This window comes from Enterobacter sp. JBIWA003, assembly GCF_019968825.1.
In the GTDB taxonomy this organism is placed as follows: Bacteria; Pseudomonadota; Gammaproteobacteria; order Enterobacterales; family Enterobacteriaceae; genus Enterobacter; species Enterobacter quasiroggenkampii.
This window is the reverse complement of record NZ_CP074170.1, coordinates 2569028-2626059: the sequence shown is the minus strand read 5'-3', so window position 1 is coordinate 2626059 and position 57032 is coordinate 2569028. Positions and strand designations below refer to the sequence as shown.

At 56.6% G+C, this 57032-nt stretch carries 52 protein-coding genes and 2 pseudogenes (2 of these 54 running past the window's edge); 29 read left to right on the top strand and 25 right to left on the bottom strand.

What is annotated here, in order from left to right; all coding sequences use genetic code 11:
- Window positions 1-32, top strand: partial view of a YdcY family protein gene (locus KGP25_RS12620; RefSeq protein WP_008501298.1) — the 3' portion only. 202 nt of this gene lie to the left of the window's left edge; 32 of the gene's 234 nt are visible here — the last part of the coding sequence; its start codon lies off the left edge, out of view; its stop codon occupies window positions 30-32.
- 3 nt (window positions 33-35) lie between these two features.
- Here the strand turns inward: KGP25_RS12620 and KGP25_RS12615 are convergent, their stop codons facing one another.
- Both KGP25_RS12615 and KGP25_RS12610 read right to left on the bottom strand, forming a co-directional pair.
- Window positions 36-485: a DMT family transporter gene (locus KGP25_RS12615; protein WP_069719147.1), complete on the bottom strand. Its 450-nt coding sequence runs from the start codon at window positions 483-485 to the stop codon at window positions 36-38.
- The gene (locus KGP25_RS12610; RefSeq protein ID WP_023292298.1) at window positions 482-1000 is read right to left on the bottom strand and encodes a GNAT family N-acetyltransferase; all 519 of its coding nucleotides are present in this window, start codon (window positions 998-1000) and stop codon (window positions 482-484) included. Before KGP25_RS12610 ends, KGP25_RS12615 begins: the two co-directional genes overlap by 4 nt.
- Before the next feature lie 148 nt (window positions 1001-1148).
- On the opposite strand from KGP25_RS12610, the gene KGP25_RS12605 reads away from it, so the two are divergent.
- The 3 genes from KGP25_RS12605 (at window position 1149) to KGP25_RS12595 (ending at window position 3756) form a co-directional block, all read left to right on the top strand.
- Window positions 1149-1724 (top strand): helix-turn-helix domain-containing protein, encoded by a 576-nt coding sequence (locus KGP25_RS12605; protein WP_008501301.1) that lies wholly within the window; start codon window positions 1149-1151, stop codon window positions 1722-1724.
- Between the two features lie 65 nt (window positions 1725-1789).
- Entirely contained in the window at window positions 1790-2830 is a 1041-nt protein-coding gene (locus KGP25_RS12600) for an NADP-dependent oxidoreductase (RefSeq protein WP_104948438.1), read from the top strand.
- A gap of 257 nt (window positions 2831-3087) precedes the next feature.
- Window positions 3088-3756 carry a GntR family transcriptional regulator gene (locus KGP25_RS12595; RefSeq protein WP_044596524.1) on the top strand — a complete coding sequence of 223 codons (669 nt, stop codon included), beginning with the start codon at window positions 3088-3090 and terminating at the stop codon, window positions 3754-3756.
- A 120-nt stretch (window positions 3757-3876) separates the two neighbouring features.
- On the opposite strand, the pseudogene pqqU reads toward KGP25_RS12595, so the two are convergent.
- Window positions 3877-5989 (bottom strand): annotated as a pseudogene (gene pqqU / locus KGP25_RS12590) (TonB-dependent receptor PqqU).
- Between the two features lie 242 nt (window positions 5990-6231).
- Here pqqU and KGP25_RS12585 point away from each other — a divergent pair.
- Entirely contained in the window at window positions 6232-7293 is a 1062-nt protein-coding gene (locus KGP25_RS12585) for a YncE family protein (RefSeq protein ID WP_223539042.1), read from the top strand.
- Window positions 7294-7385: 92 nt separating this feature from the next.
- Here the strand turns inward: KGP25_RS12585 and ansP are convergent, their stop codons facing one another.
- Together ansP and KGP25_RS12575 are read right to left on the bottom strand one after the other, a co-directional pair.
- Window positions 7386-8882, bottom strand: a complete 1497-nt coding sequence (gene ansP, locus KGP25_RS12580; RefSeq protein ID WP_008501774.1) for an L-asparagine permease — start codon at window positions 8880-8882, stop codon at window positions 7386-7388.
- Between the two features lie 304 nt (window positions 8883-9186).
- Entirely contained in the window at window positions 9187-10101 is a 915-nt protein-coding gene (locus tag KGP25_RS12575) for a LysR family transcriptional regulator (protein WP_063621792.1), read from the bottom strand.
- Between the two features lie 108 nt (window positions 10102-10209).
- Here KGP25_RS12575 and KGP25_RS12570 point away from each other — a divergent pair, with 108 nt between their 5' ends.
- The gene (locus tag KGP25_RS12570) at window positions 10210-10608 is read left to right on the top strand and encodes a cupin domain-containing protein (protein ID WP_008501772.1); all 399 of its coding nucleotides are present in this window, start codon (window positions 10210-10212) and stop codon (window positions 10606-10608) included.
- On the opposite strand, the gene KGP25_RS12565 is transcribed toward KGP25_RS12570, so the two are convergent.
- On the bottom strand, window positions 10605-12140 hold the full coding sequence (locus tag KGP25_RS12565) for a methyl-accepting chemotaxis protein (protein ID WP_223539041.1): 1536 nt from the start codon (window positions 12138-12140) through the stop codon (window positions 10605-10607). The two genes, KGP25_RS12570 and KGP25_RS12565, sit on opposite strands and share 4 nt — an antisense overlap.
- A gap of 340 nt (window positions 12141-12480) precedes the next feature.
- Between KGP25_RS12565 and KGP25_RS12560 the strand changes: the two genes are divergently transcribed.
- The 11 genes and pseudogenes from KGP25_RS12560 to KGP25_RS12510 all read left to right on the top strand — a co-directional run bounded on the left by KGP25_RS12560 (window position 12481) and on the right by KGP25_RS12510 (window position 22750).
- Window positions 12481-13020: an AAA family ATPase gene (locus KGP25_RS12560; protein WP_223539040.1), complete on the top strand. Its 540-nt coding sequence runs from the start codon at window positions 12481-12483 to the stop codon at window positions 13018-13020.
- 110 nt (window positions 13021-13130) lie between these two features.
- Entirely contained in the window at window positions 13131-14132 is a 1002-nt protein-coding gene (locus KGP25_RS12555) for an LLM class flavin-dependent oxidoreductase (protein ID WP_048223398.1), read from the top strand.
- Complete coding sequence (locus KGP25_RS12550; protein WP_045908821.1) at window positions 14129-15250, top strand: amidohydrolase; 1122 nt, start codon at window positions 14129-14131, stop codon at window positions 15248-15250. Before KGP25_RS12555 ends, KGP25_RS12550 begins: the two co-directional genes overlap by 4 nt.
- A gap of 16 nt (window positions 15251-15266) precedes the next feature.
- Window positions 15267-17530, top strand: a pseudogene (locus KGP25_RS12545) (NtaA/DmoA family FMN-dependent monooxygenase).
- A gap of 9 nt (window positions 17531-17539) precedes the next feature.
- Window positions 17540-18049 (top strand): GNAT family N-acetyltransferase, encoded by a 510-nt coding sequence (locus KGP25_RS12540; protein WP_008501765.1) that lies wholly within the window; start codon window positions 17540-17542, stop codon window positions 18047-18049.
- A gap of 9 nt (window positions 18050-18058) precedes the next feature.
- Complete coding sequence (locus tag KGP25_RS12535; protein WP_045415753.1) at window positions 18059-18985, top strand: amino acid ABC transporter permease; 927 nt, start codon at window positions 18059-18061, stop codon at window positions 18983-18985.
- Entirely contained in the window at window positions 18969-19742 is a 774-nt protein-coding gene (locus KGP25_RS12530; protein WP_223539039.1) for an amino acid ABC transporter ATP-binding protein, read from the top strand. The genes KGP25_RS12535 and KGP25_RS12530 overlap by 17 nt, the downstream gene beginning before the upstream one ends.
- 9 nt (window positions 19743-19751) lie before the next feature.
- On the top strand, window positions 19752-20639 hold the full coding sequence (locus tag KGP25_RS12525) for an ABC transporter substrate-binding protein (protein ID WP_048223392.1): 888 nt from the start codon (window positions 19752-19754) through the stop codon (window positions 20637-20639).
- Between the two features lie 40 nt (window positions 20640-20679).
- Window positions 20680-21297 carry a glutathione S-transferase family protein gene (locus KGP25_RS12520; protein ID WP_045908816.1) on the top strand — a complete coding sequence of 206 codons (618 nt, stop codon included), beginning with the start codon at window positions 20680-20682 and terminating at the stop codon, window positions 21295-21297.
- Between the two features lie 37 nt (window positions 21298-21334).
- Window positions 21335-21565 carry a tautomerase PptA gene (gene pptA / locus KGP25_RS12515; RefSeq protein WP_008501760.1) on the top strand — a complete coding sequence of 77 codons (231 nt, stop codon included), beginning with the start codon at window positions 21335-21337 and terminating at the stop codon, window positions 21563-21565.
- Window positions 21566-21748: 183 nt separating this feature from the next.
- Window positions 21749-22750, top strand: a complete 1002-nt coding sequence (locus KGP25_RS12510; protein WP_048963121.1) for a Kdo(2)-lipid IV(A) acyltransferase — start codon at window positions 21749-21751, stop codon at window positions 22748-22750.
- Window positions 22751-22794: 44 nt separating this feature from the next.
- Here the strand turns inward: KGP25_RS12510 and KGP25_RS12505 are convergent, their stop codons facing one another.
- Window positions 22795-24480, bottom strand: a complete 1686-nt coding sequence (locus tag KGP25_RS12505; protein WP_223539038.1) for an NAD-dependent malic enzyme — start codon at window positions 24478-24480, stop codon at window positions 22795-22797.
- A gap of 414 nt (window positions 24481-24894) precedes the next feature.
- On the opposite strand from KGP25_RS12505, the gene KGP25_RS12500 reads away from it, so the two are divergent.
- Window positions 24895-26226, top strand: a complete 1332-nt coding sequence (locus KGP25_RS12500) for a 2-hydroxycarboxylate transporter family protein (RefSeq protein WP_223539037.1) — start codon at window positions 24895-24897, stop codon at window positions 26224-26226.
- A gap of 121 nt (window positions 26227-26347) precedes the next feature.
- On the top strand, window positions 26348-26989 hold the full coding sequence (locus KGP25_RS12495; RefSeq protein WP_045908811.1) for a helix-turn-helix domain-containing protein: 642 nt from the start codon (window positions 26348-26350) through the stop codon (window positions 26987-26989).
- On the opposite strand, the gene KGP25_RS12490 is transcribed toward KGP25_RS12495, so the two are convergent.
- A complete protein-coding gene (locus KGP25_RS12490; protein ID WP_008501755.1) occupies window positions 26982-27281 on the bottom strand; it encodes a helix-turn-helix domain-containing protein in 300 nt (99 codons plus the stop codon). The two genes, KGP25_RS12495 and KGP25_RS12490, sit on opposite strands and share 8 nt — an antisense overlap.
- 160 nt (window positions 27282-27441) lie before the next feature.
- On the opposite strand from KGP25_RS12490, the gene fusA reads away from it, so the two are divergent.
- The gene (gene fusA / locus KGP25_RS12485; protein WP_223539036.1) at window positions 27442-29541 is read left to right on the top strand and encodes an elongation factor G; all 2100 of its coding nucleotides are present in this window, start codon (window positions 27442-27444) and stop codon (window positions 29539-29541) included.
- Between the two features lie 77 nt (window positions 29542-29618).
- Here fusA and KGP25_RS12480 read toward each other — a convergent pair whose 3' ends face one another.
- The 3 genes from KGP25_RS12480 to KGP25_RS12470 all read right to left on the bottom strand — a co-directional run bounded on the left by KGP25_RS12480 (window position 29619) and on the right by KGP25_RS12470 (window position 31105).
- Complete coding sequence (locus KGP25_RS12480) at window positions 29619-30044, bottom strand: DUF3828 domain-containing protein (RefSeq protein ID WP_223539035.1); 426 nt, start codon at window positions 30042-30044, stop codon at window positions 29619-29621.
- Complete coding sequence (locus KGP25_RS12475) at window positions 30044-30406, bottom strand: CHAP domain-containing protein (RefSeq protein WP_089600066.1); 363 nt, start codon at window positions 30404-30406, stop codon at window positions 30044-30046. The genes KGP25_RS12480 and KGP25_RS12475 overlap by 1 nt, the downstream gene beginning before the upstream one ends.
- Window positions 30407-30532: 126 nt before the next feature.
- Entirely contained in the window at window positions 30533-31105 is a 573-nt protein-coding gene (locus KGP25_RS12470; protein ID WP_090392470.1) for a flavin reductase family protein, read from the bottom strand.
- Between the two features lie 108 nt (window positions 31106-31213).
- On the opposite strand from KGP25_RS12470, the gene nhoA reads away from it, so the two are divergent.
- Window positions 31214-32059: an N-hydroxyarylamine O-acetyltransferase gene (gene nhoA, locus KGP25_RS12465; RefSeq protein ID WP_090392472.1), complete on the top strand. Its 846-nt coding sequence runs from the start codon at window positions 31214-31216 to the stop codon at window positions 32057-32059.
- Between the two features lie 54 nt (window positions 32060-32113).
- On the opposite strand, the gene KGP25_RS12460 is transcribed toward nhoA, so the two are convergent.
- The gene (locus tag KGP25_RS12460) at window positions 32114-32707 is read right to left on the bottom strand and encodes a TetR family transcriptional regulator (RefSeq protein ID WP_045908807.1); all 594 of its coding nucleotides are present in this window, start codon (window positions 32705-32707) and stop codon (window positions 32114-32116) included.
- A gap of 116 nt (window positions 32708-32823) precedes the next feature.
- Between KGP25_RS12460 and KGP25_RS12455 the strand changes: the two genes are divergently transcribed.
- Together KGP25_RS12455 and KGP25_RS12450 are read left to right on the top strand one after the other, a co-directional pair.
- The gene (locus KGP25_RS12455) at window positions 32824-34311 is read left to right on the top strand and encodes an MFS transporter (protein ID WP_223539034.1); all 1488 of its coding nucleotides are present in this window, start codon (window positions 32824-32826) and stop codon (window positions 34309-34311) included.
- An 89-nt stretch (window positions 34312-34400) separates the two neighbouring features.
- Window positions 34401-36284, top strand: coding sequence for a KUP/HAK/KT family potassium transporter (locus tag KGP25_RS12450; RefSeq protein ID WP_048029934.1), 1884 nt, complete (start codon window positions 34401-34403; stop codon window positions 36282-36284).
- 35 nt (window positions 36285-36319) lie between these two features.
- Here KGP25_RS12450 and KGP25_RS12445 read toward each other — a convergent pair whose 3' ends face one another.
- Genes KGP25_RS12445 through KGP25_RS12415 form a run of 7 tightly spaced genes read right to left on the bottom strand, consistent with a single transcriptional unit; the run spans window position 36320 to window position 42770 of the window.
- Window positions 36320-37546, bottom strand: coding sequence for a Zn-dependent hydrolase (locus KGP25_RS12445; protein ID WP_063621775.1), 1227 nt, complete (start codon window positions 37544-37546; stop codon window positions 36320-36322).
- Window positions 37543-38025: an L-2-amino-thiazoline-4-carboxylic acid hydrolase gene (locus tag KGP25_RS12440; RefSeq protein WP_047071799.1), complete on the bottom strand. Its 483-nt coding sequence runs from the start codon at window positions 38023-38025 to the stop codon at window positions 37543-37545. Before KGP25_RS12440 ends, KGP25_RS12445 begins: the two co-directional genes overlap by 4 nt.
- A 17-nt stretch (window positions 38026-38042) precedes the next feature.
- Complete coding sequence (locus KGP25_RS12435; RefSeq protein ID WP_063621773.1) at window positions 38043-39200, bottom strand: branched-chain amino acid ABC transporter substrate-binding protein; 1158 nt, start codon at window positions 39198-39200, stop codon at window positions 38043-38045.
- A 28-nt stretch (window positions 39201-39228) separates the two neighbouring features.
- A complete protein-coding gene (locus KGP25_RS12430) occupies window positions 39229-39948 on the bottom strand; it encodes an ABC transporter ATP-binding protein (RefSeq protein WP_063621771.1) in 720 nt (239 codons plus the stop codon).
- Complete coding sequence (locus tag KGP25_RS12425) at window positions 39941-40708, bottom strand: ABC transporter ATP-binding protein (protein ID WP_223539033.1); 768 nt, start codon at window positions 40706-40708, stop codon at window positions 39941-39943. The genes KGP25_RS12430 and KGP25_RS12425 overlap by 8 nt, the downstream gene beginning before the upstream one ends.
- Window positions 40705-41811 carry an ABC transporter ATP-binding protein gene (locus KGP25_RS12420; protein WP_223539032.1) on the bottom strand — a complete coding sequence of 369 codons (1107 nt, stop codon included), beginning with the start codon at window positions 41809-41811 and terminating at the stop codon, window positions 40705-40707. Before KGP25_RS12420 ends, KGP25_RS12425 begins: the two co-directional genes overlap by 4 nt.
- 8 nt (window positions 41812-41819) lie before the next feature.
- On the bottom strand, window positions 41820-42770 hold the full coding sequence (locus tag KGP25_RS12415; RefSeq protein ID WP_045908800.1) for a branched-chain amino acid ABC transporter permease: 951 nt from the start codon (window positions 42768-42770) through the stop codon (window positions 41820-41822).
- A 170-nt stretch (window positions 42771-42940) separates the two neighbouring features.
- Between KGP25_RS12415 and KGP25_RS12410 the strand changes: the two genes are divergently transcribed.
- Window positions 42941-43873, top strand: coding sequence for a LysR substrate-binding domain-containing protein (locus KGP25_RS12410; RefSeq protein WP_045908799.1), 933 nt, complete (start codon window positions 42941-42943; stop codon window positions 43871-43873).
- 57 nt (window positions 43874-43930) lie between these two features.
- Here KGP25_RS12410 and ompC read toward each other — a convergent pair whose 3' ends face one another.
- Entirely contained in the window at window positions 43931-45004 is a 1074-nt protein-coding gene (gene ompC / locus KGP25_RS12405) for a porin OmpC (RefSeq protein WP_021240201.1), read from the bottom strand.
- 630 nt (window positions 45005-45634) lie between these two features.
- Window positions 45635-46513: an aromatic amino acid DMT transporter YddG gene (yddG, locus tag KGP25_RS12400; protein ID WP_008501732.1), complete on the bottom strand. Its 879-nt coding sequence runs from the start codon at window positions 46511-46513 to the stop codon at window positions 45635-45637.
- A 221-nt stretch (window positions 46514-46734) separates the two neighbouring features.
- Between yddG and fdnG the strand changes: the two genes are divergently transcribed.
- From fdnG to fdnI, 3 genes are read left to right on the top strand one after another with little or no spacing between them, the layout of a single operon-like run.
- Window positions 46735-49782, top strand: coding sequence for a formate dehydrogenase-N subunit alpha (gene fdnG / locus KGP25_RS12395; RefSeq protein WP_223539031.1), 3048 nt, complete (start codon window positions 46735-46737; stop codon window positions 49780-49782).
- 11 nt (window positions 49783-49793) lie between these two features.
- On the top strand, window positions 49794-50678 hold the full coding sequence (fdxH, locus tag KGP25_RS12390; RefSeq protein ID WP_069719171.1) for a formate dehydrogenase subunit beta: 885 nt from the start codon (window positions 49794-49796) through the stop codon (window positions 50676-50678).
- Window positions 50671-51327 (top strand): formate dehydrogenase-N subunit gamma, encoded by a 657-nt coding sequence (fdnI, locus tag KGP25_RS12385; protein ID WP_048223347.1) that lies wholly within the window; start codon window positions 50671-50673, stop codon window positions 51325-51327. Before fdxH ends, fdnI begins: the two co-directional genes overlap by 8 nt.
- A 58-nt stretch (window positions 51328-51385) precedes the next feature.
- Here fdnI and ppk2 read toward each other — a convergent pair whose 3' ends face one another.
- On the bottom strand, window positions 51386-52204 hold the full coding sequence (ppk2, locus tag KGP25_RS12380; protein ID WP_223539030.1) for a polyphosphate kinase 2: 819 nt from the start codon (window positions 52202-52204) through the stop codon (window positions 51386-51388).
- Between the two features lie 252 nt (window positions 52205-52456).
- Here ppk2 and KGP25_RS12375 point away from each other — a divergent pair, with 252 nt between their 5' ends.
- Complete coding sequence (locus KGP25_RS12375) at window positions 52457-53050, top strand: YbjP/YqhG family protein (RefSeq protein WP_223539029.1); 594 nt, start codon at window positions 52457-52459, stop codon at window positions 53048-53050.
- A 188-nt stretch (window positions 53051-53238) separates the two neighbouring features.
- Complete coding sequence (gene araJ / locus KGP25_RS12370; protein ID WP_223539028.1) at window positions 53239-54414, top strand: MFS transporter AraJ; 1176 nt, start codon at window positions 53239-53241, stop codon at window positions 54412-54414.
- A gap of 6 nt (window positions 54415-54420) precedes the next feature.
- On the opposite strand, the gene KGP25_RS12365 is transcribed toward araJ, so the two are convergent.
- The 3 genes in view from KGP25_RS12365 to KGP25_RS12355 are tightly spaced (at most 10 nt apart) and all read right to left on the bottom strand, a layout consistent with a single transcriptional unit that may run on beyond the window.
- Window positions 54421-55512: an alkylhydroperoxidase domain protein gene (locus KGP25_RS12365; RefSeq protein ID WP_223539027.1), complete on the bottom strand. Its 1092-nt coding sequence runs from the start codon at window positions 55510-55512 to the stop codon at window positions 54421-54423.
- 10 nt (window positions 55513-55522) lie between these two features.
- The gene (locus KGP25_RS12360; RefSeq protein ID WP_223539026.1) at window positions 55523-56512 is read right to left on the bottom strand and encodes a putative FMN-dependent luciferase-like monooxygenase; all 990 of its coding nucleotides are present in this window, start codon (window positions 56510-56512) and stop codon (window positions 55523-55525) included.
- On the bottom strand, window positions 56509-57032 hold the 3' end of the coding sequence (locus KGP25_RS12355) for an ABC transporter ATP-binding protein (RefSeq protein WP_223539025.1). 1084 nt of this gene lie beyond the right edge of the window; the window shows 524 of its 1608 coding nt (coding positions 1085-1608); its start codon lies beyond the right edge, outside the window; its stop codon occupies window positions 56509-56511. Before KGP25_RS12355 ends, KGP25_RS12360 begins: the two co-directional genes overlap by 4 nt.

Here is a 57032-nt window from a genome sequence, read left to right as displayed (position 1 = left end):
AACAGCTGACGAAAGGCGGCACCATACTGTAACCATCAAAACTGGCGTCGCGCCACCAGCCAGGCCCCGACCACCAGCATCACCGCGCCGCACACCGGGCCGATCAGGGCGCGCAGCGGGATGCCATGGCTCCTCAGCACGTCCAGCACCAGCCCGCCAATCAGCTGGCTTGCGACCAGCACGGCGATGGTCGTCGCCGCGCCAACATTCTGATAGCCGCTGATGCTGGCAAACACGAAAAACGACCCCAGCAGCCCCGGGATAAGCGTCCACCAGCGCACCGTCGCGGCCAGCTCGCTGAACCCGGCCACGCCCTGTTTCAGCAGCAGAATACCGACAAATAGCACGATGCCGACCAGCGAATTCAGCAGCATCGCGATGAGAATGGTGGAGGAGGACTGGGTGATACGCACCATCAAAGTGTTTTGCACCACCAGACCGATGCCCGCCGCGACCAGAAACGCCAGCGTCAGTGACTGATTCATGGGATCGCGTCCGGATCGCTGCGCTCGTCCAGCTGCAGCTGCATAAAGGTTAAGTCCAGCCAGCGGCCAAACTTGGTTCCCACCTGCGGCATTTGTCCCGTCGTCACAAAGCCGAGCGTTTCATGGAGATGAATCGAGGCATGGTTTTGCGCTTCAATGCCGGCCACCATCACGTGTTTCCCAATGGCGCGGGCCTCGTTAATCAGCGCCTTCATCAGCGTGCGGCCAATCCCTTTGCCCTGATGGGCCGGGTGGACATAGACCGAGTGCTCAACCGTATGACGGAAGCCGTCAAAGGCGCGCCAGTCGCCGAAAGAGGCGTAGCCGGTGATTACGCCGTCCTCTTCACTTACCAGAACCGGGTAGCCCGCAAGCGAGCGCGCCTCAAACCATGCGATTCGGTTATCGGTATCGACGGTTTTATCGTTCCAGATCGCGGCAGTGTGCAGCACCGCGTGGTTGTAAATCTCGCCTATCGCAGCGCAGTCTTCTTTGCAGGCATGACGAACGATCATGATGAAGCCTCTGTGTGTTGTTCACTATAGTATTACGTTATCACTACGATATTACACAACTGTATCGCCCGATCGCTATGGCATAAGCCATATTTTTTTGTTATCAAAAGCCCATTGAATTGCCGTTCATACACTATAGTATGACGTCATGAACACCATAACAGACACGATGAATCAACGGATTAGCGCAAGAATTCGCCTTGAACGCGAGTCTCGCGGATGGTCCCTGAGCGAGCTGGCGGACCGGGCAGGGGTCTCCCGCGCCATGATCCATAAGATAGAGCGCGGGGACAGTAGCCCGACAGCCACCTTGCTTGCCCGCTTGTCGGGCGCGTTTGGCATCAGCATGTCAACGCTAATTGCCCGGGCCGAAATGCAGGAGGGTAAGCTGCTGCGCCTGGCAAACCAGCCCGTCTGGCGCGATCCGCAGACGCACTACCTCCGCCGCCATGTTTCTCCCCGTACCGATCTGCCCATCGACCTTGTTCAGGTGGAACTGCCTGCGGGAAGCGACGTTCCGATGCCGGCCTCTTCTTACGCGCTGGCGCGTCAGCTTATCTGGCTGCAGTCCGGTGAGCTGGTGTTTCAGGAGGGCGACACCCGCCACGAGATGCACGCCGGAGACTGTCTTGAGCTGGGGCCGCCTAATGACTGCCGGTTCATCAACGAGACGAATGAAACCTGCATCTATCTGGTTGTACGCCTCAACCAGTCTGGCTCGTAATGCTAATGCGATAACGCTGAACGTGAGCCAGGCTGTAATGACATTTGTACCAGAAGGAGATCCTGATGAATCACTCTGTTTCGCATAACCGCCGCTGGGTGCTGGCCTCTCGTCCACAGGGCGCACCGGTCGCGGAAAATTTTCGTCTGGAAACGCAGCCTGTTCCGGAACCGGGTGCGGGGCAGCTTTTGCTTCGTACCGTCTGGCTGTCGCTGGATCCTTACATGCGGGGTCGCATGAGCGACGCGCCATCCTATTCACCGCCGGTTGAGATCGGTGCGGTGATGGTTGGGGGAACGGTCAGCCGCGTTGAGCAGTCAAACCATCCCGACTTCAAAGCCGGTGAATGGGTGCTGGGCTACAGCGGCTGGCAGGAGTATGAACTTTCGGACGGCAGCGGCCTGGTGAAGCTGGGCGAAAATCCGTCTCATCCTTCCTGGTCGCTGGGCGTACTGGGCATGCCGGGCTTTACCGCCTATATGGGGCTGCTGGATATCGGGCAACCGAAAGCGGGTGAAACGCTGGTGGTGGCTGCGGCGACCGGCCCGGTTGGCGCGACAGTAGGGCAGATCGGCAAAATCAAAGGTTGCCGGGTGGTCGGCGTAGCTGGTGGCCCAGAGAAATGCCGCCATGCCGTTGAGGTTCTCGGCTTTGACCTGTGTCTGGATCACCATGCGGCGGATTTTGCCGACCAGCTGAAACACGCCTGTCCGAACGGTATTGATGTCTATTATGAAAACGTCGGCGGGAAAGTGTTTGATGCCGTGCTGCCCCTGCTGAACACCTCCGCGCGCGTGCCGGTGTGTGGCCTGGTGAGCGGCTATAACGCGACGGGCCTGCCTGACGGGCCGGACCGCCTGCCGCTCCTGATGGCGACCCTTCTCAAGAAACGCATTCGTATGCAGGGCTTTATTATCGGCCAGGATTATGGACACCGCATTCATGAGTTCCAGGAAGAGATGGGGCGCTGGGTGCAGGAGGGAAAAATCCACTATCGCGAACAGGTGACGGACGGGCTGGAAAACGCTCCCGAGGCGCTGATTGGCCTGCTGGAAGGACGAAACTTCGGCAAAGTCGTGATTCGCGTCGCGAGTGACAATAAATAAAGCGCACAATGGCGGGGTTTCCCGCCATATTTATTTGTGAAGATACGATATATTGTCTTTAATTACTGGACACGGTTTTTCGCGCCATCATCCCGGATGAGCCCGAAAACGATAAAAAAAATGATGTTTGCTTTTTTTTTGCTGTTTTACGTACTTCCCACCACCAGGCATGACGATACAGGATATATCGTACCGGCGCCGTTTTATTAAAACTGGCGTTTAAAAATAGCATTAAGTTTTAGCTACAGGAATTCCACATGCTTGATTTGGATCACTTAGAAAAAGCCCAAAGGGTTAGCCTTACTATGCAGGTTGAACACAGTTTGAAAGGGGCGTTAATTACAGGCTCCCTCAAACCAGGAGCACGACTGATTACGAAAGAGATTGCTGATAAATTAGGCACCAGTATTACGCCGGTCCGCGAAGCGCTACTGCGCCTGGTCTCCTCAGGCGCGCTTCACGCCACGCCAGCGCAGGCTTTTCTGGTCCCTGAGGTGACGCTGGAGCGTTATAACGAGATTAACGCTATCCGAAAACAACTTGAGCCAATGGCGGTTGCCGCAGCATGCCAGAATATGTCAGACGGCAAGCTGGAGGCGTTGCGCAAAATGTCAGAGGCCTTCCATGAGGCCATGCGCAATGGAAACGTTCAGCAGGCCTTGCATGCGAATCGTGTCTTCAGGTTTACGCTTTATCAGTATGCTGAAATGCCGACGCTTAATGCCTTAATTGAACAGCTATGGGTCCGCATCGGCCCCTGTATGAACTATCTGCACCAGGAGCTTAGCGACATCAAAACGGCAACATATCACTATGACGAGCTTCTTTCAGCCCTTGAGCGGAGAGATGTGGAGGCCAGCCAAAAGGCGATTGATAAGTTGATTGATGAAGCGGATTCTCTTTTACAGCGACAATATTTTAACTGAGAGATTATTTATCAGAGCGACTATATACCGCCGCTAATTATTTATCTGGTGAATAACTCCTGATGGCTTATTGCCATCAGGAGGGTTATTTCATTTATAAAATAAACTTTTCTTTTTTGCTTACTCGAAGCGATAAGAGACCGACAGCCCGACGCCATAGTTACGGCCTGGTGCAGGCTCGTAATAACGACCGTTGGACTCGTTGACAATAACCGATCCCGCGTACTCTTTATCGAACAGGTTATCGACGCGGCCAAAGACGTCCATTCCCCAGTTGCCGTAGTTAAACTTATACCCGGTATTCAGCCCGACTACCGTATAAGACGGCGCTTTCGCGGTGTTTTCGTCGTCGGCCATGATATCGCTCATGTAACGCACGTCCGTGCCCGCACCAGCCTTCCTCCGGCTGCCAGCCAAACGAAGCGAAGCCCATGTTGCGCGCAATCCCCGGCATACGGTTACCGTTACAGTCTGCGTCGCTGCAGACGTTAGTCCGGTAGGTGGCATCCAGATACGTCCACGCCATCTTAAGCTTCCAGTTCTCCGCGAACTGCTGATCCAGGGAAACTTCCACACCCTGACGGCGGGTTTTACCGGCATTTTTATAGGTTGTGCGGCCGCCGGAACTGGAGTCCACCACGATCTCATCATCCGTATCGGTGCGGAACAACGCCGCCGTCAGCAGACCGTTGCCGATTCGGGTTTTGCTGCCCACTTCATACGTGTTGTTCGTGGATGGCTTCAGGCCAATATTCAGACCGCCCTGATTATCGGCACGATAGGAGAGTTCGTTGATGGTTGGCGTTTCAAACCCACGCCCTGCGGCAGCGTAGAGGTTCCACCCGTCAGTCACCGCATACTTCACGGCGCCCGCCGGGAGCCATTTGTGATAGCTCGCGTCACCGCTGTCATCGCCGTTGCCCGGCGTAACGTAATGGTCATTGGAATCAAACCAGACCGAACTGTAGCGAACACCCGCATCGACAGAGAGTTTCTGCGTCAGCTGCCAGCTGCTCTGCAGATAAGGATCGACGTTCCACATCAGGTTGCGTTCGTCGCGACGTTTATCGCCTTTGACGCCGTAATCCGGCACCCCATTGCTCATCACGAAGTTCTCGTAGCCGCGACGATCTTCACTCAGGTTTTCGTAGTTCAGACCGGTGGTAAAGGTCACCGGCACCAGCAGCTCGCCGCGGTGCGTCCAGCGGGTATCCACGCCCTGATAGTGGCGTTGCATATCAATCACCCCGCCGGAGTGAGTGGCTTTTAGCTGCGGCTGATACGGAATCGACTGGTACTGCGTCATTTCACGCTCGCCAGCGTACATCATCACGCTCAGGTCGTCCTGGGTGCTGAGCTGGCGATCGTAGCGCAGACCGGCCTGGGTCTGCTTGATGGTCTTGCGGGTGTTGTACTGATCGCCGCGCGGCGACTGGCGCGGGTTGTCCCGCCACTCCTGATAATTCAGTCCACCCGGATCGTTGGCCTTCATGTCCACGCTGTTGAAGATCAGCGTCAGCTTGCTGACGTCATCAATACGCACGCCCAGCTTCGCGTTGGCAAGATTCTTCCGCGCGCCGCTGTGGTCGCGGTAGCCCTGGGTGGTGAAACGGGTGGTGGAAACGGTGTAATCCACATCGCCCGCGTGGGTGCCATCACCCATCGCGCCGGTGGCTTTCATACCGTAGCGCCAGGTACCGTAGCTGCCGTAATAGCTGCTCGCTTCAATAGTCGGCGGCTGCTGACCGGTCTGGGTGTTGATGTTAATCACGCCGCCGGAGGCGTTGCCGTACAGAGCTGAGAAGGGACCGCGCAGCACTTCAACGCTCTCCACGCTGGAAAGATCGATGTTGGAGGTCTGGCCCTGTCCGTCCGGCATGGTGGCTGGAATACCGTCGACGTACATACGGATACCGCGCACCCCGAAGGTTGAGCGAGCGCCAAATCCGCGCATCGACAGCTGGAGATCCTGGGCGTAGTTCTGACGGTTCTGAATTTGCAGCCCGGGTACGCTGCCAAGGGATTCAGACAGGTTGATGCGGGGGGCAGCCTGGCGCATATCATCGCCATTGACGACGCTGACCGCTGCCGGGGTATCGAGTTCCGATACGGTTTGCGGCGTGGCGCTGACGATCATGGTCTGTTCCTCTGCGCTCATGGCGGTGAGCGGCGCAAAAATAACAGGAACCAGCAGCAGCGGGAGAGAAGCCTTACGGGCAGAAATGATTTTCATGAATAAAACCGGTTGTGGTATGTAAACGAACCAAATGGAACATGTCCATACATGTTAAAGGTTTTGTAAATGTTTTGAAAACTATAACCGCACATTGCGTTAATGAAAGGCGAGAGGGGAAAGAAAAACTCCACATTCATCTGATTAATGATTACTATTCTCATTATCAAAAGGCAATGCCATGACGTTGTCTGCCGGAAGTGATGTCAGCCCAAACCCCACTTTTCAGAAAAGGAATTGTTATGTTTTTACGTCATCTGTGCTCGCCGCGTCTGAGCCTGTCACTGCTGTCTGCCACTTTACTGCTTGCCGGGACGTTCCAGGTGCATGCCGCCGAAGAGGTGCTGCGTAAAGCGGTGGGCAAAGGGGCGTATGAAATGGCCGTGAGCCAGCAGGAGAATGCGCTGTGGGTGGCGACCTCGCAAAGCCGTAAAACCGACAAGGGCGGGATTGTTTACCGTCTTGATCCGGTCACGCTGGACGTGACGCAGGCGATCCATAGCGATCTCAAACCCTTTGGTGCCACCTTTGACAACGCGACCCAAACGCTGTGGTTCGGTAATACGATCAACGGCGCGGTAACCGCGATTGATGCAAAAACGGGTGACGTAAAAGGGCGACTGGTACTGGACGGGCGTCAACGCAGCGAAACCGTCAAACCGCTGCAGCCGCGCCAGCTGGTGGCGGATGACGCAAGCAACACGATTTACATCACCGGTGTCGGTAAAGAGAGCGTGATTTGGGTGGTGGATGGCGCCACGCTGAAGCTGAAAGAGACCATTGCCAATACCGGCACTTACAGCACCGGCCTGGCGCTGGATGCGCAGGCGAAACGTCTGTACACCACGAATGCAGACGGCGAGCTGTTAACCATTGATACGGCAACGAACAAAATCCTGAGCCGTAAAAAAGTGCAGGATGACGGGAAAGAGCACTTCTACCTGAACCTGAGCCTCGATACAGCCGGTCAGCGCGCGTTCCTGACCGATTCAAAACAGCCGGAAGTGCTGGTGGTGAGCCTGAAAGACGGCAGCGTGATCGCGAAAATCGCCGCGCCGGAATCCCTGGCGGTCCTGTTTAACCCGGCCCGTAATGAAGCCTACGTGACGCACCGTGAAGCCGGCAAGGTGAGCGTGATTGATGGGAAAACGTATAAGGTGACTAAAACGTTCGACACGCCGGTCTACCCGAACAGCCTGGCGCTCTCTGCGGATGGCAAAACCCTGTACGTGACGGTGAAACAAAAATCCACCCGCCAGCAGGAAGCCACCCAGCCTGACGATGTCATTCGTATCGCGCTGTAAGATGGGAATTGCCCGGTGGCGCTGCGCTTACCGGGCCTACAAAATAATGAAATGTAGGCCGGGTAAGGCGAAGCCGCCACCCGGCTTTTTTATTAACGCGAGGTTTCTTCCACCAGCGGCGCGTCGTGTTTTTCATCATCGGGATGAACCGGCGCGGTGCTGTGAATTTCGTGAACGCGTTTACGCACGCCGAACCAGCCCGCAATCAGCAGCACGGCCAGCAGCGGAATGGTCGCGATGGTGTAGGTGCCGTTCGGGTAGTCGAACGCCATCAGCACCAGCACGCTGAACAGGAAGAGCAGGGTGAGCCAGGACGTTACCGGCGCGCCAGGCAGCTTGAAGCTGACGTCAGCGGCTTTGCCTTCTTTAATCGCCTTGCGCAGACGCATCTGGCAGACCACGATAAAGCCCCAGGATGCGATAATCCCGAGTGCAGCCACGTTCAGAACGATTTCGAACACCTGAGACGGAACGAGGTAGTTCAGGAACACGCCGAAGACATAGACCACCAGCGTCGCCAGAATACCGGCGTACGGCACGTGCTGCTTGCTCATCTTCGACATGAACTTCGGTGCAGAACCGCCCATCGACATGGAGCGCAGGATACGACCGGTCGAGTAGAGGCCGGAGTTCAGGCTGGAGAGCGCCGCCGTCAGCACCACGATGTTCATGATGCTACCCACGTAAGGCACGCCCAGCTTAGAGAAGAAGGTCACGAACGGACTCTGGCCCGCCTGGTAGGCGTTCCACGGCAGCAGCAGCACCAGCAGCACCACGGAACCGACGTAGAAGAGACCGATACGCCAGATCACGCTGTTGATGGCTTTTGGCACCATCGTCTGCGGATCTTTACATTCACCTGCTGCGGTACCCACCAGCTCGATGGAGGCGAAGGCGAACACGACGCCCTGAACCAGAACCAGCGCAGGCAGCAGACCGTGCGGGAAGAATCCGCCGTTATCGGTTATCAGGTGGAAGCCGGTGGCATTGCCATCCAGCGGCTTACCGCTGCCGAGGAAGACGGTACCCACGACCAGGAACACCACGATGGCCAGCACTTTAACCAGCGCAAACCAGAACTCCATCTCCGCGAACCACTTCACGCCGATCATGTTCATGGTGCCGACAATCGCCAGCGCGCCAAGCGCAAAGACCCACTGCGGCACATCGCCAAACGCGCCCCAGTAGTGCATATACAGCGCAACGGCGGTGATATCGACGATACCGGTCATCGCCCAGTTGACGAAGTACATCCAGCCCGCGACGTAAGCGGCTTTTTCACCGAGGAATTCACGGGCGTAAGAGACGAAGCTGCCGCTGGAAGGGCGATGCAGTACCAGTTCGCCCAGTGCACGAAGAATGAAGAAAGAGAAGATCCCGCACACCAGATAGACCAGGGCGAGAGCCGGGCCAGCCATCTGCAGGCGTGCACCAGCACCTAAAAACAGACCCGTTCCGATAGCGCCGCCGATGGCGATCATTTGAACCTGACGGTTGCCCATCGCTTTGTGGTAGCCCTCTTCGTGGGAGTTCAACCAGCGACGTTTAGCAGCATGATGATCGGCTGCGCTTTTATTGCTTGTTTTCATTGAGTTACCTGTTTGCCTGTCTGAACCATTATCGTGATAGTCCTGCCTGGCAGAGCGCAATACAAACGATTGCTTCTGCGCAAACACATGTCGCCTCCCCAGTCATTCTGCGTATGGATAAGGCGAAACATGGCGAGGCATCCTACCTGCAATTCATAAGCGACGCAAAATATAACCGTGCCGAAAGTGATGCACGTCGAAGGAAATCGTGTGGTCAGAGCAGACGGGGATCACAACACGCTGAAACGTGATGAGTTTTTAGTCAAAACAATGGCGGGGTTGATTATTTAATCATCAGATTATCTTAATTATTACCAGATGGTATAAATTTTTGCTGCTGCAGGGCATCGAGAAGTAACCTGAACGCGGTTGTGTGCTGCCGACGGCTCGGATAATAGAGGTGATATCCTTCAAACGTGGGGCACCACGATTCAAGGACCCTGACCAGCCTTCCCTGATTCAGAGCGTCCAGAACCGAGGACTCGGGCACGTAGGCTAATCCGAGACCATTCTCCGCGGCGTCGATGCGCTGCGATAGGTTATTCAGCGTAAGCTGTCCGTCAACCCGCACGCGAAGCTCGCGCCCGTCACGCTCAAATTCCCAGTCATACAATCCCCCTCGGGTGGGCAGGCGGAGATTGATACAGCGGTGTTCACCCAGTTGCTCCGGCACGAGCGGCACGCCAAAACGAGCCAGGTAATCCGGGGAGCCGACGACCGCCATGCGCATGTCCGGCGCAATCCGCACCGCAATCATGTCTTTTGCCACCTGTTCACCCAGGCGAACCCCCGCGTCGAAGCGGCCATCTACGATATCTGTCAGGCCATTGTCGATCGTCACTTCAACGTTAATGTCAGGATACTGCAGCATAAAAGGCTTCAGTACCGGCCAGAGCACGGCGTCCATCGCGTGCTCGCCGGCGACGATGCGGATAGCGCCTGCGGGTTTGTCGCGGGTGCTGCGAAGCGCCGTGAGTTCCTGTTCGATCTCCAGCAGATGCGGGCTGAGGCGCGAAAAAAGCTGCTCACCCGCGGGTGTCGGAACCACGCTGCGGGTTGTGCGGGTTAACAGACGAACGTCTAATCGCGCCTCAAGCTTGCGCATCGCATGGCTCAGTGCCGATTGCGAGACGCCCAGCTGCGCCGCTGCGCGCGTAAAGCTGCGCTCGCGGGCCACCACCATAAAGGAGAGCAGATCGTTGAAATTATCTTTTAGCATCGAGGTTCTATTTATGAGTTTCAGTCATGTGTCCTATCTGATTATGCACCCTAATGCTCCCGAGCGCTTTGCGCTACTGTTAACGCAACAGTCAACGAGGAGCAAAAGATGAAAATTATCCGCAGCGGTTCATTACCGTCAGTACGAGGACCGGAAGCCTGGTTTACCGGGGCTGTTCGGATTGACGCGCCCTTTCAGGCGACCGAACCTGCCAGCGTCGGTGGGGCAACCGTAACCTTTGAGCCGGGCGCGCGCACGGCCTGGCATACGCATCCCCTGGGACAAACGCTGATTGTGACGCAGGGGCGCGGCTGGTTACAGGAGTGGGGCAAAGAGGCGGAAATCCTGAATCAGGGCGATATCGCCTGGATCCCACCCGGCGTGAAGCACTGGCACGGCGCAAGTGCGCAAACGGCGATGACGCATCTTGCCATCGCCGAAGCGGTAAACGGCAGCCCGGTAACATGGCTGGAAAAAGTGACCGACGAGCAGTACCCGAACGGCTAACCGCCAAAAACGGCGATCGCCTGCTGCAGGCGCGTCGTCCGCTGCGTCAGGTGATTCGCGGCGTGAGTGACGTTATCCACCATCCCCGTATTGCTCTGGGTCATTGTGCCGATACGGGAGAGGGAGGCGTTAATCAGCGTCAGCGCCTGAGTTTGCTCCTGCGTGGCGAGGCCAATCTCTTTAATCAAGGTGGAAACCTGCAGAACATGGTCGATCATGACCGTCAGCTGTGATTCGGTTTGTACCACCTTCTCCACGCCAGCGTTGACGCTGGCGACGTTTTTCTCGATCAGCGCTTTGATCTCTTTCGCCGCCGTCGCGGAGTGCTGTGCAAGATTGCGCACCTCAGCCGCGACCACAGCAAAGCCGCGGCCGGCTTCACCCGCGCGCGCCGCTTCCACGGCGGCATTCAGCGCAAGAATATTGGTCTGGAAGGCAATACGATCGATAACGCTGATAATATCGACGATCTGGCCGTTATCCTGCGACACGGACTGCATCATACCGATGGTCTCTTTCATCATCGCTTCGCCGCAGTGGGCGCTCTCGCGGGTGCGATCCGCCATCTGAATCGCCTCGTTCGCGGTTTCGGCCGTCTGCTTCACGGCGCTGGCGATCTCTTCCACCGCAGAAGCGGTTTGCTGCAAGAAATCTGCGGTTTCTTCAGAGCGCGTCTGCAGCGCCGCACCTTCTTTCGCGACCTGCTGGCTGATGGTGCCAATACCGCTGATTTGCGCCCCGACATCGTCAACCAGCGAATTCAGGTTTAAACCAGACTGATTCACCAGGCGCATCATCAGCCCGATATCATCGATCCTGTCAAAATGGTAATAGTCCGTTTTACGTCCTGAAACCACGCGCTGCATCTGTTGAACAATGGATTTTACCGGCCGGGCGATCTGCGCATGAAGATAACAGGACAGCGCAGAAAAAAGCAGCACCAGAGTGGTGGCCTGAACGAGACGATCGCGGAATAAATATACCGCCAGGAAGGAAAGTAACGCTGTCGCAGTAATACCAAGCTGAATTCGTTTTCCGGTACTGAGACATTTAAAGAGCGATAAAAAGGAAAATAAACCGCGCCGAACGAACAGTCCTTTATAAAAACGGTACTGTTTTAATTCATTATTACGTACTTTTGCATACAGATTTTCACTGGCCGCGATCTCCTCCCGTGAGGGGATATTGCGCACCGAAATATAGCCGGTCAGGGATTCCCCCTGCCAGACCGGCGTCACGTTGGCACGCACCCAGTAGTGATCGCCATTATGACGACGATTCTTCACCAGCCCTGTCCAGGTCTCACCCTGCTGGAGGGTAAACCACATGTCGCCAAACGCTTCGGCAGGCATGTCGGGATGGCGGATGAGGTTATGCGGCTCACCCAGAAGATGCTCTTCTTTATATCCGCTGGCTTCTATAAAAGCGGAGTTGGCATAAGTTATATGACTTTTTGTATCGGTGGTGGACATTAACGTCGAACCAGCGTTAAGTAAATACTCGTTTTGTGTAACGGGGGTGTTACGCCTCATGAGTAACTCCATGATGTTGTGCAAGAATAAAAATCCGGAAAGCGCTCCGGCAAGATAAAAGTGATTATTTTAATAACGGTCTGTGCATATTCTCGCTGAAATTGAGAACCTCCGAAATACCCGGCATCCATTATTTTTAATATGTTAATGTTGTCGAATGTAATAAAATTGAAAATATTTTAGTGGGTGTTATTTTGAATCGATTTAAATAAATGACATAAGCCAAACTGCAAGAGGGAGATCGCCTCCCTGGAAAAATTGTCATGCTGAAATAGCGTTTCGTTAACAGAATGAAAACGCTATGATTTGGTCTCATTTTCGTGAATACAGGGAGGCTGAGGTGAAAATTAACGTCATAGGAACCAGCGGAAGTGGAAAAAGCACGCTGGCGAAGCAGATTGCGACCGAACTGGCTATTCCCTGTATCGAGATGGACAGACTCTACTGGCGCTCTGACTGGCAGGGCACGCCGGACGACGAATTTCAGGCAAAGCTGGCGCAGGCGCTACAGGCTTCGCCAGACTGGGTACTTGACGGTAACTACAACCGCACGCGGCCTGTGAAATGGCGCGATGTCGATGTGGTGGTGTGGGTGGATTACGGGTTTACCCGCACCCTCTGGCAGGCCGTCACGCGAGCATTGAAGCGGGCCTGGCATAAGTACGAGCTCTGGCCGGGAACGGGGAATAAAGAGAGTTTCCGGCGCGCGTTCTTCAGCAGAGAATCCATTATCATCTGGACGATGAAAACCTGGCGTAACAACCGTACGCGCTATGAAGCCGATCTGCAAAACCCGCAATATAGCCATATTCGCTTCGTCCGCATTACCCGTCGGGAGCAGGTGGAATCGCTGATTGCCTCCTTAAAGTCTTATTCTTAGCAGGGTTTTATATATCTGTTTTCCGGCAAACTAAATGTAAATTAATTGTTTCTCAGTGGTGAAATGCGCCTTTAATAATGTCGACATGTTAAGTCAAACGAGAACGCAACATGTCATGGCGAATCAGCATTCTGGATAAAAGCCCCATCGCTGAAAACGAAACGGCTGCCGATGCACTGGCGCGTACCCTTGCGCTGGCGCAGCAGGCAGAAAATCTGGGCTATCACCGCTTCTGGATTGCCGAACACCACAACACCCCACAGCTTGCCAGTCCTTCGCCGGAGCTGCTGATTGCCTGGATCCTCGGGCAAACCACGCGCATTCGCGTCGGGTCAGGCGGCGTAATGCTTCAGCACTACAGCCCCTATAAAGTCGCCGAGAACTTCAACGTGCTGGCCGCGCTGGCGCCTGGCCGCGTCGATCTCGGCGTCGGGAAAGCCCCCGGCGGATTACCGCTCTCAACCCGCGCGCTGCAGCAGGGCCTGAATCAACAGGAAAAGGGCAGCTTTGCCGAACAACTGGCCCAGCTCGACCGCTGGATCCGTCCTGAGCATCACGCTAATGAAGAGGCCGTCCGCGCCACGCCGCTGCCGCCGTTGCCTGCTGAGGGTTTTCTGCTGGGCGCGAGTACCGAAAGCGCGCTGCTGGCCGCCAGGCTCGACTGGCACTTTGTGTTTGCCGCACACCTGAACGGTGACCCGGAACTGCTGCGCGAGGTGGTATCGACCTGGCGCGAGAACAGCGCGCGTGACGTGATAGTGGCGGTGCAGGCGATTGTCGCGCCGACGCAGGCTGAGGCAGACGCGCTGGCGCAGAAGGTCGAAGTGTGGGGCGTTGAGCTGGCAAACGGGCAGCGTGTCACCGTGGCCAGCGAAGAACAGGCCTACGCGTTTGCACGCCAGGCGGGCAGTGAGCCGGTGCGCATTGCACGTCGCGCGCAGTCGCTGCTGGCGGGTACCGCTGAGTCGGTAGTGGAACAGCTCAACGCGCTGCACCAGCAGTGGGGCATTGACGAATTTATCATCGACACGCCGGTGGCGGAGGGGGCTACGCGCGTCGCGTCGCTGCGCCTGCTGGCCGGGGCGCGTCTTAACAAGGAGGTCACCGTATGAGCTTTGGCGAACAACTGATTGCCTGGCGCCGCGAACTGCACCAGAACCCGGAGCTGTCCGGCCAGGAAGTCGAAACTACCGCGCGCCTGCGCCAGTGGCTGACCAACGCCGGGATCACCCCACAGCCTTACGACCTGTCGACCGGGCTGGTGGCGGAAATCGGAACGGGCAGCAGGCTGGTTGCGCTGCGTGCCGATATTGACGCGCTGCCGATCGAGGAGCGCAGCGGCGTGCCGTTTAGCTCACAGCATGCAGGGGTGATGCACGCCTGCGGACACGATATTCACACCAGCGTCATCCTCGGCGCCGCGTTAAAGCTGAAAGAGCGGGAGGCCTCGCTTAACGGCCGGGTGCGTATCCTGTTTCAGCCTGCTGAAGAGAACTTTGGCGGTGCGAAGAGCATGGTGCGCGCCGGTGCCCTGCGCGATGTCAGCGCGATTTTCGGTATGCACAACGAGCCCGGCCTGCCGGTCGGTGAGTTCGCCACCCGCGGCGGGCCGTTCTACGCCAACGTTGACCGCTTTGTGATTCGCATTACCGGCAAAGGCGCGCACGCCGCACGTCCTCATGAAGGCAACGACGCGATTGTGCTGGCGAGCCAGTTGGTAACGGCGCTGCAAAGCGTCGCCAGTCGCAACGTCAACACGCTGGATTCGGTGGTGCTGAGCGTGACCCGCATTGCGGGCGGCAACACCTGGAACGTGCTGCCGGAAAGCGTCGAGCTGGAAGGCACGCTGCGAACCCATCGCACGGAAGTGCAGCAGAATGTGAAAGCCCGCGTGGGCGAAATCGCCGCCGGTTTTGCCAGCGCCTTCAGCGCGCAGATTGATATCACCTGGTATGCCGGGCCTACCGCGCTGGTGAATGACGAGCGCTGGGCTGATTTTGCCACCTCGGTCGCGCGTGAGGCCGGATATGAAACCCGGCACGCGGAACTGCATATGGGCGGGGAAGATTTTGCGGTCTATTTGCAGTCTGTTCCCGGCGCGTTTGTCAGCATTGGCAGCAACAGTCCGTTTGGTTTACATCACCCGGCCTTTAACCCGGATGAAGCACTGATTGAGCCCGCCGCCCGCTATTTTGCACAGCTTGCGGAAAAAGCCCTGCAACACGTTTAATTCAGGAGAGGTAAATATGTCTGCAACCCGACAACTGCGGCTGGGCACCATTCTGCATGGTGCATCCGGGAATATGTCCGCCTGGCGCCATCCTGCAGCGATCGCCGACGCCAGTATTAATTTCGACTTTGTGAAAGCGACGGCGTTAAAGGCCGAGGAAGGGAAGCTCGATTTTCTCTTCGTGGCCGATGGCCTCTATATTAACGAGAAATCGATCCCCCATTTTCTGAATCGTTTTGAACCGTTAACCGTGCTTTCCGCACTGGCCAGCATCACCTCGCGTCTTGGGCTGGTGGGAACCTTATCCACCTCCTACAGCGAGCCCTTCACCACGGCGCGCCAGTTTGCCAGCCTCGATCACCTGAGCAACGGCCGGGCGGGCTGGAACGTGGTGACCTCGCCGCTGGAAGGGTCGGCCAAGAACTTTTCCCGCGAAAAACACCCCGAGCATGCGCTGCGCTACCGGATTGCGGATGAGTATCTCGACGTGGTGAAAGGGCTGTGGGATTCCTGGGAAGGGGACGCGTTTATTCGTAACAAAGAGAGCGGCCAGTTTTTTGACCCGGCGAAACTGCATACGCTCGATCACCACGGTGACTTCTTCCAGGTCGCCGGTCCGCTGAATATTGGCCGCACGCCGCAAGGTCGCCCGATTGTCTTTCAGGCCGGGGCGTCGGACGACGGGAAAAAGCTGGCGGCGAAACATGCCGACGCCATTTTCACCCACCACGAGACGCTCGATGAGGCAAAAGCCTTTTACCGCGACGTAAAACAGCAGCTGGAAACAAACGGCCGCCGCGCGTCGGATCTCCATATTTTCCAGGGCGTCAGCGTGATTGTGGGGAAAGATGCCGATGATGTGGAAAATCAGTACCAGACCACGGCGGCGCTGGTGTCGATTAATGACGCCCTCAATTACCTCGGGCGTTATTTTGAACATCACGATTTCAGCCAGTATCCGCTCGACGAGCCGTTCCCGGATATCGGCGACTTAGGCAAAAACAGCTTCCGCAGCACCACCGATGAAATCAAGCGTAACGCCCGTGAACGCAACTTAACCCTGCGTCAGGTGGCGCTGGAGGCCGCTTCGCCGCGCCCGCGCTTTTCCGGCACGCCGGAGGAGGTGGCAGACGGTCTTCAGGCCTGGTTTGAAGGCTATGCCGCAGACGGCTTCATTATTCAGGGCGGCACGCCGGACACCTTCCCGCGCTTTGTTGACCAGGTGGTGCCCATTCTTCAGGCCCGCGGCCTGTTCCGTACCGACTACCCGGGCACCACGCTGCGTGAAAGCCTTGGCTTAGACCAACCGAAAAACCAGTACACACAACAATAAAAGAGAACCCCGCTATGCAGAAATCATCGCTTATTCTGGCGCTCGCGCTGGCCTTTACCCCTGCCGTCTGGGCAGAGAACGTCAATATTAACGGCACCGGCGTGAGCATCGAGGCCAATAAAACCCCGATTAACACCACGAAAAATAGCGAGGCGGTAGCGCAGCTGCCGAAAGACTATCGCTTTGCCGTGCCGGGGAAATTTACCGTTGCGGTGGCGGGACTCAACCAGCCGCCGCTGACGGTCTTCTCCGACGACAACAAAACGCTGCTGGGAAGCGAAGTTGACGTCGCGCGTCTGGTCGCCGACAGCCTCGGGCTGGAGCTCAATGTGGTGCCCACCTCCTGGGAGGACTGGCCGCTGGGCGTGGCGTCCGGGAAATACGATGCCGCCATCAGCAACATCACCGTCACTAAAGAGCGCAAACAGAAGTTTGATTTTGCTACCTATCGTAAGGATTCCCTCGGCTTTTACGTGAAATCCACCAGCCCGATTACGTCGCTGCAGAAGGCGGAAGACATCGCCGGGCTGAAGATTATCGTCGGCTCCGGCACCAACCAGGAGGCCATCCTGCTGGCATGGAATGCCGAAAACCTGAAGAAGGGGCTGAAGCCCTTTACCCCGATCTACACCAAAGACGATGCGGCCCAAACCCTGGCGCTGCAGTCCGGACGCGCGGATGCCTACTTTGGCCCGAACGTGATTGGCGCATGGAAAGCGGCGCTGAACGGGAAAACCAAACTGGTGGGCAGCGTCGACGGCGGCTGGCCGAAGGCGGCACACATCGCGGTGACGCTGAAAAAAGGCAGCGGACTGGTTGAGCCGGTGCAAACCGCGCTGAACGGTGTCATCAAAAACGGCGATTACGACAAAGTGCTGAACCGCTGGGGAGAAGGGGTTGAGCGCATTCCTCAGTCCGAAGTGAACCCGGCTGGCCTGGGCGATTAAGGAGGCGTAATGAGCGAACGATTTCGTGATGTATCACCGGAAGATGCCGAACTTCAGCCCATTATCGAGGGGCTGTTCGGTGAATATGCGGCCCGCTACGGGGACTACTTCTCTAAAGACGCGGAAGTGGAGCTCACCGAGTGGTATCTGGCGCCGCAGGGGCTGTTTATCGTCCTGGAGCGCGACGGGAAGATTATTGCTACCGGCGCGTACAAACCGTTCGACGAACGCACCGCGGAAATCAAACGTATCTGGACGGACAAAACCCTGCGTCAGCAGGGGCTTGCCGGGCGCGTGGTGCAAGAGCTGGAGCGCAGGGCGGTGCTGGCAGGCTATAGCCAAATCTACCTGACAACCGGCTTTCGTCAGCCGGAAGCGGTCAGGCTCTATCTTAGCCAGGGCTATCAGCCGCAGTTCGATCTGAACCGCGATCCGGAAGAGTATAGCCAGCCGCCGTTTGACGGTCGGCTGCGTTTCACCAAAACGCTGGTACGTGAAGCGTTCAGTAAAACCGCATGAGGAACGACGATGAGCAACGTTGAAACCATTAAGGTGGTCCCGGCGCGTTATCCGCTGCGGGCCGTCGGCGCCGCGGTGGCGCTGTTTGTCCTGGCGGTCGTGATTCAGTCCGTAGCCTTTAACCCGCGCTGGGAGTGGACGGTGTTCGCCCGCTGGTTCTTCGACCCGGTGATCCTCGAAGGTGTCGGGCAGACCCTGCTGCTGACGCTGATCGGTACCGCGCTGAGCGTGGTGTTTGGCGGCATGCTGGCCCTGGCGAGACTCTCGTCATCCTGGCTGCTGAGCAGCCTGGCGTGGGCGTACATCTGGCTGTTTCGGTCGCTGCCGCTGATCGTCGTGCTGATTATCCTGTACAACTTTTCCTATCTCTACGACACGCTCTCGCTCGGCGTGCCGTTTACCGGTATTACCTGGGGCAGTTTTGAAACCATCAACGTGCTGGGGCAGTTCTCTACCGCCGTGGTGGGGCTAACGCTGGTGCAGAGCGCCTATACCGCCGAGATCATTCGCGGTGGTTTCCTCGGGGTCGATCACGGGCAGTATGAGGCCGCCGCCGCGCTCGGTCTGCCGGCCTGGCGCCGCACGGTGCGCATCATTTTGCCTCAGGCGCTGCGTACCATTCTGCCGTCGGGGTTCAATGAAATCATCAGCCTCGCCAAGGGCACAGCGATGGTGTACGTCCTGGCGATGCCGGAGCTGTTTTATACCATCCAGATGATCTACAACCGCACGCAGGAGGTGATCCCGCTGCTGATGGTCGGTGCCGCCTGGTACCTGGCGATCACCACCGTCCTGTCCGCTATCCAGTACGGTGTTGAACGCGCACTTGCCCGCAGCGAACGCCGCTCAGCGGTTAATCAGAACCGTGCCGCCCGTCGTACCCGTTCTGTCACCACCACGCCAGCACAGGAGCCTATCCATGCAAGCCTCTCCTGAAGGACATATCTCGATTACCGGCGTCAGCAAATATTTTGGACGCCATAAGGCGCTCGACAACGTGTCGTTTGAGATCCCGCCGGGATCCGTGACGGTCATCCTCGGGCCGTCCGGGTCGGGAAAATCGACGCTGCTGCGTACCATTAACCACCTGGAGCGCGTCGACGAAGGCTTTATTCAGATCGACGGGGACTACATTGGCTACCGTCGTCAGGGCGACAAGCTCTACGAGCTGAAGGAGAAAGAGATCCTCAAACAGCGCGTCAACGTGGGCTATGTGTTTCAGAACTTCAATCTCTTTCCCCATCTCACGGTGCTGGAAAACCTGATTGAAGCGCCCATCGCGCATAAAAAGCTCAGCAAAAGAGAGGCGGTGGAAAGAGCGTACAGCCTGCTGGACGTGGTCGGGCTGCGGGACAAAGCCGATGCCTGGTCCCGCCATCTCTCCGGCGGCCAGCAGCAACGCATTGCGATTGCCCGCGCGCTGGCGTTACGTCCCCGCGTGATGCTGTTTGATGAACCCACCTCGGCGCTGGATCCGGAGCTGGTAGGGGAAGTGCTGGACGTAATCAAAAAACTGGCCCGGTCCGGCACTACGCTGGTGGTGGTCACTCACGAGATCGGCTTTGCCCGGGAAGTGGCGGATCAGGTGGTGTTTATGGTCGACGGAAAAATCGTGGAACAGGGCAGCAGCGACGCGGTATTGAACCGCCCGTCGCACGCGCGAACGCGCCAGTTCCTGTCAAAAGTGCTGTAAGGAGCGCAGATGAAATATGGACTTCTGGCAGGACTGCTTTTTACGACGGCGAGCCACGCCAGCATCGATCTGAAAGCCAACGAGCAGCCGCTGCCGGTGACGGTGGATCGGCAGGCCGTGGCGAAGATCCCCGCCGGTTATAAATTCGTTGAGCCGGGTACGCTGACGGTCGCCGTCTCGATGCTGAACTCCCCGCCGCTGGCGCTGCTGGCCAGCGATAACCGCACGCGGATCGGCAGCGACCCGGATATTGCCCGCCTGCTGGCGGGCAGCCTGGGGCTGAAGCTAAAGCTGGTGCCGACGGCGTGGGAAGACTGGCCGCTGGGAATCGCTTCCGGGCGCTACGACGTGGCGCTGGTGAACATTGCTGTGACCGAACAGCGTAAAGAGAAGTTTGATTTTGCGACCTACCGCGTCGATTCGCTGGCGTTTTCGGTGAAATCCACCAGCGAGATTCAGTCAATCAAAAGCGCGGAAGATCTGGCCGGGAAAAGGGTGATTGTCGGCTCGGGTACCAATCAGGAGCGCATCCTGCTGGGCTGGAACGAAGAGAATAAAAAGGCGGGGCGGGCGCCTGCGCTGCCGGTCTATCTTCACGACGATGCCTCGGGCAATCTCTATATCCAGTCCGGCAGGGCGGATGTGTTCTTTGGTCCTCAGTCGGTTTCAGCTTACAAAGCGGCGCTCACCGGCAAAACCCGCGTGGTCGGTTTAGGGCCGAAGAAAGCTTATGTCGCCACCACGACCAAAAAAGGCAATCAACTGGTTTATGCCTTGCAGGCCGCGCTGAACGGTGCGATTGAGCGCGGAGAGTACCAGAAGGTGCTGGCGCGCTGGGGCGAGCAGGGCGAAGCGGTGGCGCAATCGGAGGTCAACCCGCCTGGGATAACATACTAATGGTGCTCTACACTTAGGATTTCACTCCTGAGGGGGCAACATGATTAAACTTTATGGCGTACCCGGCTGGGGCTCGGCAATCAGTGAGGTGATGCTGACCCTGGCTGATATCCCTTATCAATTTATCAACGTGGACGGGTTTGACCAGCCCGGTCCGCAGCGTGAATTGCTGCACAAGCTCAATCCGCTGTGCCAGGTGCCGACGCTGGAGCTGGAAAATGGCGCCATCATGACCGAAACGGCGGCGATTGCCCTGATGGTGCTCGACCGGTGTCCCGAGCTCGCCCCGCCCGTGGGGCAGGCTGAACGTCAGCAGTTTCAGCGTTTGCTCATCTGGTTCGTAGCCAACGTCTATCCCACGTTTACCTATGCAGACTATCCCGAACGCTGGGTGCCGGATGCGCCGGAACAGCTGCAGAAAAACTGCATCGAATACCGGAAATCTCTTTATTTGTGGTTCGAAAGCCAGCTTAAGGCTGCCCCGTTTGCGCTGGGGGAACGGCTGACGCTGCTGGATGTGTATATTGCGGTAGCGCGCACCTGGGGGCCCCGTCACGCCTGGTTTGCCGAAAATACCCCTAAATTCACGGCGATTGCGGACGCCGTATGTCAGCGACCGGAACTGCACAAGGTGTTAAAGGCAAACAATATTATCTGATAACGTGGAACCCTCATTCACAACCGGAAGCCTGTACATGCCACACGTAGATATCAAATGTTTTCCCCGTGATTTGAACGACGAACAAAAAGCTGCCCTGGCGGCAGATATTGCCGACGTGATTATTCGCCATTTCAACAGCAAAGACAGTTCCGTGTCGGTGGCGTTGAAGCAGATCGCGCCTGAAGACTGGAAGGCGCAGGTCTGGGATACCGAAATTGGACCGAAGCTGGAGGAGCTTATTAAGAAGCCCGGGTATTCGATGTAAGATCTTCTGCCGGGGAGCGAATAAATCCTCCCCGGCTTGTTTTCCCGTTTTCGCAAAAATCGATAAAAATGCGTTTTGTCTTATCCGCTACACTTAACGTTTCTGGCTGACTTTTTATTCATCCTTAGGAAAGATCTTCAACAGAATCAATTAAGGACAGACACGTTAAAGGATAATTTTCTGATGACAAAATTACCCCGTTTTTCATTCGCCTTTCTTCATCCCCGTTACTGGCTAAGCTGGGCCGGCATTGCGGCTCTGTGGCTCATCATGCTGCTCCCTTATCCGCTTCTGTTCAGAATCGGTCATGGCCTGGGGCGACTGGCGATGCGCTTACTTCCTCGCCGCGTCGAGATTGCCCGCCGCAACCTGGAACTTTGTTTCCCGGAGATGAAAAAGGATGAACGCGAGTCATTGCTGCAGCGTAATTTTGAATCGGTAGGAATGGGGGTGATTGAAACCGGGATGGCATGGTTCTGGCCTGCGTGGCGGGTGAAGAAATGCTTTACCGTGCAGGGGTATGAGCACATGGAAAAGGCGAGGGCGCAGGGAAAAGGCGTGGTGCTGGTGGGGATGCATTTTCTGACGCTTGAGCTGGGCGCGCGGATATTTGGCATGCTCAACCCCGGTATCGGGGTGTATCGCCCTAATAACAATGCTCTGCTGGACTGGCTTCAAACGCGCGGACGTCTGCGTTCCAACAAAACCATGCTCGATCGCCATGATTTAAAGGGCATGATCCGCTCGCTGAAGCAGAATGAAATTTTGTGGTACGCCCCGGACCACGACTATGGCAAAACCAACAGCGTGTTTGTGCCGTTCTTTGCGGTGCCGGATGCCGCAACGACGGCGGGCAGCTATATGCTGGTCAAAAGCGCTAAGCCTGCCGTCATCCCCTTTGTGCCGCGTCGCAGGGCGGATGGCACCGGTTACGAGCTGATTATTCTGGAGGATATCAGTGAGGCGTTGCAGGGCGGCGATAAAGAAGCCGTGGCGACGCAGATGAACAGGGCAATTGAGCAGGCCGTACGCATGGCCCCAGAGCAGTATATGTGGCTGCACCGTCGCTTCAAAACGCGTCCTGAAGGGGTACCTGATCGGTATGCCCGTCTGAAACAGGCGGCAACTCGGGGTGATAATCTCTCCGCCAGCGATTTTTCTGACCGCTCAGGCATACAGCACTGACACCACAGCGATGCCCTCACCCTGCGGTGAGGGCATGACCGGCGCTACAACGCGGATCGGCGGTACGGCGCATAGTCCGCCTGCCACCAGGTCTTCTCAATGCGCGCCAGCAGGGTTTCATCATCTAACGATGGCGCTATGCCTTGTTCAATCGCGGCCCGGGCGACGGCAACGGCAATCTGGCGCGAGACCGTTTCAATCTGATCTACCGGCGGCAGCAATCCTCCTCTTTCTGTGGTTACGAGCGGAGACTGGGCGGCCAGGCTGTGGCTTGCTGCCATCAGCATCTCTTCCGTCACCCGGCGCGCGTTACAGGCCAGCACGCCCAGTCCCAGGCCCGGGAAGATATAGGCGTTGTTACACTGGGCAATCTCGTAGTGCGCGTTCTCCCAGAATACCGGCGCGAACGGGCTGCCGGTGGCCACCAGCGCGGCCCCCTGGGTCCAGGCGATGAGATCCTGCGGCTGGGCCTCCGCCCGCGACGTTGGGTTCGAGAGCGGCATGATAATCGGGCGCGGGCAGTGGCGATGCATCTCTTTGACGATCTCTTCACTGAACAGCCCCGGCTGACCTGAAACGCCGATCATCACCGTTGGATGTGCGTTCTTCACCACGTCCAGCAGGGAAATATTCTTCGCGTCTACCTGCCAGCGGCTTACGGCGTCGCGCGCGGTAAGCAGGTTTTTCTGGAAATCGAGCAGGTTGGTCATGTCGTCGGTCAGCAGGCCGAAGCGATCGACCATGAAGATCCTGCTGCGGGCTTCCGACTCGCTCAGGCCGTCATCGACCATCAGCGCCACAATTTTTTCAGCGATCCCGCATCCCGCAGAGCCGCTGCCGAGGAAGACCACGCGCTGATCGCGAATGCGCGTGCCCGCCGCGTGGGCCGCTGCGATCAGCGTCCCCGCGGTGACGGCTGCCGTGCCCTGGATATCATCATTGAAGCAGCACAGCTGATCGCGGTAGCGCTGGAGTAGTCGTGTGGCATTTTTCTGTGCAAAGTCTTCAAATTGCAGGAGAACGTTGGGCCAGCGCGCCTTAACCGTGCTGATAAACATATCCATAAACTCAGCATACTGGTCGTCGCTGATGCGCGGATGACGCCAGCCCATGTACATCGGGTCGTCGAGGTGTTGCTGATTATTTGTGCCGACATCCAGCATAATCGGGAGGGTGGAGGCCGGATGGATCCCTCCGCAGGCGGTATAGAGCGACAGCTTGCCAATCGGAATGCCCATACCGCCGATACCCTGGTCGCCGAGCCCTAAAATGCGCTCTCCGTCCGTTACCACAATCACCCGAACGTCGTTGCGCGAGAAACTTTGCAGCATCTCATCAATACGATGGCGGTTAGGCCATGAAATAAACAAGCCGCGCGCGCGGCGATAAATCGTGGAGAAATGCTCGCAGGCTTCACCCACCGTCGGGGTATAGATAATCGGTAACGTCTCTTTCAGATGCGAACGCAAGAGGTTGTAAAAGAGAGTTTCATTGGTGTCCTGAATATTGCGCAAATAAACATGACGGGAAATATCGCTTTTAAAATGGCAGAACTGCACCCAGGCGCGCTCGGTTTGCTCTTCAATGGTTTCAACGTTATGCGGCAATAATCCATGCAGATTAAAATTATCCCGTTCTTCTTTAATAAAGGCGAGGCCTTTATTTAATAACGGATTTTCCAGCAGTACGGCGCCATTATAGGGCGTGTACAGAACGTCTTTACGAGACATGGTCAACTCCTGAATATTTAAACGAAACAGAAATAAGACGAGTAGAAACAGTGACTTTAAGGATGATAAAGGCACGGAGTTTTCTGTGTTTTGTTGGGGAGCTAATTTAGCGCTTAGCTAACGGATCAGGAGTGACAAGGTTCACATTCTTTCTGGTTTTATTAATTTCAAAAGAATTGCATTGAATGTCATGAATAACTTTAGTTACATAATAATGAATTAAATTATTTAAAAGGAAAGGGCTATTGTGTTCACATTTCTCTTTGGGGGGGTATGTTAATTTCACGCTGAGCCTGTTTTTAGAAAAGGCCACCAAAGTTTTTATTTTCTATTTAAGAACATTTATTTGAATCAGGAATAGTTTTTCGTTTATTCCGTTCTCTGCATATCCGAACACAAATTTCAGGTGATTATATGAAAGATAATCCTGTACCGACTTCTGAGCTGTCGACCTCGCGTTTCGCCTTTGGGCTCAACAATACCGAGGTTGGCGCAGTCCCGTTGATGCTGTTCGTGGGGATTGCCGCGATTGTGGCGACGTCCGCTTGGGCAGGGCTGTTGCCGAAAAATATGATAGGCGGACTGGCGGTCATCATGACCCTTGGCTTTGCGTTTGCCAAAGTGGGGCGTCAAATCCCCGTGCTGAAGGACATCGGCGGCCCGGCGATCCTGTGTCTGATGGTGCCTTCCGTGCTGGTCTATTTTGGCGCATTCGGGAAACAAACCCTTGATACGGTGTATCTGCTGATGAAGGAGGCGAATCTGCTCTATTTCGTCATCGCCTGCCTGGTAGTCGGCAGTATTCTGGGGATGAACCGGGTGCTGCTGATCCAGGGCATGATGCGCATGTTTGTTCCGCTGGTGGCGGGGACATTGATGGCCGTGCTGAGCGGGCTTATTGTGGGAACGCTGTTTGGGTTTACGCCTTACCATACGTTCTTCTTTATCATTGTCCCTATCATTGGCGGCGGAATTGGCGAGGGGATTTTGCCCCTGTCTCTGGCCTATTCGGCCATACTGGGGCAGACGCCGGACGTCTACGTGGCGCAGCTGGCTCCCGCTGCGGTCGTCGGAAATATTTTCGCCATTATTTGTGCGGGCTCGCTGGCGCGTCTCGGGACGAAACGTCCTGCGCTTTCGGGAAATGGCATGCTCACGCGGAGTAAAGACGACGCCAGCCTGTTTGCTGGGGCGCAAAGCGCACAGCAGACGGATTTTCATCTGATGGGCGGCGGATTGCTGATGGTGTGCGCGTTTTTCATCGTCGGAGGCTTGTTTGAAAAACTGGTCCACATTCCCGGCCCGGTGCTGATGATCCTGATTGCCGTCCTGTGTAAATACTTCAGGGTGATCCCGGCCTCAATGGAGCAGGGCGCGCACAGCTGCTATAAATTCGTTTCGGCTGCGCTGGTCTGGCCCCTGATGATCGGCCTCGGGATGCTATACGTGCCGCTTGAGAGCGTGGTGTCGGTCTTCTCGGTGGGCTATGTAGTGGTATGCGGATCGGTGGTGATTGCGATGGCGCTGAGCGGCTACGTGATTGCGTCGCGTCTGAATATGTATCCGGTGGAAGCGGCGATTGTTACCTGCTGCCACAGTGGGCTGGGCGGTACGGGAGATGTGGCCATTCTGTCCGCCTCCAACCGCATGTCGCTCATGCCGTTCGCGCAGATTGCGACACGTATCGGCGGTGCCTCGACGGTCATTTTCGCCACGCTGCTGATGGGCTGGGTTATGGCGCACTGATTCGAAACCTCAGGATACTGAATCGCAACGACATTTACAGCGTGTCGCTGCGGTTCAGTCCTTTATAAAACTCACCGCGCTGTATAGAATTACCGCAGCCACAGCGACGGGATACCACACGATGACCGGAAGAGTTGATTATCAGATTGAAAAATATCTCCTGACCGAAGCCGCCGAACCGGAGCGCCTGACGCGCCAGTGGGCGGAGGTGCTGGAGGAGTGCCGTGAGCAACAGTCCGGTGCGGAGGATCGTCTGCGTCTCGCGTTGCTTAATGTGGACTACGTCACCAGCTTCGAGCTGCCCTTCAGGCTGCTTCTCACCCGTGCGCCCCAGTTGATTGATGCTGTCAGAAAAGAGCTTCAGCTCAGTCAGAAAAATGTTCTGTTCAATGGCAAGCGCTTTGGCTGCGTCTACAGCCTTAAACGGGATCTGGACGGTATACCTGACGAGTTTACCTATCATCTGAAGACGCGGATCCAGCGCAGTGACGCCACGGGTGCGACGGAAGCGTCTTACCGGCAAATTGCCCAGCAGGTGAAAGCGCCAAAGGAGCGCCTCAAACTGGCGCTGGAAAACGGGCTGTCTGTGACCGCGCTCGACGGGCTTTTCTGGTTTGGCATTCAGCGCATCGCGGCTGATGTACAACGGTTACGCAAAACAGGGATGCGGATCGTGACGTCCAACGCCGAGGTGTTCGATACGCTTACCAAAACAACCCGGCAGGTCCCGGTCTATCGCCTGGAAGGGACAGAAGTTACTTAACCTGCAGCAGGATCGCCATCAACCCCGGAAAGCGGGTATCCAGATCGTCTCGTCGCAATGAAATCATGTTTTCGCGTCCCTGCGGACGCTGCCAGATGACACCGCTGTCGCGCAATACGCGCCAGTGATGGGTCATCGTGGACTTCACCACATCCTCCGGGCGCAGCGCGTTGCAGCTCAGTTCGCTGCCATCGGCGAGCCGGCGAATAATCGATAGCCGGAGCGGGTTGCCGAGGGCAAAGAGCACATTTTCCAGCAGTATTTGTTCTGTTTCAGGGTGGTTAGGGATCATCGTTTTCCTGCGTATGGCATCAGATTGAGCTATATCAACAATAGGTCAACCCTTAAAAAATAGTTCGATAATACTCGTACAATAGGACTATTATAGCAAACGAACGAATGCACGACCATCCTGGTCGTCACAAACATGTCATAGTGACTAAGGAAATATCATGCCCCGACCCATCCCTCTCGAACGTTATCGCAACATCGGTATCTCCGCGCATATCGATGCCGGTAAAACCACCACCACCGAGCGCATCCTGTTTTATACCGGGATGAGCCACAAGCTGGGTGAAGTACACGATGGCGCGGCAACCACTGACTGGATGGCGCAGGAGCAAGAGCGCGGGATCACCATTACGTCCGCGGCGGTTAGCTGCTTCTGGCCAGGCATGGACAGAGGCTATGAACCGCACCGGATCAACATCATCGACACCCCGGGGCACGTGGACTTCACCATTGAGGTGGAGCGTTCCATGCGCGTACTCGACGGTGCCGTGATGGTGTATGACTCCGTGGGCGGCGTGCAGCCGCAGTCGGAAACCGTCTGGCGTCAGGCCAATAAATATCACGTTCCGCGTCTGGCCTTCGTCAACAAAATGGACCGTCCGGGCGCCGATTTCTTCCGCGTCGTGCGGATGATGCAGGAACGCCTGAAGGCTAATCCGGTGCCGATTGTCATCCCGGTGGGGGCCGAAGATCACTTCACCGGCGTGGTGGATTTGATCAAGATGCGCACCATTCTGTGGGACGACGCCACGCAGGGCATGGTGTTTACTTATGCGCCCGTGCCGGACGATTTGGTCAGTACCGCCCAGGAGTGGCGGGAAAAAATGGTCTCTGCGGCGGCGGAAGCCAGCGATGAACTGATGGACAAATACCTGGAAACCGGCGACCTGACGGAAGCGGAAATTATCAAAGGGCTGCGTATTCGCACCATTTCGGGCGAAATCCAGCCGATGCTGTGCGGCAGCGCGTTCAAAAACAAAGGTGTACAGCGCATGCTCGATGCGGTGATTGAGCTTATGCCGTCGCCGCTGGACGTGCCGGCCATTGATGGCGTGGATGAAAAAGGGCAGCACGCGGAGCGTCACCCGAGTGATGATGAGCCGTTCTCGGCTCTGGCGTTCAAGTTGATGAGCGACCCGTACGTCGGACAACTGACCTTTATCCGCGTGTACTCTGGCGTGCTGCGCAAAGGCGACGCGGTGTATAACCCGGTGAAAGGGAAGAAAGAGCGCATCGGGCGTATCGTGCTGATGCATGCCAACGATCGCCACGAGGTGGACGAACTGCGCGCCGGGGATATCGCGGCCTGCGTCGGGTTGAAAGACGTGACCACCGGTGACACGCTCACCGATCCGAACGCCGTCATTACGCTTGAGCGCATGGAGTTCCCGGATCCGGTGATTTCGCTGGCGATTGAGCCGAAAACCAAAGGCGATCAGGAGAAAATGGGCATTGCGCTGCAGCGCCTGGCGGCGGAAGACCCGTCTTTCCGCCTGCACACTGACGAGGAGTCCGGTCAGACCATTATCTCCGGGATGGGTGAGTTACACCTCGAGATTATCGTCGACCGCATGAAGCGTGAGTTTGGCGTCGAAGCAAATATCGGTCGTCCGCAGGTGACCTACCGTGAAACCCTGCGTAAAACGGTGAAGGATATCGAAGGCAAATTTGTCCGACAGTCCGGCGGTAAAGGCCAGTACGGTCATGTGGTGCTGAGCCTGGAGCCGCTGGAGCCTGGAAGTGGCTTTAAATTTGACGATGCCACTAAGGGCGGCGTGGTGCCGCGTGAGTATATTCCGTCCGTTGAGAAAGGGCTGCGGGAAGCGATGAACAGCGGCGTGCTGGCGGGCTATCCGGTCGTCGATGTTAAAGCGACGCTGACGTTTGGCTCGTATCACGACGTCGACTCCTCGGAGATGGCGTTCCGCATGGCGGCGATCCTCGGCTTTAAAGAGGGGGCCCGCAGGGCGGATCCGGTGATTCTTGAGCCGATCATGCACGTGGAGGTGGAAACACCGGAAGAGTACGCCGGTAACATCATGGGCGATCTCTCTTCCCGACGCGGCATGGTGCAGGGGATGGCAGAGCAGTACGGTAGCCAGATTATCCGCGCCGACGTACCGCTGGCAGAGATGTTTGGTTATGCCACGACATTGCGTTCGATGTCCCAGGGACGCGCGACGTATACGATGGAGTTCCATCATTTTGCGGAAGCCCCGCGGAATGTTGCGGATGAGATTATTTCACGGCGTGCGAAGTAGTTAATGAATTGCACATGGTAGTCGCTGGGCTACCATGTGCTTTTGCCGCTGTAGCAGAGGGCTTTCATAGACGTTTATTACTTGATCAGCGTGGCCGATCGAATTTTCCATTTCCCTTTTTCCTGAACGAGACAATCTGCTACAACGTGATCTTGTTTCTTACCAAATGCGATATAAACGTTTGTGCAAACGGCATCAAAATCAGAATGCAGAACGGTTATCTGATCCCAGTCCTCATCCCAGTCCTGCGCTTTAATGAACATATCAGCATCGGGCATGTCTTTTTCGTTACTGTCTCCTGAGTACATCTCCTTAATTGCATCAATTGTCCCGGAGGCAACGTATTCATTCATAATGTCTGGATTCAGCACTGGCGGTTTGTCCTGATTCAGCTGAGCGATATACCATTGATTGAATTTAAGCGCAGCCTGGCCTGGTGAAGATAGGCTATCTGCGACCGCGAAGGGAGACAGGGCAAAAAGGAAAAAGCAGAGTATTTTCATTAGTCGTGCCTGAACAGTTCGTAATGAGGCTGTATGTTTCGGTAAGCCTGTCCCGGATACAGGGTGCGTTGTACAAAATCGCTTATCCACTGCTGACCATCATAAATGCAAACGTGCCCGCTATCGTGACCCACTATATTTTGGATAACGGCTACGTCTCCAGCATGAGGTTGATCGTATACCAGGCGGAATCCAGCGTTGACCAATGTACGCCCCATATCTTTTGCCAGACGCGTATTGGGAATTTTTAATCTTCCCCCTGTTCTGATCGCTTCGGTGACGTAGCGAGCACAATAGCCGGTGCTCTTCGGTTGGGCGTGTGATTTGGCATAGGAGATTGCGCCATCTTTATTCCATGACATTGATATTTCCTTAACGGGAGAGTGCTAATGCAGCAACTCCGGAAATATCCTCCGTTTTACAACGCAAGAGTAAACATAAAATGCCATAGAAATTTAATATAATTCAGCCATATATGATTTAAACAATCAATCCAGCGCCTTCACCATCTTCCCGCTCGCCACAAACGTCCCGGCCCCAAGATGATGCAGAGTATTGAGCTTATCCCCGTCAAACTGCCAGCGTCCGGCGATAAACGCCCGTTCATCCGCTGCCGCTGAAACCACTTCGCCAAACAGCGTGTCGTATTTCTCTGCCGCGGAGGTCACGGGTAATAACCGGCATTCCATCCACGCCAGGCATTTCTCTTCAATGACCGGCAGGCCGAGCGCCGGGCCATTCACCACCGGGATCCCATAGCAGTTGAATTTGTCCTCATCGCGCCCGCTGACGCTGCCGACCGCGTAAGTCCAGTTGGCGGCCGCCACGCCGGGGATAACGATGCCAAATTTCCCGCTGCGTTCGATCAGCTCGCGTGACCAGGTACTTTTGTCCACCACGATTGCGATGCGCGGCGGTTCAAACTCAACGGGCATTGACCATGCGGCAGCCATAACGTTACGTCTGTCCAGGCTTTCATCGCGGCTGGTGATCAGCACGGTAGGGCCGTGGTTCAGCAGACGGCTGGCATGACGTAATTCAACAGGGCGAAAGTGGCTCATAGGATCTCCTCATCTGTAACGATGAGTATGACGAAAAAGCACGTAAATCAAAGTGAGTGCGTAAAATTAGTTTATAAACAGAACATCACAATCAAAGGAAACTGATGTATGTCCCCATTCCTGACCGACTACTTCGCTCGCATCGGCTGGACGCAACCGACACGGGTGGATATCGATACCCTGCGCGCGCTGCATTTACACCATAACTGTGCGATCCCTTTTGAGAATATTGACGTTGTGCTGCCGCGCGAAATCCAGCTTGACGATCGGTGTCTGGTCGACAAGCTGGTCACCGCCCGTCGCGGAGGATATTGCTTTGAGCAAAACGGCCTGTTTGAGCGGGTATTGCGTGAAGTCGGCTTCACGGTACGCAGCGTGCTGGGACGCGTGGTATTAGCGAGCCCGCCGCAAATGCCGCCGCGCACGCACCGCCTGCTGCTGGTTGAGCTTAACGGCGAGCGCTGGATTGCGGACGTGGGGTTTGGCGGCCAGACGCTGACGGCGCCAATTCGTCTGCTCGCCAGTGAGGAACAGGAAACGCCGCACGGCCTGTATCGTCTGCTGAGCGAGGGTAACGACTGGGTGCTGCAGTTCCGTCACCACGAGCACTGGCAGTCGATGTACCATTTCGACCTGACGACACAGTATTTCAGTGATTACGTGATGGGGAATTTCTGGTCGGCGCACTGGCCGCAGTCGCACTTCCGCCATCATCTGCTGATGTGCCGCCATCTGCCGGACGGCGGCAAGCTGACGCTGACCAACTTCAACTTTACCCACTGGCAGAACGGTCACGTGGAGGAGCAGGTTCACTTACCGGATGCTGAGGCGCTTTACCAGTTGATGCAGAAACGCTTTGGGCTGGGCGTTGACGACCCTAAGCACGGTTTTTCACTCGCAGAATTGACGGCGGTGATGGCGGGCTTTGATACGCACCCTCAGGCCGGGAAATAATGCGCAAAGAGGTGGGCTGTAGGCCGGGTAAGGCGAAGCCGCCACCCGGCACCATCACTGCTGAGACGGGGTAGTAAACAATTCGAGCGTGATTAACTTATCCAGATGATTGTTAAACGCGACCTCATCCATTTCGGGCATGTTTAAGATATACATCCCGTCAAGACCACACACCAGACCAATCAAGCGCCAGGCGATATTTTCCGCCCGATCGCCGGGACGAAATACCCCGGCCTCCGTTCCCGCGTTAATCAGCGCCACCGTTTCCTGATGCCACATCTCCATGGTCATCACATAGGCACCCTTAATGTCGGCATCACGGCTGGCCAGGATCTGCGCTTCACGCCAGAGACGAATATAAGGCTCGAACCTGCCGTCATCGCTGCCGAGCATGGCATGAAGCTGTTCCCGCCATCCGGCCTGTTCACCCGCAACATCCGCATCCAGCAGTTCGCGGATTAACCGTACGAAGGCCAGCGATTTTAACTCCCCGCCGGAGGTAAAATGATGGTGAACCTGTCCGGTCGCGACGCCGGCTTCAGCCGCAACGCGGCGTACCGTCATTGCCGCCAGTCCTTCGGCCAGCGCCACGCGCATGGCTGCCTGTAAGATGGCTTCGCGCCGTTCATCCTTGCTCAGATATCGCATCGTTACTCACTCTCAATGGGAACGAAACGAGTGTAACAAAAAGCTGGACACGCGTTCAACTTTACGTAGGATCGCAATCTGGACATGTGTCCAGGTTTAAAATGAAAAGGAAATTTATGTTTCGTCAGTGGTTAGCGTTAGTGATTATCGTGCTGGTGTATATCCCGGTCGCGATTGACGCGACGGTGCTGCACGTGGCGGCGCCAACATTGAGCATGACGCTGGGCGCCAGCGGTAACGAATTATTGTGGATCATCGATATCTACTCGCTGGTGATGGCGGGGATGGTGCTGCCGATGGGCGCCCTGGGTGACCGCATCGGTTTTAAACGGCTGTTGATGATCGGCAGTACGCTGTTTGGCCTGTCATCGCTGGCGGCTGCGTTTGCCCCCTCAGCAGGATGGCTGGTCTCGGCGCGCGCCTCGCTGGCGATCGGAGCGGCGATGATTATTCCGGCCACCCTGGCAGGGATCCGCACGCTTTTTACCGACGCGAAAGATCGCAACATCGCGCTCGGCGTCTGGGCGGCGGTCGGTTCCGGCGGGGCGGCGTTTGGCCCGCTGATTGGCGGTATGCTGCTGGAGCATTTTTACTGGGGATCGGTGTTTTTAATCAACGTGCCGATCGTGCTGGTGGTGGTGTCGCTGGCCGCGCGTTTTGTGCCCCGTCAGCAGGGCCGCCCGGAGCAGCCGCTGAATATCAGCCATGCCATCATGCTGATTGTGGCGATTTTGCTGCTGGTCTACAGCGCCAAAACCGCGCTTAAGGGCGTACTGTCGCCGTGGCTGGTGGTCGCCGCGCTGGTTACCGGCTCGCTGCTGTTGTTTATCTTTGTGCGTATTCAGCTTCGTGCCCGCGTACCGATGATCGATATGCGTCTCTTCTGCCATCGCATTATTCTGAGCGGCGTGGTGATGGCGATGACCGCCATGATTGCCCTGGTCGGGTTTGAGTTGCTGATGGCCCAGGAGCTGCAGTTTGTCCATGGTTTTACGCCGTTCGAGGCGGGCATGTTTATGCTCCCGGTAATGGTGGCTAGCGGGTTCAGCGGACCGATTGCCGGTGTGCTGGTGGGCCGTCTGGGGCTACGCATTGTCGCGGCGGGGGGCATGGGGCTCAGCGCCGTCAGCTTTATCGGCCTGTCGACGCTCGACTTCAGCACGCAGCAGTGGCAGGCGTGGGGGCTGATGGTGCTGCTCGGCTTCAGTGCCGCCAGCGCGCTGCTGGCCTCGACTTCCGCCATTATGGCTGCCGCGCCGAAGGAGAAAGCCGCCGCTGCAGGGGCGATTGAAACCATGTCCTATGAGCTGGGGGCCGGGCTGGGGATCGCCATTTTTGGTCTGCTGTTGACCCGCAGCTTCTCGGCGTCGATTGACCTGCCGCAGGGGCTGAATGCCTCGCTCATCGATAAAGCCTCGTCATCGATTGGGGAAGCGATGAAGGTGGCGCAGGATCTGACGCCGTCCCTGGCGGAGCCGTTGATTGAGGCGGCGAAAAGTGCGTTTATTACCTCCCACAGCGTGGCGCTGGGCAGTGCGGGCGGCATGCTGCTGTTGTTGGCAGTGGGGATCTGGTTTAGCCTGGCGAAGGTCAATCCGCAGTAAACCGCGCGGTAAAACAGAGGCAGCGGTTGGCGCGGGCGGGGCAGATGAGCTATGTTTTTTAAAGGATTATCTGACTCTTGCTGAAAAATATGAGCCCGCGCCACAGCAGTGAACCGTCCCAACCTCTCTCCCGGTTAACCCTGCTTGCAGGGGGCGCGCTGGGTGTTGTTTTTGGTGATATCGGCACCAGCCCGCTTTATACCTTCCGGACGGTGCTTTCGCTCTCTGAGCATGACCCGACGCCTGACGTCATCCTGGGCCTGCTCTCCCTGATTACCTGGACGCTCATCCTGGTGACCTCCATTAAGTATGCCGCCTTCGCCATGCGAATTGATAATCATGGCGAGGGGGGCATTATGGCTCTGATGTCGCTTCTGGTGGAAAAAGGCAAAGGCGGTCGCTGGGTCATTTTTGCCGCCCTAATTGGCGCCGCGTTGATATACGGTGACGGCGCGATTACCCCGGCCATCTCCGTGCTTTCCGCCCTGGAAGGGCTGGAGATGGTCATTCCGGAGTCCCAGCCGTACATCTTACCCCTCACGGTTGCGGTGTTGCTGGCGCTGTTCCTGATCCAGCCTTTTGGTACCGCCCGCATAGGGAAGATATTTGGCCCGGTGATGGCGCTGTGGTTCCTGGCGATTGCGGCCCTGGGCGTGCGGGGGATCGTTCAGCACCCCTCGGTACTGTTGGCCCTTAATCCTGCTTACGGCATCGCGTTTTTGTTTTCGAACGGGTACACCAGCTTCCTGGTCCTGGGGGGCGTATTTCTCTGCGTGACGGGTGCCGAGGCGCTGTACGCCGATATGGGGCATTTCGGTAAAAAGCCCATCTGGTTTGCCTGGTACGGCGTCGTCTTCCCTTCGCTGCTGCTCAACTATGCTGGTCAGTCAGCATTGATTCTGGCCGGTGCCGACAGCAAACAAAATCTATTCTATACGCTCTGTCCACCAGCGCTGCAGGTGCCGCTCATCATTCTTGCCGCACTGGCGACGATCATTGCCAGTCAGGCGATTATTACCGGCGCTTTTTCCATGACGCGTCAGGCGATTCAGCTCGGCTGGTTACCCCGGCTACGCATCAAACAGACGGCGGCAGAAAGCTACGGTCAGATCTATATCGGGATAATAAACTGGCTGCTGATGGTGGTGACGATAGGGCTGGTGGTGTTCTTTAAATCCTCCGACAAGCTTGCCGCGGCGTACGGCATTGCCGTGTCGTTAACCATGCTGATGACGACAGGACTGCTGTTTGTCGCTATGCGGGAAGTATGGCGCTGGAGCCTGTTCAGCAGCGGGATCATCGCCCTCTGTTTCCTGACGATCGATGCCACCTTCTTATTTGCCAATCTGATTAAGGTCCTTGAGGGCGGCTACATCCCGCTGCTGATGGCCGCCGCCATTTGTACGGTGATGCTGATCTGGCATCGCGGCGTGCAGGCGGTATCCGCGTCGGTGGGCGAGAAGGGCGTCAGCGTGGATGCGTTCTTTGCCCAGCTTCAGCAAAAAACGGTGCCCAGAGTGACGGGCTCTGCCGTCTTTTTGACCCGCACGCAGAACAATATCCCACCGGTAATGCGCTGGCATGTCGCGCGAAACCGGGCGCTACAGCAGGACGTGTTGTCGCTGACCATTGATATTCTTAACGTGCCCTACGTCGGAGAAGAGCAGCGTATCAGGGTGGAGCAGCGCGCGCCGGGCTACTGGCACGGCGTAGCGCAATATGGCTTTATGGAACACCCGGACATCCCGCGTTTGTTGCAGGGCGTCAGCGAGATTAACGCAATTTTTGCCACGGACGACGCCACCTGGTATGTCGGGCATGAAACCATTGTGGCAGGCGAAGGCGGGGCCGGTATGGCGGCCTGGCAACGACACATTTTTGCCTTCATGAAGCGAAACTGCACGCACGTCATCAACCACTACCACCTTCCCAGCGATCGGGTGGTTGAAATCAGCCGCCGCGTTGCCGTCTAGCGTCGCGCGAAAGCAGGGGCTGCTTTCGCGCCGTTCTAGCTCTCCTGGGCCGCGGACAGGACGCTGTGCAACAGCACGTTCGCCCCTTTCTCGGACCACTCAGGGAGGATCCTTTCCGCTTCGTTATGGCTGATGCCTTTCACGCAGGGGATAAAGATCATGCTGGCAGGGGCAATGTTGCTGACATAGCAGGTGTCATGTCCCGCACCCGAGACCATCGGTTTTGACGAATAGCCCAGTTCTGCCACCGCCTTCTCCGTTCGAGCCAGACATTTTGCATCAAACGCGATGGGCGCGTAGTCAAAAATGCGCTCAACGAGAGCCGACACGCCGCGCAGGCTCAGGCTTTCAGCTACCTTATGCAGCGCTGCCTCCATGGCTTCCAGTGCCGCCTGCGCCGGATGGCGAAACTCCACGCTGCATACCACGCGAGACGGCACGACGTTGCGCGAGTTTGGCGTAACCTGCGCCATACCGATCGTCGCGCGTCCGTCCGGCGCATGCCGATAGCCAATCTCTTCCACCTTCAGCGCCAGCTCCGCGAAGGCGGTCAGCGCGTCGCGGCGGCTGTGCATCGGCGTGGTGCCCGCGTGGGCGGCAAATCCGTCCAGCGTCAGGGTAAACCAGCGCTGGCCCATTGCCGCGCGGACGAGCCCGATATCCAGGGCTTCGTCTTCCAGAATCGGTCCCTGTTCGATGTGCAGCTCGTAGCAGGCGTGAACCGGAAACGCGCGGGCAGGGGCTTCACCCCGGTAGCCAATGCTATCCAGCGCTTCACCCACAGTGATACCATCGTGATCGGCGCGGGCATGGGCGTACGCTTCGCTAAACTGCCCCGTCCAGACCCCTGAAGCGAGCATGGCTGGCGCGAAGCGCGCGCCTTCTTCGTTGGTCCAGTTCACCAGCACGATGTCACGCTCCGTCTCAACGTGATGGTCATTGAGGGTACGCAGCAGCTCCAGCCCGGCCAGCACGCCGTAAACCCCGTCGTAGTTCCCCCCCAGCGGCTGGGTATCCACGTGTGAACCGGTCATGACCGGGGCAAGCTGCGGGTTTTTTCCCGCGCGGCGGATAAACATATTGCCCATGCTGTCGACGTCACAGGTAAAACCTGCGTCCAGCGCCCAGTCGCGCAGCAGGTCACGCGCAATACGATCTTCCTCGCTTAATGCCAGACGGGTGACGCCACCGGCGGGCGTGCCGCCGATCTGCGCCATCATCTCAAGCGTTGACCACAGCCGTTCGGCGTTGACGCGAATCATGGCTTGTCCTTGCTGCTGCGGTAGCGGAAATCACAGCACGCACCGCCTTGCATAATGGTAGTGGTGCGAGTTAGCTCAACGTCCGGCGCATAGCCAACGATGAATTTTTCATCGCGCGCGCAGGAGAGCAGGTGGCCAATCTCGCCCAGCCCCATCTCGTGATACATCTCGGCGTAGCGACAGCGGGTCACGTTGTAGTTGTACTGCTGGTCGTCGGCGTCGATCACCTTCACGTCCAGGGCGTTATCTTTCTCCCACAGATACTGCAGGGCGATAAAGCTCTTGATGTTCGCGCCGTTGGGTTCTTTGCTGGCAAACGCTTTGCCAGCGTCAATCGCGGCCTGCTCAATGGCCTCGCCAATCACCGCCTGGGCGCGGGCTTTCCCTATCTCGCGCACCAGGATTTCATAAATTGGCTTAATAATTTCGGCTTCAATTTTGCGGCGGGCGAGAATGCCCAGCTCGTTATTATCACTCATCACATTGCCTCGCTGCGTTACTTCGCTTTTGCGCCGCCCAGCACGGTCTGCGGCTGCCATTTGCCGTCGACAACCTTGTAGACCGTGAACGACGGCGATTTCAGGTTGCCCTCTTTATCAAACGCGATCTGCCCGGTGACGCCGGAATAGCTGATGGCGCGCAGGGCAGGCAGATACTCGGAAGGCTCAACGGAGTCTGCTTTTTCCATCGCCGCAACCAGCACGCGGGTGGCGTCATAGGCGAACGGGGCGTGCAGTTCGATATGGGTGTGGTAGCGGGACTGATAGGCCTGTTCGAATGCCTTTCCACCCGGCATCTGGTCAACGGGCAGACCCGGCTCCAGCGCCACAACGCCTTCGCCTTCTTTTTGCGCCAGCTTCAGGAACGTCTGGCTGACGAATCCGCCTGCGCCCATCAGCGTGGCATTCATGCCCAGCTGTTTGATGCGGCGAGCCAGCGGTGCGGCCTGGCTGTCGACGCCGCCGAAGAAGATTAGATCGGCGTTTTTACTGCGGATGGCGGTCAGCACGGCGCTGAAATCGACCGTTTTGTCATCCACGTACTGACGATCGACAATTTTCACGCCCTGGGCTTCCAGCGATTTAATAAACTGGTCTGCAAGCCCCTGACCAAATGCGGTGCGGTCGTCGATCACCGCAATGCGTTTGGCTTTCAGGGTATTGACCGCATACTGACCGGCGAGCTGGCCGCCGTCATCGTCGTGTCCCATCACGCGGAAGCTGGTATCAAAACCTTGTTGCGTATAGGCGTGACCGGTCGCGACCGGTGCCACCTGGGCGATGCCTGCATCGTGATAAATGCGGGCCGCAGGAATGCTGGTGCCGGTGTTCCAGTGGCCGACCACGCCCGCCACATCGCTGTCCACCAGACGCTGCGCGACGGCCACGGCGGTGCGCGGGTCGGACTGATCGTCTTCGGACTGCAGTTTGAAGGTGACCGCTTTGCCGCCGATAGTCGGGTGCTGCTTATTAATGTCGTCAATGGCCAGCTGCGCGCCGTTCTCCAGATCTTTCCCGATACGGGCAGATGGGCCGGTCAGCGGGCCTGCCAGACCGATGACCACGGTTTCACCGTCGGCAGCCCAGACTCCAGTAGAGGCAACACTACTGAGCAGAATAGCGGCGCTGAGCGCACTGATTTTTACTGTTTTCATTGTATTTCCCTGATGTTGGCTGGTGTGGTTAAACGGGCATTTCGCCCAAATAAATCTGTGCAATCTGGTCGTCGTTAAGCAGCGCAGTCGATTCGCCATGATGAACAATGCTGCCGCTGTCCATCACCCACGCGCTGTCGGTCACTTCCAGCGCGAGCCGGGCGTTTTGTTCAATAAGCAGCAGGGCGACACCGCGCTCACGCAGCCCGGCGATCACGTCAAAAATGTTCTCGACCATCTTCGGGGCAAGGCCCATCGAAGGTTCGTCGAGGATCAGCAGACGCGGGCGGCTGAGCAGGGCGCGGTTAAGGGCCAGCAGCTGTTGCTCACCACCGGACAACAGCCCGGCAAGCTGATGCTGGCGTTCGCCCAGACGCGGGAAGCGCTCGAATATCTCGTTCATCTCGCGCTTAACGGTGACAGTGTCACGCCTTAGCCAGGCGCCCATCTGCAGGTTTTCCAGTACCGTCATGCGGGAGAAGATCCCGCGCCCCTCCGGGACCATCACCAGTCCGTCGCGAAGCAGGGTCTCTGGGCTCTGTTTACGCACCGCTTTACCGCTGAATTCAATACTGCCGCTAAAGCTTTCCAGCCCGGTAATGGCGCGTACGGTGGAGCTTTTCCCCGCGCCGTTCGCGCCGATCAGCGTAGCCTGTTCGCCCTCGCGCAGGGTAAAGGAGACGTCGCGTACGGCCTGAATGCCGCCGTAATGCACGTCCAGACGTTCTACCTTCAGTAATTCAGACATGGGCGTTGCCTCCAAGCCAGGCGGCGATCACTGCCGGATCGCGCCGCACGTTTTCCGGCGTGCCGCTGGCAAGCGTTTTGCCGTAATCAAGGACCGTCAGGCGGTCGCAGATGCCCATCACCAGCTTGACGTCATGTTCAATCATCAGCAGGGTTTTGCCGTCATCGCGGATGCGGATGAGCAGCTCGCCGAGCGCCACTTTTTCCGCCGCGTTCATCCCGGCGGCGGGTTCGTCCAGCGCCAGCAGCAACGGATCTGTTGCCAGCGCGCGGGCGATTTCCAGGCGACGCTGATGGCCATAGGCCAGATCGCAGGCGCGATAGTGGGCGAACTGCGCAATGCCGGTATAGTCCAGCCAGTGCCAGGCCAGTTCGCGGGTCTGTTTCTCTTCCTCACGGGCGCGTTTGTGGCGGCTCAGCGCGGCCCACAGGCCGTTACGGGTGCGCACGTGGCGGCCCACCATCACGTTTTCCAGTACCGACATGTCGTTGAAGAGGCGCACGTTCTGGAAGGTGCGCGCAATCCCGGCGGCGGTCACTTTCTCTATGTGTTTTGGGAAATAGGGCTTATCCGCTATCGAAAACTCGCCGCTGTCCGCCGGATAAAGGCCGGTGATGAGGTTAAAGCAGGTGGTTTTTCCCGCGCCGTTGGGACCGATCAGCCCGTAGATCTCGCCTCTGTTCACGGTTAAGGAAACATCATCTACAGCAGTCAGCCCGCCGAAGCGTTTTGTCATGTTGCGTACGGTTAACAGGCTCATACCTTCGCCTCCTTGTGGCGTACCGGCCAGATTCCGGACGGGCGTACCAGCATGACCAGCACCAGTGCCAGACCGTAAAACAGCTGGCGCAGCACTTCCGGGTCAATCAGCACCGTACCGAACAGCGCCTGCTGAACCGGCGCTGCCTGGCTGCGAAGCAGTTCCGGCAGGGCGGTAAGCAGTACCGCGCCCAGGATCACGCCCGGAATGTGCCCCATGCCGCCCAGCACCACCATCGCCAGTACGGCAATCGATTCCTGTAACGTGAAGGATTCCGGGGAGACAAAGCCCTGAAACGCGCCGAAAAGCGCACCCGCCACGCCGCCAAAGGAGGCGCCCATCGCAAAGGCGAGCAGCTTATAGTTACGCACGTTGATGCCCATCGCGCGCGCCACATCTTCATCCTCGCGGATGGCGTGCCAGGCGCGACCAATGCGGGAATGCTGCAGGCGCAGGCAGACAAAAATAATCGCCACAATGACCAGCATCAGCAGGTAGTACCACAGCCACAGGGCAGGCACTTTGAAACCAAACCAGTGGTATACGCCGCTGAACTTCAGGCCGAACAGGTTCAACGTATCCACCCCGGTAATGCCCTTTGCGCCGTTGGTAATGTTTACCGGACGGTCGAGGTTACGCATCAGGATGCGGATAATTTCGCCAAAGCCGAGGGTCACTATCGCCAGGTAGTCCCCGCGCAGCTTGAGCGTAGGAGCACCGAGTAAAATCCCGCAGACTGCCGCGACGAGGGCGGCCAGCGGAATAATGAGCAGATACGAGGTGTGTAGCCCGTCCGGGAACCAGACGCCGAGGATCGGAAACACCTCCAGCAGGTGTGGGGAGGCCATCAGTGCCGCGAGGTAGGCGCCGACCGCGTAAAAGGCGATAAAGCCCATGTCCAGCAGGCCGGTATAGCCGACCACAATATTAAGCCCGAGCGCCAGCATGATGTAGAGCAGGGCGAAGTCGATGACGCGCACCCAGTAGTTGCCGCCAAGCTGCGTGGCCATCACGGGAGCAATCAGCAGCGCAAGGCAGAACAGGCTCATGCCTGACCAGAATTTGCGTGTCGTCACCGGGGTCTGGAGTTGAAGTGTTGTCATGGTATTCCTTACGCCCTGTGCGCCACGCGCTCGCCCAGCAGGCCAGCCGGACGGAAGACCAACACCAGGATTAGCACCATAAAGGCAAAGACATCCTGATAGTTGCTGCCAAATACGCCATGGGTCAGTTCACCCAGGTAACCTGCGCCCAGCGCTTCGATAATGCCGAGCAGGATGCCGCCAATCATGGCGCCACGAATGTTACCAATGCCCCCCAGCACGGCGGCGGTAAAGGCCTTGATCCCAGGCAAAAAGCCCATCGAGAAGCTGGCGTTACCGTAATTGCTGGCCATCATCACGCCTGCCAGCGCGGCAAACGCCCCGCCAATGGCAAACGTCAGGGTGATGATGGCGTTTGGGTTAACCCCCATCAGCGTGGCCACGCGTGGGTTTTCCGCCACGGCGCGCATGCCGCGCCCCAGACGGGTGTATTCCACCAGCAGCCAGAGCCCGGTCATCACAGCCAGCGCCAGCGCCACGGTGACAATGCCGGTAACGGTCACGATGGCGGGCGGGTGCGTTTCACTTCCAGACGTCACGGCAATCGGATCCATAGGCAGGATCTGCGGGAACATCAGCGGGTTGCGCGTCCAGATAATCATCGCCACGGTTTGCAGCAGGACGGAGACGCCGATACCCGAGATCAGCGGCGCGAGCCGCGGGGCGTTGCGCAGTCGACGATAGGCTAAGCGTTCCACGGCCATCGCCAGCACGGCGCAAACGGCCATGGCAATCATCAGGGCAATGCCAAGCTGCAACAGCAGCGGCATATGCGGGAAGGTGGTGTTCAGAGCGTTCATGGCGGAGAGCGTGCTGAGCGCGCCGACCATCAGAATATCGCCGTGAGCAAAGTTAATAATGCGCAAAATGCCATACACCATGGTATAGCCCAGCGCGATCAGCGCGTAGATGCTTCCCAGCATCACACCGTTGATCAGTTGTTGTATGAGTGTATCCAACGTCTGTACCCGCAAAGTGCTCGTTCTGCGGCTACCATCCAATAAATGAATTAAATTGTAAAATACGCATCTATTATTTCTTATGATAAATAAATATTGTTTTATCTTTATGATTTATATGAAAATAGTTTATGCCTGCTTTTGGGTGAAAAGCCTAAAGAAATCAACATATGAATAAAACAGAACAATTGGCGAATCTGGCGGCGTATGCAGAAAGCCGCCTGGCAAACGATCCGCCGCTTCGGGCCGTACGTGCCTTTGAGGCCATCGCCCGGCTGGGCAGCGTCACGCTGGCCGCACAGGAGCTGAATATCTCTCCGTCGGCCGTCAGCCATCAGCTCAAGGTGCTCGAAGGATACCTGCAAATGCCGCTCACGGAACGTCAGGGGCGCAGGCTGGTGCTGAGCCAGCACGGGCGGGAATATTACCGCTCGATCCGTGCGGCCTTTAACGTGCTGCGCCAGGCGACGGAGCACCTGGCGGAGCAGGCGCAAACGCGTCAGGTCACCATCAGCCTGATCCCGCTTTTTGGTATGGGGTGGTTTATCCCACGTTTGCCTGCGTTTATGCGCGCCAATCCCCAAACCGAGATCAACGTGGTGTATGCCAACCACCGTAACTATCTGAGCGACGCGTCGGATATGTCGATTCGTTTTGGCAACGGGCAGTGGGCGGGCTATCAGAGTGAAAAGCTGATTTCCGGTCAGATGGTGCCGGTGTGCAGCCGTGCGTTTTTACGCATTCATGGCCATATCGATACGCCTGAGCAGTTGCTGCAAATGCCGCTCCTGCACGATGAAGAGCGCACGAGCTGGACGCAGTGGTTTTTGTTGCAGGGGGTAAAACGTCCTCTCCGGCGCAGCGGCCCGCTGTTTGAAGACGGACTGTTGACGCTGGCGGGCGTACAGGCTGGTCTGGGCTGTGCGCTAATGCGTGAGCCGCTGATTGCGCCGTATCTTGAGAGCGGCGAGCTGGTGAAGATCTTTGACCTACCGATTGATGACGGACGCGATTATTACCTCTGCGTGCGTTCAGATTCAGAGATGACCGAGGACGGCAAGCTGCTGCAAACCTGGCTGCGTCGGGCGGCGGGCCATGAATAAGCGCCCTGAATAGAAAAAAGGCCAGCGATAATCGCCGGCCTTTTGTCCTGAAACATCTTAGAACTGGTAGGTCAGACCTACAGCAACGATGTTGTCGGTAGCCACTTTAGCATCTTTGGTGAACTTGCTGTCATCAACAAGGTTGATTTTGTAATCAACGTAGGTAGACATGTTTTTGTTGAAGTAGTAGCTCGCGCCAACGTCAACGTATTCAACCAGATCCTGGTCGCCGTAAGAACCGATGTCTTTACCTTTGGATTTCAGATAAGCGATGGATGGACGCAGACCGAAGTCGAACTGGTACTGAGCCACAACTTCGAAGTTCTGTGCTTTGTTCGCCACGTGACCGTTACCGAATGCCGTCATGTTGCGGGTTTCAGAGTAAGTGGTTGCCAGGTAGATGTTGTTGGCATCGTACTTCAGACCTGCAGCCCATACTTCTGCGTTCTCACCACCTGCATTCAGGTTGCTTGCAGCACGAACCTGACGGTCAGTACGGTCAGATTTCGCGTAGGCTGCACTTGCAGCAAATCCATCAAACTCATAGCTGGAAGACAGACCCCAGCCGTCACCGTTGGATTCGGTGATATCGGTACGGTCGTTTTTACCCTGGTACTGTGCTGCAAAGTTCAGACCATCAACCAGGCCAAAGAAGTCGGTGTTACGGTAGGTTGCAACGCCAGTGGTACGGCCAGTCATAAAGCCATCGGTCTGGGTCCAGGTATCGCCGCCGAACTCTGGCAGAACGTCAGTCCATGCGCCGACGTCGTAAGCAACACCGTAGTTACGACCATAGTCGAAAGAACCGAATTCGTTGAATTTCAGACCTGCAAACGCCAGACGCGTTTTGTTACCGTCAGAACCCTGAGCTTCGGAGCGGTTGCCCTTGAACTCATATTCCCACTGGCCGTAACCGGTCATCTGGTCGTTAATCTGCGTTTCGCCTTTGAAGCCCAGACGAACGTAAGTTTTGTCGCCGTCGTTGTTTGTATCATCTGAGAAATAGTGCAGACCTGTCACTTTACCGTACAGATCCAGCTTGTTACCGTCTTTGTTGTAAATTTCGGCAGCGTTAACAACGCCTGCTGCCAGCATGGAAGTGACTGCCACTGCAACTAATTTAAGTTTCATCTTAAATGTTCCTTATAATTTTTTTGGGTATTTCCTGAACCACTTTGAACGATTTCTAAACGAGGCTGTTCGTCAATGGCATGCTATTCTTAAAAATCTCGTAGTCTTATTTCAATAATAAGTTTCAAAATATTAGAGATAATTTCAATTAGTGTGATCTCGATCGTGTGGGAAGGGTGATATTCAAACAATATGAGCGGAATTTATACGATTAATATGTATTTAATGCGTGGGATTATTGCTGTCGCTATAATTTCTGAAGGTTTTAGTATCGTGCGTTAGATTTCGGTATGTTCGAGGGGTTGAGGCGGGTTCTATTACTTTTTTTCTTTAAAATTAGTGGGTTGGTCTGAATATTCGACGGCTATTCCGCATATTTCAATAAATGTGTCAGATCTGAATTATTGCAGTCATGGCTATCCATGGCGTTAATATTGATGGTTGACTAATTTCATGTCGTTGTCAGTTTATGTCAATTCCTTTCAGGGGGCTTTACAGATAACAGCAAATATAAACCGAATTTAAACAGACTGTCTGTTATCAGAATAAATATTCTGAAGTGCGATCACATTTTAAATTTATGTTAATTATGTTGCCGGGTTGATATTCCCCCGGCCACGGGAGAAAACCTTATTTTCGCGTTGCGTACCAGCAGAGCAACGACCCGGCGCAGACCATCAGCGCGCCTTGCCAGAACGAGAATGAAAGGGGGGAGCTTAACACTGCGGCAGCAAGCGCAGCAGAGAGTACGGGGGTAAAATAGGACACGGCAGCCAGCACCGTGACGTTACCGTGCAGGATACCAATATTCCATGCGGCGTAACCAAACCCAAGCGCAATGCCGCACATAACGAGCTTCACCACCACCGGGAGGGTAAACACCATGTCGGGCTGATCGCTCAGGGCATATTTCACCCACAGACTTAGCGCGGTCAGCAAGACAAACAGGGTGATGCCGTTTTGTCCTTTCGCAAATTTGCTGGTGACCGTGCAGTAGGCGGCCCAGATAAAGGCCCCGGCAAACGCCAGCGCATAGCTGAGAGGGCTGGAAACGACATTGCGGGTTATTTCTTCAAGGTGTAATCCCTCTTCGCCACCCAATACCCAGCAGACGCCCAGCAGCGAAATGACCAGGCCTGGGATCACCCACAGGGTCGATTTTTGCCCGTTAAACAAAATCGCAAATACGATCGTCAGGCTCGGCCAGAGGTAATTCACCATACCGACTTCAATCGCCTGCGCGCGCGTGGCGGCATAGCCCAGCGACAGCGCCAGGCATATTTCGTAGCTGACAAATAAAACGCTGCCCGCAATAAGATACCGCGGCGAGAACCGTCTGATATCAGGAAATCCTACCGTCACCAGGCACAGCAATCCGCTGAGGGTGTAGATCATTGCTGCACCGCCTACCGGGCCCAGTCCCTCACTCACGCTGCGAATAAGGCCGACCATGGTGCTCCATAACAATATCGCCGCCAGCCCAATAAGCGTTGCTCTCTTTCTGTCCATTACTTCGCCATCGCAATAAAAATCAAAGGAAAAATGTATCGCATTACGACTGTCGCTGTCGTGAATTATTCTCTTAAGCCGTTAATCAAAAAGGGGTAATGAAATATTGCGGGGGTGACTATTAAGGGGGGGAAGACAGATGACCTTGATTTGACGCAAAAAAATCAGGGGCTTTGCTGTTAGTTTGCGGCGCGAAGTCTTTTCAGATAACGAGGACAACAATGGACGTCAGCCGCAGACAATTTTTTAAAATCTGCGCGGGCGGTATGGCCGGAACAACAGCCGCAATGCTGGGATTTGCTCCCAAAATGGCGCTGGCTCAGGCACGCAACTATAAGCTGCTGCGCGCGAAAGAGATCCGTAACACCTGCACATACTGCTCCGTGGGTTGTGGGCTTTTAATGTATAGCCTGGGCGATGGCGCGAAGAACGCCAGAGAAGCGATTTACCACATTGAAGGGGATCCGGATCATCCGGTGAGCCGCGGGGCGCTTTGCCCGAAAGGGGCGGGGCTGCTGGACTACGTTCACAGCGAAAACCGCCTGCGCTACCCGGAATATCGCGCGCCGGGTTCTGATAAATGGCAGCGTATCTCCTGGGATGAGGCCTTCTCCCGTATTGCAAAATTAATGAAAGCCGACCGCGACGCCAACTTTATTGAAAAGAACGCGCAGGGCGTGACGGTCAACCGCTGGCTGACCACCGGCATGTTATGTGCCTCTGCGGCCAGTAATGAAACCGGTATGCTGACGCAAAAATTTGTGCGCTCTCTCGGCATGCTGGCGGTAGACAACCAGGCGCGCGTCTGACACGGACCAACGGTAGCAAGTCTTGCTCCAACATTTGGTCGCGGTGCGATGACCAACCACTGGGTTGATATCAAAAACGCGAACGTCGTGGTGGTGATGGGTGGTAACGCCGCTGAAGCCCATCCGGTGGGGTTCCGCTGGGCGATGGAAGCGAAAAACAACAATGATGCGACGCTTATCGTCGTCGATCCGCGCTTTACGCGTACGGCATCGGTGGCCGATATCTATGCGCCAATCCGCTCCGGTACGGACATCACGTTCCTGTCCGGTGTGCTGCTGTACCTGATCGAAAACAACAAAATTAACGCGGAATACGTTAAGCACTACACCAACGCGAACCTGCTGGTGCGGGATGACTTTGCCTTCGATGACGGACTGTTTAGCGGCTATGACGCCGAAAAACGCCAGTACGATAAAACGTCCTGGAACTATCAGTTCGATGAAAACGGCTATGCGATGCGGGATGAAACCCTGACGCATCCGCGCTGCGTGTGGAACCTGCTGAAACAGCATGTTTCCCGCTATACGCCGGACGTCGTGGAAAACATCTGCGGCACGCCGAAAGCGGACTTCCTGAAGGTGTGTGAGGTGCTGGCCTCCACCAGCGCTGCCGACAGAACCACCACGTTCCTGTACGCGCTGGGCTGGACGCAGCACACCGTCGGCGCGCAGAACATCCGCACCATGGCGATGATCCAGTTGCTGCTCGGCAACATGGGCATGGCCGGGGGCGGCGTGAACGCGCTGCGGGGTCACTCCAACATTCAGGGGCTGACCGACCTCGGACTGCTCTCGACCAGCCTGCCGGGCTACCTGACGCTGCCGTCTGAAAAGCAGACGGATCTGCAAAGCTATCTGGCGGAGAACACGCCAAAAGCGACGCTGCCGGACCAGGTGAACTACTGGAGCAACTATCCGAAGTTCTACGTCAGCCTGATGAAATCCTTCTACGGCGATGCGGCGCAGAAAGAGAACGACTGGGGCTTTGAGTGGCTGCCGAAGTGGGATCAGGCTTATGACGTCATCAAGTATTTCAACATGATGGATAAGGGCAACGTCACGGGATATATCTGCCAGGGCTTCAACCCGGTGGCCTCCTTCCCGGACAAGAACAAAGTCGTTCGCAGCCTGAGCAAGCTGAAGTACATGGTCGTTATCGATCCGCTGGTGACCGAGACCTCCAACTTCTGGCAGAACCACGGGGAATCAAACGATGTCGATCCGGCCTCGATTCAGACCGAAGTGTTCCGCCTGCCGTCCACCTGCTTTGCGGAAGAGGATGGCTCCATTGCTAACTCCGGCCGCTGGCTGCAGTGGCACTGGAAAGGCCAGGACGCACCGGGTGAAGCGCGTAACGACGGCGAGATCCTGGCCGGGATTTACCACCGCCTGCGCGAAATGTACCGCACCGAAGGCGGCAAAGGCGCTGAGCCGCTGCTGAAGATGAGCTGGCGCTACAAGCAGCCGGATCGTCCCGAGTCTGAAGAAGTCGCGAAAGAGAATAACGGCGTGGCGCTGGCGGATCTGTATGACGCGAGCGGCAATCTGGTGGCGAAGAAAGGTCAACTGCTGAACAGCTTCGCGCTGCTGCGCGACGACGGCACCACGGCCTCGTCCTGCTGGATCTACACCGGTAGCTGGACCGAGCAGGGTAACCAGATGGCCAACCGCGATAACGCCGATCCGTCAGGTCTGGGCAATACCCTGGGCTGGGCATGGGCGTGGCCGCTGAACCGTCGCGTGCTGTACAACCGCGCGTCGGCGGACATCAACGGCAAGCCGTGGGATCCGAAGCGCATGCTGATCCAGTGGAACGGGGCGAAATGGACGGGGAACGATATCCCGGACTACAGCACCGCCGCACCGGGCAGCAACACCGGGCCGTTTATCATGCAACCGGAAGGGCTGGGGCGTTTGTTTGCGCTCAACAAGCTGGCGGAAGGGCCATTCCCGGAGCACTACGAGCCGATGGAAACGCCGCTGGGGACAAATCCGCTGCACCCGAACGTGGTCTCCAGTCCGGTGGTGCGTATCTACGAAGACGACGCGCTGCGTCTGGGCAAAAAGGACAAATTCCCGTACGTGGGGACGACCTACCGCCTGACCGAGCATTTCCATACCTGGACCAAGCACGCGCGGCTTAACGCCATCGCGCAGCCGGAACAGTTTGTGGAGATAAGCGAAACGCTGGCGAAGGCGAAAGGCATTGCCAACGGCGATCGCGTGAAGGTGAGCAGCAAGCGCGGCTTTATTCGCGCGGTGGCGGTGGTCACCCGCCGCCTGCAGTCGCTGAACGTGCACGGCCAGCAGGTGGAAACCGTCGGCATCCCGCTGCACTGGGGCTTTGAAGGGGTGGCGCAGAAAGGCTACATCGCTAATACCCTGACGCCAAACGTCGGCGATTCCAACTCGCAAACGCCGGAGTACAAAGCGTTTCTGGTCAACATTGAGAAAGCGTAAGGAGCGATTAAATGGCGATGGAAACACAAGACATTATTAAACGCTCCGCGACGAACCCGATTACCCCCGCGCCTCGCGCGCGGGACTACAAGGCAGAAGTCGCCAAGCTTATCGACGTCTCCTCCTGCGTGGGCTGTAAGGCCTGCCAGGTGGCCTGCTCGGAGTGGAACGACATCCGCGACGAGGTGGGGCACTGCGTAGGGGTTTACGATAATCCGGCGGATCTGAGCGCCAAATCCTGGACGGTGATGCGTTTTAGCGAAACCGACCAGAACGGCAAGCTGGAGTGGCTGATCCGCAAAGACGGCTGCATGCACTGTGAAGATCCGGGCTGTCTGAAAGCGTGCCCGTCTGCTGGGGCAATTATCCAGTATGCCAACGGGATCGTTGATTTCCAGCAGGACAACTGCATCGGCTGCGGCTACTGCATCGCGGGCTGTCCGTTTAATATTCCGCGCCTCAATAAAGAGGATAACCGGGTATACAAATGTACCCTGTGCGTGGACCGCGTCAGCGTCGGTCAGGAACCAGCCTGCGTGAAGACCTGTCCCACCGGGGCGATCCACTTCGGCACCAAAAAAGAGATGCTGGACGTGGCGCAGCAGCGTGTCGATAAGCTCAAAGCGCGGGGCTACAACAAAGCGGGCATTTACAACCCGCAGGGCGTGGGCGGTACGCACGTGATGTATGTCCTGCACCATAGCGACCAGCCGGAGCTGTACCACAACCTGCCGAAGGATCCGGCGATCGATACCTCCATCAACCTGTGGAAAGGGGCGCTTAAACCGCTCTCCGCGGCGGGCTTTATCGCCACCTTTGCCGGGCTGATCTATCACTATATCGGTATCGGGCCAAACAAAGAGGTGGATGACGACGAGGAGGAGCATCATGAGTAAGTCGAAAATGATAGTGCGCACCAAATTTGTCGATCGCGCCTGTCACTGGACGGTGGTGATCTGCTTCTTCCTGGTGGCGGTATCGGGAATTTCGTTCTTCTTCCCGACGCTGCAGTGGCTGACCGAAACCTTCGGTACGCCGCAGATGGGGCGCATTCTGCACCCGTTCTTCGGCGTGCTGATTTTCGTGGTGCTGATGTTTATGTTCGTGCGGTTCGTCCATCACAATATTCCTGACAAGCAGGATATACCGTGGGTGAAAGGGATTGTCGAAGTCCTGAAGGGTAACGAGCACAAAGTCGCGAAGGTGGGGAAATACAACGCCGGGCAGAAGATGATGTTCTGGACCATCATGAGCATGATTTTTGTGCTGCTGGTGACCGGCGTGATGATCTGGCGTCCGTATTTTGCGCATTATTTCCCGATTCAGGTGGTGCGTTACGCGCTGCTTATCCACGCGACATCGGCCATCATCCTGATTCATGCCATCCTGATCCATATGTATATGGCGTTCTGGGTGAAAGGATCAATCAAAGGGATGATTGAAGGGAAGGTGAGCCGCCGCTGGGCGCAGAAACACCACCCGCGCTGGTACCGTGATGTGGAGCGACTGGAAGCAAAACAGGAAAGTACGGAAGGGATTAAGTAAGAGCAGCGCCGTCGGCTTTGCCCGGCGGCGCTGCGCTTGCGCGGGCCTACTCTTCAAATCAGAACCGCTCCTCCACATACCGGAACGGATATTTTGTGGGTTTGACTTTGCCGATTTTGCGCTTCGGTAAATCCACCTTGTCGACGTGAATTTCTTTATACGGGATCTGCGAAAGCAGATGCGAAATAATATTCAGGCGCACGCGTTTTTTATCCTCTGAACGCGCCACAAACCACGGCGCCCAGGCGGTGTCGGTGGCTTCAAACATGGCGTCGCGGGCGCGGGTGTACTCGTCCCAGAGGTTAAAGGATTTAATATCCATCGGCGACAGCTTCCAGATCTTACGCCCATCGTTAATACGGTCGCGCAGGCGGCGCTCCTGCTCTTTCGGCGTCACCTCCAGCCAGTACTTCAGCAGGATAATGCCGGCATCGACCATCGCTTTTTCCATAACCGGCGCGCCGTCTAAAAATTTCTCCGCCTGTTCCTCCGTGCAGAACCCCATCACTCGCTCAACGCCCGCACGGTTATACCAGCTGCGATCGAAGATCACGATTTCGCCAGCCGAAGGCAGGTGGGGCACATAGCGCTGGAAGTAGAGCTGGCTTTTTTCTTTTTCCGTCGGGGCAGGGAGCGCAACAACGCGAAACACGCGCGGGCTGACGCGCTCGGTGATCGCTTTAATGGTGCCGCCTTTGCCGGCACCGTCGCGTCCTTCAAAAACAATACACACTTTTAACCCTTTGGCGACGACCCATTGCTGGAGCTTAACCAGTTCGACGTGCAGGTGGCGGAGCTCTTTCTCATACTCTTTGGTCTTAAGCGGTGCATTCGTTACGACATCAACAGCGACAGGGGTTTTCTTTTTGCTTCCCATGATTGTCATCCTCAGGTTGTCCGGTGCGGAAAAAGCGAGGCCGCACTATGAAGTGTAATCCACCTGATATTATGCGTATTGTTTTTAGGTAATTAATGTCACGACACTTTTTTAAGCAGATACAGAGGTATTAACGAAGGTGCTTAGCACCTGTTTCCCTATGCAGATGCAATAAAATCAGCACATTTAATCCCATGCTCTGTATGTGGTTAATGTGATAATTTCATTCTTATTTACTTAAAGGAACTAAGAATGAGTTGGAATAAAGACGCTGCGGTTTCTTATCTCCGTTCACACGCTCTGGGGTGCTCTCATAGTGAATGTGCTAAGGATGCACTGATGAAAAGAATATTTTTATCATTCGTTATGTTGCTGGTGGGATGCAGTTCGGCTACCAATCAACATCATAGCGCGCAAGACGCTACCGAATCATTTTATAAATCCTATCTTTCCGTATTCGGCAGCGATGAAACCAGGCCTTATCCTGCCGACGAACTGCGTAAATATGTTTCTGCTGATACGATTGCTCGCATTAATACCATTCAGGAAATTTCTGAACAAGAGTTAATTGAGTCTGACTATTTTACGTATACTCAAGATTATTCTCGTGAATGGATACCTGCGTTACGAGTGGAAAACGCCAGGTCATTTTTAAACGGTGAAGTAGTCCAGGTCATTGAAGGGGCGGGTAACGGGAGAAGCATCCATCTTGAGGTATTTCTTCGTCGTGAAGATGATGCATGGAAAGTCTACCGCGTTCGTGACATAACGAACAATCATGAGCATCCTATTTTCAATGCTGGTGCTATTACACGCGCTAAAGCAGCGGCAGAGAGCGCACTGTAAAACTAGACCTTGAACCCTTTCCAGCCCTGACACCTGCCGGGGCTTTTTGTTTGCCACTCCCACCGCGTAGCAGTTGGAGAAAACTCCTGAATCAATGGATTAACCTGTCAGCCAGCTGATTTGAACTGGCTCACCATACAAGATTATTCAATAATGCCCGTTGCGAGTGATTAACCCGTGGTTGAGGTATGAAAAAGACAATATTTTCGTTGGCGCTTGGCACATTTGGCCTGGGCATGGCTGAATTTGGCATTATGGGCGTGTTAACCGAGCTGGCGCATGACACCGGTATTTCGATACCCTCCGCCGGGAATATGATCTCGTTTTATGCCTTCGGCGTGGTGATTGGCGCCCCGATTGTGGCGCTGTTCTCAGGCAAGTTCTCGTTAAAAACCACGCTGCTGTTTCTGGTTGCCCTGTGCGCGGTCGGGAACGCTCTGTTTACGTTTTCTACGTCATATTTCTGGCTGGCGACCGGGCGCCTGATTTCTGGTTTTCCTCACGGCGCGATTTTCGGCGTCGGGGCGATTATTCTGTCTAAAATTGCGCCGCCGGGGAAGGTGACGGTCGCGGTGGCCGGGATGATCGCCGGGATGACCGTGGCTAACCTGGTGGGCGTCCCGCTCGGCACCTGGCTGGGACACCAGTTCAACTGGCGTTATACCTTTTTCCTGATCGCCCTGTTCGATGCGCTGGTGATCCTCTCGGTGCTGATCTGGGTGCCGAACATCCATGACAAATCAGAAATTAAACTGACCGAGCAGTTCCAGTTCCTGAAGAAACCGGAGCCCTGGCTGATTTTTGCCGCCACGATGTTTGGTAATGCTGGCGTGTTCGCGTGGTTCAGCTTCGTTAAACCGTTTATGGTCAACGTTTCTGGCTTCTCCGAAGGCATGATGACCATCATTATGATGCTGATGGGCCTTGGCATGGTGTTGGGCAATATGTTGAGCGGTAAGCTTTCGGGACGTTTTAGCCCGCTGCGCATTGCGGCGACCACCGACATGGTGATTGTCGCCTCGCTGCTGCTGCTTTTTGTCTGTGGCGAACTGAAAACGGCCTCGCTGGTGATGGGCTTTATCTGCTGTGCCGGGCTGTTCGCGCTCTCTGCGCCGCTGCAGATCCTCCTTCTGCAAAATGCGAAGGGCGGCGAGATGCTGGGGGCTGCGGGCGGGCAGATGGCGTTTAATCTCGGCAGTGCGATCGGGGCGTACTTTGGCGGGATGATGATTACCCTCGGCTTTAGCTGGCGCTACGTCACGCTGCCTGCGGCGTTACTCTCGTTCTCGGCCATGAGTGCATTAGTGATCTACGGTTATCTGCGGGCCAGACAGGCTCAGGCTAACGCTCGCGCGCTAGCCTGATTGAAGTCAGGCAATCCAGGGCTCGCCCAGAGTCAGCATCAGGCGGTTGGCCCAGGCGAAGAACGCGGCGGACTGCACCAGATCAAGCTGGGCTAAGGTGTCCAGCCCCTCTTTTTCCAGCGCGGCAAGGTGCAGCGGCGTGGCGGCAGGCGGGGTTACCGACAGCGCTGCCGCAAAATTAATCTCCGCCTGCCAGCGCGCAGATTGCCCCTCGCTCAGGGATTGTCCCGGACGCACGGCCAGCAGGGCCTCTACCGCCGCGTCATCCTTTGACAGCTGGCTGGCTTTCCGCGCATGGACAGATGCGCAGTAGATGCAGCCGTTAATTTTACTGGCGACCGTTGCGGCCAGCTCGCGCTCGGCGCGCGGCAATCCCCCCGGCGTATAAAAAATCCCTTTATCCGTTAGCGTGCGCTGTTCAAGCACCGGCAGGTTGCGTCCCAGCAGGCGGAAGTAGTCGGAATCGGTGTGGCCAAACTTCGCCAGTACAGCAACCTCGTCATCACGAAAATCCGCCAGCGGTTTGGCGGCGATCCACGGCTCCCAGCCCAGTTCCTGCTGGGTGAAGGCGACGGGAGCCGCCTTTCCGGTGGCCGTGGTGGCGGTCGTGTGCCAGACGCCTGCCGCCACCGGCGCATCGCTTGTGGCGACAGGCCTGTCGTTCAGCAGCCGCAGCCCGGCAATCAGTCGGCTCTGGAAGCTGACAAAGGCGATAAGCTGCGCCAGAGTCACGATGCCTTCCTTGCTCCATCCCGCCTGGGTCAGCGCCCTTAACGATGTCGGCGTGGCTTCGACGGGGGAGAAGGTCAGCAGGCGCGCGAAATTGAGCGCCGGGGTCAGACGGTCTGAGGTCGGGTCTGCCAGGCCAAACCCCGCATAGTGCGCGGCCAGCGCCTCCGCGTTGTGCCACCTCGCAACTTTTGCCGCGACGGCGAAGCGCTCGTCCAGCGCAAAATCGCTATTCTGCTGAGTGAATAAGATTTCGTAGCTGCCCTGTGCGTGGCGCGTGGCGGCGTCCCGCGTGGCGCGCGCCTCTGCCAGAGGGGAACCGGGTTTAATTTCCGCCAGCTCGGCGAGAATGTCGTGACTTAATGACATAGGTATCTCCTCAATGGATATGGGGGGCAATATGTTCGGCGATCAGTTCGATGGAGCGCAGCGTGTCGCGATGGGTGGGCTCGACCGAATGGACCTGGAATGAGATGTCAGTGGCGCGCCTGAGAACGGAATCGACCTGCAGCGAACGCAGCACCGTCTCAGGCGAACCGATATGGGCGTCGAACTGGCGACGAAAATCTGTGACAGTGTCACCTTTAACCACGTGTCCGGCAGCGCGATGCTGCTGGGCCTGTTTCGTGAGACCCGGCGTTGCAACTTTCAGCGCATAGTCATCGCTGTCGGCGACGAATGCCGTACGAGAAGCCAGAATGCGCGGTGCGGTACCGGCGGGCAGCGCCTCAAGGTAGGCATCCACAATTGGGTTCTGGATCGCGTCAAGCGTTAAATCCAACTGGTCTGCCGGGCGCGGCTGCGTGCGGGAGAGCATTAAACCGTGTCCGGCCCGCGCGGCGCGAACGGCACCGTCGACGGAAAAGGTGGCAATCCAGATCCGGTCAGCCAGCTGTGGCGCTGGCGGGTAAAGGTGGTTATCCGGATGGGTGAGCGAATCCCCGCGCCAGGCGCTCTGGATCACATGTAGATGATCGGCAAAGGCCGCGCCGCGCTGTTCAAACGTCAGTCCGAACGGCAGGAAAGAGGTCGGTGTGCCGCCCGAACCAAAACCGACTTCGAGACGGCCATCAGCGAGTAAATCCAGCACGGCGGCATCTTCCGCCACACGCAGCGGGTTTTCCATCGGCAGGGTAATGATGGCCGTACCCAGCCGAATGGTTTCGGTATGCGCCGCAACGTGGGCCAGAAACAGCAGCGGTGACGGCAGGCCGCCTTCATTCTCATGGAAGTGGTGCTGCGCAATCCAGGCGCTGTCAAAACCGTGGCGTTCGGCGTGGCGGATCTGTTCTGTAGCCAGTCGATAGCGCTCTTTTGGCGTGGCATCGTCAAGCAGGCGGGTGAAAAATCCCAGGCGTTTTCGCGTCATGCGAACTCCTCCGTAGCGGGTGAAAAATGGGGAATGGCGGCAATCAGTTCGCGGGTATAGTCGTTCTGTGGCGACGTGAATAAGGTTTCGACGTCACCGTGTTCGACCACCTGACCGCTGCGCAGCACCGTGACGCTGTGGGCGATCCGGCGAACGGTGGAGAGATCGTGCGTGATGAACAGATAGGTTAATCCCAGCTGTTGCTGCAGCTGCTGAAGCAGAGCCAGAATTTGCGCCTGTACGGTGACGTCCAGCGCGGAGGTGGCTTCGTCCAGCACCAGAATAGTCGGCTTCAGGATCAGCGCCCGGGCGATGGCCACGCGCTGGCGCTGCCCGCCTGAAAGCTCTCTGGCTGTACGGGTCAGGAGTTCGACGGGCAGGGCAACCCGCTGCGCCACGGTCTCCACCCGGGCCTTTCGCTCCGCCTTAGCGAGTCGAGAAAAGTTCTTCAGGGGCTCTTCGATGATGTCAAACAGCGTCTGACGCGGGTCGAGAGAGGCGAACGGGTTCTGGTAGACAA

Bases quoted from the DNA above. Each gene is read 5' to 3' on its own strand.
- KGP25_RS12610 (WP_023292298.1), bottom strand. From the start codon at position 1,000: ATGATCGTTCGTCATGCCTGCAAAGAAGACTGCGCTGCGATAGGCGAG.
- ansP (WP_008501774.1), bottom strand. From the start codon at position 8,882: ATGAAAACAAGCAATAAAAGCGCAGCCGATCATCATGCTGCTAAACGT.
- KGP25_RS12555 (WP_048223398.1), top strand. From the start codon at position 13,131: ATGTCATGGCGAATCAGCATTCTGGATAAAAGCCCCATCGCTGAAAAC.
- KGP25_RS12520 (WP_045908816.1), top strand. From the start codon at position 20,680: ATGATTAAACTTTATGGCGTACCCGGCTGGGGCTCGGCAATCAGTGAG.
- KGP25_RS12540 (WP_008501765.1), top strand. From the start codon at position 17,540: ATGAGCGAACGATTTCGTGATGTATCACCGGAAGATGCCGAACTTCAG.
- ppk2 (WP_223539030.1), bottom strand. From the start codon at position 52,204: ATGGGAAGCAAAAAGAAAACCCCTGTCGCTGTTGATGTCGTAACGAAT.
- KGP25_RS12460 (WP_045908807.1), bottom strand. From the start codon at position 32,707: ATGCGATATCTGAGCAAGGATGAACGGCGCGAAGCCATCTTACAGGCA.
- nhoA (WP_090392472.1), top strand. From the start codon at position 31,214: ATGTCCCCATTCCTGACCGACTACTTCGCTCGCATCGGCTGGACGCAA.
- KGP25_RS12450 (WP_048029934.1), top strand. From the start codon at position 34,401: ATGAGCCCGCGCCACAGCAGTGAACCGTCCCAACCTCTCTCCCGGTTA.
- KGP25_RS12430 (WP_063621771.1), bottom strand. From the start codon at position 39,948: ATGTCTGAATTACTGAAGGTAGAACGTCTGGACGTGCATTACGGCGGC.
- fusA (WP_223539036.1), top strand. From the start codon at position 27,442: ATGCCCCGACCCATCCCTCTCGAACGTTATCGCAACATCGGTATCTCC.
- KGP25_RS12565 (WP_223539041.1), bottom strand. From the start codon at position 12,140: ATGAGGCGTAACACCCCCGTTACACAAAACGAGTATTTACTTAACGCT.
- KGP25_RS12550 (WP_045908821.1), top strand. From the start codon at position 14,129: ATGAGCTTTGGCGAACAACTGATTGCCTGGCGCCGCGAACTGCACCAG.
- ompC (WP_021240201.1), bottom strand. From the start codon at position 45,004: ATGAAACTTAAATTAGTTGCAGTGGCAGTCACTTCCATGCTGGCAGCA.
- KGP25_RS12500 (WP_223539037.1), top strand. From the start codon at position 24,895: ATGAAAGATAATCCTGTACCGACTTCTGAGCTGTCGACCTCGCGTTTC.
- araJ (WP_223539028.1), top strand. From the start codon at position 53,239: ATGAAAAAGACAATATTTTCGTTGGCGCTTGGCACATTTGGCCTGGGC.
- KGP25_RS12585 (WP_223539042.1), top strand. From the start codon at position 6,232: ATGTTTTTACGTCATCTGTGCTCGCCGCGTCTGAGCCTGTCACTGCTG.
- KGP25_RS12410 (WP_045908799.1), top strand. From the start codon at position 42,941: ATGAATAAAACAGAACAATTGGCGAATCTGGCGGCGTATGCAGAAAGC.
- KGP25_RS12480 (WP_223539035.1), bottom strand. From the start codon at position 30,044: ATGAAAATACTCTGCTTTTTCCTTTTTGCCCTGTCTCCCTTCGCGGTC.
- KGP25_RS12530 (WP_223539039.1), top strand. From the start codon at position 18,969: ATGCAAGCCTCTCCTGAAGGACATATCTCGATTACCGGCGTCAGCAAA.
- fdxH (WP_069719171.1), top strand. From the start codon at position 49,794: ATGGCGATGGAAACACAAGACATTATTAAACGCTCCGCGACGAACCCG.
- KGP25_RS12510 (WP_048963121.1), top strand. From the start codon at position 21,749: ATGACAAAATTACCCCGTTTTTCATTCGCCTTTCTTCATCCCCGTTAC.
- KGP25_RS12425 (WP_223539033.1), bottom strand. From the start codon at position 40,708: ATGAGCCTGTTAACCGTACGCAACATGACAAAACGCTTCGGCGGGCTG.
- KGP25_RS12435 (WP_063621773.1), bottom strand. From the start codon at position 39,200: ATGAAAACAGTAAAAATCAGTGCGCTCAGCGCCGCTATTCTGCTCAGT.
- KGP25_RS12605 (WP_008501301.1), top strand. From the start codon at position 1,149: ATGAACACCATAACAGACACGATGAATCAACGGATTAGCGCAAGAATT.
- KGP25_RS12570 (WP_008501772.1), top strand. From the start codon at position 10,210: ATGAAAATTATCCGCAGCGGTTCATTACCGTCAGTACGAGGACCGGAA.
- KGP25_RS12360 (WP_223539026.1), bottom strand. From the start codon at position 56,512: ATGACGCGAAAACGCCTGGGATTTTTCACCCGCCTGCTTGACGATGCC.
- KGP25_RS12595 (WP_044596524.1), top strand. From the start codon at position 3,088: ATGCTTGATTTGGATCACTTAGAAAAAGCCCAAAGGGTTAGCCTTACT.
- KGP25_RS12600 (WP_104948438.1), top strand. From the start codon at position 1,790: ATGAATCACTCTGTTTCGCATAACCGCCGCTGGGTGCTGGCCTCTCGT.
- KGP25_RS12535 (WP_045415753.1), top strand. From the start codon at position 18,059: ATGAGCAACGTTGAAACCATTAAGGTGGTCCCGGCGCGTTATCCGCTG.
- KGP25_RS12615 (WP_069719147.1), bottom strand. From the start codon at position 485: ATGAATCAGTCACTGACGCTGGCGTTTCTGGTCGCGGCGGGCATCGGT.
- KGP25_RS12525 (WP_048223392.1), top strand. From the start codon at position 19,752: ATGAAATATGGACTTCTGGCAGGACTGCTTTTTACGACGGCGAGCCAC.
- pptA (WP_008501760.1), top strand. From the start codon at position 21,335: ATGCCACACGTAGATATCAAATGTTTTCCCCGTGATTTGAACGACGAA.
- KGP25_RS12445 (WP_063621775.1), bottom strand. From the start codon at position 37,546: ATGATTCGCGTCAACGCCGAACGGCTGTGGTCAACGCTTGAGATGATG.
- KGP25_RS12440 (WP_047071799.1), bottom strand. From the start codon at position 38,025: ATGAGTGATAATAACGAGCTGGGCATTCTCGCCCGCCGCAAAATTGAA.
- KGP25_RS12475 (WP_089600066.1), bottom strand. From the start codon at position 30,406: ATGTCATGGAATAAAGATGGCGCAATCTCCTATGCCAAATCACACGCC.
- fdnI (WP_048223347.1), top strand. From the start codon at position 50,671: ATGAGTAAGTCGAAAATGATAGTGCGCACCAAATTTGTCGATCGCGCC.
- KGP25_RS12575 (WP_063621792.1), bottom strand. From the start codon at position 10,101: ATGCTAAAAGATAATTTCAACGATCTGCTCTCCTTTATGGTGGTGGCC.
- KGP25_RS12455 (WP_223539034.1), top strand. From the start codon at position 32,824: ATGTTTCGTCAGTGGTTAGCGTTAGTGATTATCGTGCTGGTGTATATC.
- KGP25_RS12470 (WP_090392470.1), bottom strand. From the start codon at position 31,105: ATGAGCCACTTTCGCCCTGTTGAATTACGTCATGCCAGCCGTCTGCTG.
- KGP25_RS12495 (WP_045908811.1), top strand. From the start codon at position 26,348: ATGACCGGAAGAGTTGATTATCAGATTGAAAAATATCTCCTGACCGAA.
- KGP25_RS12375 (WP_223539029.1), top strand. From the start codon at position 52,457: ATGAGTTGGAATAAAGACGCTGCGGTTTCTTATCTCCGTTCACACGCT.
- yddG (WP_008501732.1), bottom strand. From the start codon at position 46,513: ATGGACAGAAAGAGAGCAACGCTTATTGGGCTGGCGGCGATATTGTTA.
- KGP25_RS12420 (WP_223539032.1), bottom strand. From the start codon at position 41,811: ATGACAACACTTCAACTCCAGACCCCGGTGACGACACGCAAATTCTGG.
- KGP25_RS12365 (WP_223539027.1), bottom strand. From the start codon at position 55,512: ATGTCATTAAGTCACGACATTCTCGCCGAGCTGGCGGAAATTAAACCC.
- KGP25_RS12490 (WP_008501755.1), bottom strand. From the start codon at position 27,281: ATGATCCCTAACCACCCTGAAACAGAACAAATACTGCTGGAAAATGTG.
- KGP25_RS12505 (WP_223539038.1), bottom strand. From the start codon at position 24,480: ATGTCTCGTAAAGACGTTCTGTACACGCCCTATAATGGCGCCGTACTG.